The organism is Streptomyces sp. SAS_281 (genome assembly GCF_052542855.1).
This window is the reverse complement of sequence record NZ_JBMNDO010000035.1, coordinates 1-57,671: the sequence shown is the minus strand read 5'-3', so window position 1 is coordinate 57,671 and position 57,671 is coordinate 1. Positions and strand designations below refer to the sequence as shown.

Genomic DNA, 57,671 nt, shown 5'->3' with positions numbered 1-57,671 from the left:
CGGATGCGGGCGGGCCGGGCGGCCGTCACTTCGGCCGTGGTGCCCGCGGTCACGATCCGGCCGCGGTGCATGATCGCCAGCCGGTCCGCGAGGGCTTCGGCCTCCTCCAGGTAGTGCGTGGTGAGCAGCACGGTGGTGCCGTCCTCCTGGAGCCGGCGCACCAGCGCCCAGGTGTCACGGCGGCCCTCCGCGTCGAGACCGGTGGTCGGCTCGTCGAGGAAGAGCACCTCGGGCCGGCCGAGCAGGGCCAGCGCCAGATCGAGCCGGCGTCGCTCACCGCCCGAGAGCTGCTTGACCCGGACGCGGGCGCGGTGGCCGAGCCCGACCAGCTCCAGGGCCTCACCGGTGGGCCGGGCACCGCTGGTGCAGCCCGCCCACATCCGTACCGTCTCGGTCACGGACAACTCGGACGGGAAGCCGCCCTCCTGGAGCATCACGCCTATGCGTGGGCGGACCTGCGAGCGCTCGCCGTAGGGGTCGTGGCCCAGCACGCGGACCGTGCCGCCGTCGGGCCGGGCCAGGCCCTCCAGGAGCTCGACGGTGGAGGTCTTGCCGGCGCCGTTCGTGCCGAGGAGGGCGAAGAGCTCGCCGCGGGCCACGGAGAAGGAGACGCCGGACACGGCCTCGAAGCCGCCTGCGTAGCTGCGCCGGACGTCTTCCGCCTGGATCACGGACTCACGGGACTTGTCTTCGCTGGTCATGTCCTCAGGTTTCCGTCCGCGGCGGGCGGAGGGCAGTGCGGACTGTCACCACCACTCATGACAAACGTCATGGGTGGTGGTGCACGGGCCGGGAAGACACAGGGAGGCCGCCGGAGGGCCCGGAACATGCCGAAGGCCCCGGTCGTAATTGACCGGGGCCTTCGTATTCTGAGCGGACGACCAGGTTCGAACTGGCGACCTCAACCTTGGCAAGGTTGCGCTCTACCAACTGAGCTACGTCCGCATTGCAGCCACTCGGCTTTCACCGGTGGAGCGAGCACTACTCTACCTGATCCACCGGAGTGGTCCTGCAAGTCGTGCAGAGCGGGTGACAGGAATTGCACACTGCGCCTTCCCCCTGGAAGGGGGATGTTCTGCTACTGAACTACACCCGCACGCTGCGTGGGGTTCGGCCTTTTCGGCCTCGCCCCTCGGCGTGCTCCAGACTCTAGCCGACCTGCGGGGGTGTCGCGCAAGTCGGCTCCCCCGCAGATCCTCCACCGGCGCGCCGCCGGACCTTTCGCGGCGTCAACTCGCTTCCTGGAACGCCTCGTACACGCTCTTCGGGATGCGGCCGCGGGCGGGCACGTCCATCCGGTGCGAGCGCGCCCAGGCGCGCACCGCCGCGGGGTCGGGTGCCAGTGAGGTGTGCCGGTACGGAACGGGAGCCTTGCCGTGCTTGCCGGCATTTGTCTGCTTGCGACCGGCCGCCACGTACGGGGCCAGGGCGTTCCGCAGTTTCTTTGCGTTGGACGGATTGAGGTCGATCTCGTACGACTTCCCGTCCAGGGCGAAGGTGACCGTTTCCGCCGCTGTTCCCCCGTCGATGTCGTCGGAGAGTGTGACCACTACGCGCTGCGCCACGGATATCGGTCCTTTCCTACGGCGTCGGCGCGTCTGACATGCGCCGATGCCGGCCTTCCGGCTGTGAGCGCGGATGCGGGCCGACTGGTGTCGGTGCTCCGGGGCAATGCTGCATTCCCCGGTAATCATTTGTACAGCGAGTGGTGCCGCATTGTGAAGCCCGTCCAATTACTTCCGCGTGTCCGCCCGCTATGTGTGCCGCTCGTGGGCATTTGTTTCGCGGCTTTTCCGCCGTCCGGTGATCGGCCGATATCTGGACGTGATCTATCCCGATTGATATCTACCCGCGTAGAATTTCCGGCCAGGTAGGCTGAGTGGACCCGCGGGGGTCCGGGGTACCCCCTCCGGAGAAACAGCCGCACCACACCACCACACCGGGAGTGCCAGTGGCACGCGTCGTAGTCGACGTCATGCTCAAGCCCGAGATCCTCGACCCGCAGGGACAGGCGGTGCAGCGCGCACTGCCCCGTCTCGGCTTCGAGGGAATCGCGGACGTACGTCAGGGAAAGCGTTTCGAGCTGCAGGTCGAGGGACCGGTCGATGACGCCGCCCTCGCCCGTATTCACGAGATGGCGGAGACGTTCCTCGCCAACACCGTGATCGAGGACTTCACCGTGAAGGTGGAGAACGCCGAGGAGCCGAAGTGACTGCTCGTATCGGAGTCGTCACCTTTCCGGGCACGCTCGATGACCAGGACGCCCTGCGGGCCGTTCGCGTCGCGGGCGCCGAACCCGTATCGCTGTGGCACCGCGACAAGGACGTGCACCAGGTCGACGCGGTGATCCTGGCGGGCGGTTTCTCGTACGGCGACTATCTGCGCGCCGGAGCCATCTCCCGGTTCTCGCCGGTCATGGAGACGGTGATCGAGCAGGCGAAGGCGGGCATGCCGGTCCTCGGCATCTGCAACGGCTTCCAGATCCTGACCGAGGCGCACCTGCTGCCCGGCGCGATGCTGCGCAACAACCACCTGCACTTCATCTGCCGCGACCAGACCCTGCGGGTCGAGAACGCGGAGACCGCCTGGACCTCGGACTACTCCGAGGGCCAGGAGATCTCCGTACCCCTCAAGAACATGGACGGCCGCTACACCGCCGACGAGCACACGCTCGACGCGCTGGAGGCCGAGGGCCGCGTCGCCTTCCGGTACGTGGGCCACAATCCGAACGGGTCGCTGCGCGACATCGCCGGCATCACCAACGCCGCGGGCAACGTCGTCGGACTGATGCCGCACCCGGAGCACGCCGTGGAGCCGCTGATCGGCACCGGTCGCACCGACGGTCTCGGTTTCTTCACCTCGATCATCAAGAAGCTGGTCAACGCATGAGCCTGGACACGGTCAAGCACGCGGCCGAAACCCCGGACACCGCGCAGCCCTGGAAGGAACTCGGCCTCAAGGAGGACGAGTACGCCCGCATTCGCGAGATCCTGGGCCGCCGTCCCACCGGCGCCGAGCTCGCCATGTACTCCGTGATGTGGTCCGAGCACTGCTCGTACAAGAGCAGCAAGGTCCACCTCAAGCAGTTCGGCGAGAAGGTCCCCGCCAACGACGCCATGCTCGTCGGCATCGGTGAGAACGCCGGTGTGGTCGACGTCGGGCAGGGGTACGCGGTCACCTTCAAGGTCGAGTCGCACAACCACCCCTCGTACATCGAGCCCTACCAGGGCGCGGCGACCGGCGTCGGCGGCATCGTCCGCGACATCCTCGCCATGGGTGCCCGCCCGGTCGCCGTCGTGGACCCGCTGCGCTTCGGTGCGGCCGACCACCCGGACACCAAGCGGGTCCTGCCGGGTGTGGTCGCGGGTATCGGCGGGTACGGCAACTGCCTCGGTCTGCCGAACATCGGCGGCGAGGTCGTTTTCGACGCCTGCTATCAGGGAAACCCGCTCGTCAACGCCGGCTGCATCGGCGTGATGAAGCACGAGGACATCCACCTCGCGCAGGCTTCCGGCCCCGGCAACAAGGTCATCCTGTACGGCGCCCGTACCGGCGGTGACGGCATCGGCGGCGTGTCCGTGCTCGCCTCGGAGACCTTCGAGTCGACCGGCCCGGCCAAGCGCCCGGCCGTCCAGGTCGGCGACCCGTTCCAGGAGAAGCTCCTCATCGAGTGCACCCTGGAGATCTTCAAGGAGAAGCTCGTCGCGGGCATCCAGGACCTCGGCGGTGCCGGGCTCTCCTGCGCCACGTCCGAGCTGGCCTCCGCCGGCTCCGGCGGCATGCGCGTCGAGCTGGACACCGTGCCGCTGCGCGACTCCTCCCTCTCGCCCGAGGAAATCCTCATGAGCGAGTCGCAGGAGCGCATGTGCGCCATCGTCGAGCCGCAGCACGTCGACCGCTTCCTGGAGATCTGCGAGAAGTGGGACGTCATCGCCACCGTCATCGGTGAGGTGACCGAGGGCTCGCAGCTGGAGATCTTCTGGCACGGCGAGCAGATCGTGGACGTGCCGCCGCGGTCCGTCGCCCACGAGGGCCCGACGTACCACCGCCCGTTCGCGCGCCCGTCCTGGCAGGACGCGCTCCAGGCCGACGACGCCGGCAAGCTGGCCCGCCCGGCGGACGGCGCGGAGCTGCGCGAGCAGGTCCTCAAGCTGGTCGCCTCGCCGAACCAGGCGTCGAAGTCCTGGATCACGGACCAGTACGACCGGTTCGTGCAGGGCAACACCGTGCTCGCGATGCCCGAGGACGCCGGCATGGTCCGCATCGACGAGGAGTCCAACCTCGGCGTGGCCATGGCGACCGACGGCAACGGCCGGTACGCGAAGCTCGACCCGTACACCGGTGCGCAGCTCGCGCTGGCGGAGTCGTACCGGAACGTCGCCGCGACCGGTGCCAAGCCGCTCGCGATCTCGGACTGCCTGAACTTCGGTTCGCCCGAGGACCCGGACGTCATGTGGCAGTTCGCCGAGGCCACCCGCGGTCTCGCGGACGGCTGCCTGGAGCTGGGCACCCCGGTCACCGGCGGCAACGTCTCGCTGTACAACCAGACCGGTGAGACGGCGATCCACCCGACGCCGGTCGTGGCCGTGCTCGGTGTGATCGACGACGTCACGCGGCGTACGCCGGTCGCCTTCGGGGAAGAGGGCCAGCTCCTCTACCTCCTGGGTGACACGCGCGAGGAGTTCGGCGGCTCGGCCTGGTCCGAGGTCGTCCACAACCACCTCGGCGGCATGCCGCCCAAGGTGGACCTGGGCCGCGAGAAGCTGCTCGCCGAGATCCTGATCTCGGCCTCCCGCGACGGCATGATCGACGCGGCGCACGACCTGTCGGACGGCGGTCTGATCCAGGCGGTCACCGAGTCCTGCCTGCGCGGCGGCAAGGGTGCCCGGCTGGTCGTGCCGGACGGCCTCGACGCCTTCACGCTGCTGTTCTCCGAGTCCGCGGGCCGCGCGGTCGTCTCGGTGCCGCGCAGCGAGGAGCTGCGGTTCAACGACATGTGCGGGGCGCGCGGTCTGCCCGTGACCCGCATCGGTGTCGTGGACGGTGACGAGATCGCGGTCCAGGGCGAGTTCAGCATCCCGCTGAGCGAGCTGCGCACGGCGCACGAGGAGACGATCCCGGCGCTGCTCGCGTAGTTCCCGGGCGGCACACGCCGAAACCCCCGACCGGTTCCGCCCGGTCGGGGGTTTTCGCGTGGTGCGCAAGGGAAGCGCGGGGCTCGGCCCTTGCCCGTACGGGGAAGGGTCAGGCGCCAGTACGGGTGCCGGGCAGCCGGGTCGCCAGGATCAGGGCAAGGACCATCGCGCCGGTGGCGCAGGCGAAGACCACGTTGGTCGAGGAGACGAAGGCGTCCAGGGCCCGCTGGTGGGCAGTGCCGGTGAGCCGGCCGATGTCACTGGTCGTTCCACCGGGGCCCTCGGCGGCGTAGACCCTGCTGAGCACGGCTCCGAAGAGGGAGGCCCCCAGGGCGGTGCCGAGGGTCTGGAAGAAGCGGACACCGGTGGTGGCGACGCCCAGCTGGGCCGGCGGGGCGGTGTCCTGGACGAGCTGGATCAACTGACCGATGAGCTGGCCGAAGCCGATGCCCATGAGCAGCAGTGCGCCGCGCACGGTCCACAGGCCGGTGCCCGTGTCGAGCGTGGTCAGCAGGGCGAGGGCGGCCGAGGCGAAGACCGTGCCGCTGACGACGAAGGTCTTCTGCGACCAGCCCGCCGAGACCAGGCGCCCCGAGACGAGCCCGACGACGGTCATGCCGATCGCCATCGGGACCAGGAAGAGGCCGGCCGAGGTCGCGGCGACCCCGCGGACCACCTGGAGGTAGATCATCACGTAGACGATCGACCCCATCATCGCAACGCCCACGAGCCCCTGGACCGCGAAGCCGTACCGCATGGTCCGCAGGCGGAAGAGCGAGAGCGGAAGGATCGGTTCGGCGGCCGTGGCCTGGCGCCACAGGAACAGGCCGAGCGCGACGGCGGCGGCGGCGACGAGGCCGACGACGACCGGCGAGGTCCACGCGTAGTCCTCGCCGCCCCACTCGGTGACCAGGAGCAGCGCGGTGGAGAAGGCGGCGGCGAGACCGGCTCCGAGGAAGTCGATGCGGTGGCGCGTCGTGCGGACGGGGAGCTTCACCACGACGACCGCGGCGACCAGGACGGCGATGCCGACGGGCAGGTTGACGTAGAAGACCCAGCGCCAGCCCGCGTGGTCGGCCAGGGCGCCGCCCAGCCAGGGGCCGAGTGCCATGCCCGCACCGGCGATGATTCCGCCGATGCTGCCCTTCTTGTCGCCGCCCTTGGCCTTGGCGCCCTCGCCTTCCTTGGGGCCGTCGCCTTCCTTGGGGCCGGCCGCGCCGAGCTGGTGCAGGACGACCATGGTGACGCTCATCAACCCGCCGCCGCCGACGCCCTGGAAGGCGCGCGCGGCGATCAGCTCGCCCATGGACTGGGCCATTCCGCACAGTGCGGATCCGGCGAGGAAGGTGGCGAGGGCCCCGATGAAGACCTTCTTCGAGCCCAGGGAGTCGCAGAGCTTGCCGTACAGGGGCAGCGCGGCGGTCGCGGCGAGCTGGTAGGCGGCGATCAGCCATGGGATCCGGTCGACGCCGTGGACGGGGTCCAGGTCGCGGACGATCGGGACGGTTGCCGAGGACACGATGTTCGAGTCCAGCACCGCCAGCAGGATCGTGACGATGCAGAGCGCCACGGCGATCGTGGTGCTCCGGCCGCCGGCCGCCTGTCCGGCCGAGGTCGTCCGCTGGGGCGCGGGCGCGGTGACTGTTCCGGGCATGGCTGGGGTCCCCCCTCCTGAGCGGCGCTGACGCGCACCGCTGTGGTGGTCCCACTGTTCACGGAATATGTATACCGAGTCAAGTTTTCGTCCGGGATTAATTTTCATCCTGGTACAGTGAGGCCATGACCGAGGGGATGGGCTTGCGCGAGCGCAAGAAGAGGGAAACCCGGCGGCGGCTGTTGGAAACGGCCACCGAGCTCTTCTCCGAGCGCGGGTTCGATCAGGTGTCCGTCGCGGAGATCGCCGACGCGGCCGATGTCTCGAAGATGACCGTCTTCAACTACTTCGACAGCAAGGAAGACCTGGTCTTCGCGCCGCTGGAGGAGCACGTGGGCGACGCCGCCCGCATCGTGCGGGAGCGCGCGCCCGGTGAATCGGCGGTCGCGGCGTTGCGCCGGCAGTTCGTGGAGGCCATCGAGCGCCACGACCCGTCGGTGGGGATGGGTGACCACCCGCTGGCACTCCGCATCGTGCGGCTCATCCTGGAGACGCCCGCCCTGCTCACCCGCGCCCACTCCTTCTTCGTGCGCACGCAGGACCAGCTCACGGAGGCTCTGATCGAGGAGGGGGAGGAGCCGGTCATCGCGCGCATCGTCGCGTCCCAACTGCTCGGTACGCGAAACGCCCTGCTCACCGAGAACCGCAGGCGCCTGCTGGCCGGCGAACCGGCCGCCGCGGTCGCCCCCGACGCCGTCGCCCTGGCCCACCGGGGCTTCGACCTGCTGGAGAAGGGCCTCGGCGACTACGCGACGCGTATCTGACACAGGGCTGCGCCTGCCCGGGGAGGACGCCCTGTCGGTGGCGCGTCGTAGGCTCCCCGACATGCCGCCCTCGCAGAAGCGCCCCCGCCGTTACGACCCGGCCAGGACCCGCACCGCGGTCCTCGCCCAGTTCGCCCACGTCCGGAACGCCGTGCGCACGCTGACCCCGCAGCAGCTCGCCGCACCGAGCGGACTCGGCGACTGGACGGTGCGCGAGCTCGCCGCGCACATCACCATGGCCCTCTCGCACGTCAGCCGGACGCTGGAGCTTCCCGCACCGGCCCTCGCCAAACCCGAGGTGTCCCTCCTGGAGTGGCCGTTCACCACAGCGGCCCGCGCCCCCGGGATCGCGGACGACACCGCCGAGCGGGCAGCGGCCGCCCCCGACCTGGACGCGCTCTACGCGGAGGTCGCCGCCCGCTTCGAGGCCCTGGTGCCCAGCGCCTCCGAGGACCGTCTGCTGGCCACCCGGGTCGGGGCGATGCGCCTCGGAGACTTCCTGGTCACCCGCACCGTGGAGCTGGTCGTTCACACCTGGGACCTCAACGAGGCGACCGGGCTCTCCGTCCCGTACGACCGGCAGGCGCTCGCCGCGTGCAGCCGGCTCCTCGCCGACGCGCTGGCCGAGCGGGCGCCCGGTGGTTCCGTCGAGGTCCGGGTGCCGCCGTTCGCGGTGGTCCAGTGCGTCCAGGGGCCGCGTCACACCCGGGGCACCCCGCCCAACGTCGTGGAGACCGACGCGCTCACCTGGATACGGCTCGCGACCGGGCGTACGGAGTGGGCGCGTGAGGTCGAAGCGGCGAAGGTCGCCGCGAGCGGCGAGCGCGCGGATCTCTCCGAGCTGCTGCCGTTGATGGGCTGAACCCGCTCCGGACGCCGGGCGGGCGGCCCGAGATACCGCATACCGGGCGCCCGCGGTGTGAGGCTCACCACGAAACGACCGGTCGGGCTGCTCCTCCCCGGCCCCGGGGGACCGGCACACGCAGTGCCACCACGGGCCCGATCAGGCGCTCCGCGGGGTGGCCGGAACCCGTCGGTGAACGGCCCGTGATCCGGGCGTCGCCTGCCCTCCGGCGGTTGCCGCGCGTAGATCGGGAAAGGGCTGCGATGACTGTGCGTGACTGTTACGAGGGGTTCGGCAGCCTGCTCCACAGGTGCTTCTCCGGGGGTGGGACGAGGAATCCCCAATTCGGACCAGTGGTCGATCTCCCCTACACTCGATGGCGTGCCTCGTGGTGATGGACGACTCAACCACGACCTGCTCCCCGGAGAGAAAGGCCCCCAGGACGCTTGCGGCGTCTTCGGTGTCTGGGCTCCGGGCGAAGAGGTCGCCAAGCTCACCTATTTCGGACTGTATGCCCTGCAGCACCGTGGACAGGAGTCCGCGGGCATCGCAGTGAGCAACGGGTCCCAGATCCTGGTCTTCAAGGACATGGGACTGGTCTCGCAGGTCTTCGACGAAACCTCCCTGGGATCGCTCCAGGGCCATATCGCGGTCGGTCATGCCCGCTACTCCACCACCGGTGCCTCGGTGTGGGAGAACGCGCAGCCGACGTTCCGTGCCACCGCGCACGGCTCGATCGCCCTCGGTCACAACGGGAACCTGGTCAACACGGCCCAGCTCGCGGAGATGGTCGCCGACCTCCCGCGCAAGGACGGCCGCGCCACCCAGGTCGCCGCGACCAACGACACCGACCTGGTGACCGCGCTGCTCGCCGGCCAGACCGACGACGACGGCAAGCCGCTGACCATCGAGGAGGCCGCCGCCAAGGTGCTTCCCGAGGTGCGGGGCGCCTTCTCCCTGGTCTTCATGGACGAACACACGCTCTACGCGGCCCGGGACCCGCAGGGCATCCGCCCGCTGGTCCTCGGCCGCCTGGAGCGTGGCTGGGTCGTCGCGTCGGAGTCCGCAGCCCTCGACATCTGCGGCGCCAGCTTCGTCCGCGAGATCGAGCCGGGCGAGATGGTCGCCATCGACGAGAACGGTCTGCGCACCTCGCGATTCGCGGAAGCGAAGCCCAAGGGCTGTGTCTTCGAGTACGTCTACCTGGCGCGCCCCGACACCGACATCGCGGGCCGCAACGTCTACCTCTCCCGTGTGGAGATGGGCCGAAGGCTGGCCGCCGAGGCGCCCGTCGACGCGGATCTGGTCATAGCGACGCCGGAGTCCGGCACCCCGGCCGCCATCGGTTACGCGGAGGCCAGCGGAATCCCGTTCGGGAACGGCCTCGTGAAGAACGCCTACGTCGGCCGGACCTTCATCCAGCCCTCCCAGACGATTCGCCAGCTGGGCATCCGCCTCAAGCTGAACCCGCTCAAGGAAGTCATCAAGGGCAAGCGCCTGGTGGTCGTGGACGACTCGATCGTCCGCGGCAACACCCAGCGCGCGCTGGTCCGGATGCTCCGCGAGGCCGGCGCCGCCGAGATCCACATCCGGATCTCGTCCCCGCCGGTGAAGTGGCCCTGCTTCTTCGGCATCGACTTCGCGACCCGCGCCGAGCTGATCGCCAACGGCATGTCCGTCGAGGAGATCGGCACCTCGATGGGCGCCGACTCGCTCGCGTACATCTCGCTCGACTCGATGATCGAGGCGACGACGATCGACAAGCCGAACCTGTGCCGCGCCTGCTTCGACGGCGAGTACCCGATGGAGCTCCCGGACCCGGAGCTGCTCGGCAAGCAGCTGCTGGAGACCGAGCTGGCTGCGGGCCCCGCGGCGACCGCGGCGTCCGACGCGCTGCGGCGTCCGTGACCCGGACCGTCCGGCGGCCCTTCCCCCAGCCCCGTATCTCCACACGAAAGATCCCAGGCAATGTCTGAGACAACAGGTGCTTCCTACGCGGCAGCGGGCGTCGACATCGAGGCCGGCGACCGCGCCGTCGAGCTGATGAAGGAGTGGGTGAAGAAGACGCAGCGCCCCGAGGTCGCGGGTCTCGGCGGCCTCGGCGGTTTCGCCGGCCTCTTCGACGCCTCGGCGCTCAAGCGCTACGAGCGTCCGCTCCTGGCCTCCGCCACGGACGGCGTCGGCACCAAGGTCGACCTCGCCCGCCAGATGGGTGTGTACGACACGATCGGTCACGACCTCGTCGGCATGGTCGTGGACGACCTCGTCGTCTGTGGCGCCGAGCCGCTGTTCATGACCGACTACATCTGCGTCGGCAAGGTGCACCCCGAGCGTGTCGCGGCCATCGTGAAGGGCATCGCCGAGGGCTGTGTGCTGGCCGGCTGCGCGCTGGTCGGCGGCGAGACCGCCGAGCACCCCGGTCTGCTGGGCGCGGACGATTTCGACGTGGCCGGAGCGGGGACGGGCGTGGTCGAGGCCGACCGCCTGCTGGGCCCCGACCGCATCCGCGAGGGTGACGCCGTGATCGCCATGGCGTCCTCCGGGCTTCACTCGAACGGGTACTCGCTCGTCCGCCACGTGGTGTTCGACCGGGCCGGCTGGACGCTGGACCGCCGGATCGAGGAGTTCGGCCGGACCCTGGGCGAGGAGCTCCTGGAGCCGACCCGGATCTACTCGCTGGACTGCCTGGCCCTCACCCGTACGACCGAGGTGCACGGCTTCAGCCACGTCACCGGCGGCGGCCTGGCCAACAACCTGGCCCGGGTCATCCCGGACGACCTGCACGCGACGGTGGACCGCTCCACGTGGACGCCGGGCGCGGTGTTCGACCTCGTCGGCAAGGCCGGCCAGGTCGAGCAGCTGGAGCTGGAGAAGACGCTCAACATGGGCGTCGGCATGATCGCGGTCGTCCCCGCCGAGTCCGTGGACGCGGCCCTGACGACGCTGGCCGACCGGGGCGTCGACTCCTGGGTCGCCGGGGAGATCACCGCCCGTGGCGACCACGCGACCGGCGCCGAGCTGGTGGGTTCGTACGCACGCTGAGCGGGAACACCGGTCGGGCCGACGGGCCCGGCCGGTCACCGGCAGCCTCGCCCTTCCCGCAGGCGGGCAGCACACCTCTCGGTCCGCACGCAGGCAGCACAAAACCCGGTCCGGAGAAGCTCCGGACCGGGGTGATGTGTCAGCGCGAGGTCAAGCGCCGCGGCGCTTGGACGAAGGACCGGACTGGTCGTTCTCGTCCTCGTCCTCGTCGTTGTTGTACAGATCCGCGTACTGTGCGTACGGGTCATCTTCCTCGTCGTCATCCTCGAACGGCTCCGCGTTCGGTGGCTGACTCGAAGTCGATGCGCCCAGCTCACTGGCCAGACGCGACAGGTCCGTCCCGCCGGTGCTGTATTTCAGCTGGCGGGCGACCTTGGTCTGCTTGGCCTTTGCCCGGCCGCGCCCCATGGCTCGACCCCCTCGGTGACGGGGCTCGACGGCCCCAGAGTCTTGACACGCGTTCATGTTTCAGGACGGACTCTCGGCAGAGAGACCGTGCCTGTAGAGCTTTAACGGTACCTGCTTCCGCGGCCATACGGTACGCCGCCCGCATCACGCGCCCCGGAAGAGGACCCTCGAGACGCCCTGTCCTCGCTGGTCAACTGCGATTTTAACCTCTTATCGGCAGGCGACCCGCCGACCGGCGTGAGTCTTGTCTCGCCGGTCGGCGGGTCGCCCGGCCGCACGGAGGGGTGCGGCTCAGCGGCGGCGGGCCTCCGCCATCCGCTGTTCGGCGATCCGGTCGGCCGCGGCGGCCGGCGGAATGCCGTCTTCCTTCGCACGTGCGAATATGGCCAGCGTGGTGTCGAAGATCTTCGTGGCCTTCGCCTTGCACCGGTCGAAGTCGAAGCCGTGCAGCTCGTCGGCGACCTGGATGACTCCGCCCGCGTTCACCACGTAGTCGGGCGCGTACAGGATGGCGCGGTCGGCCAGGTCCTTCTCGACGCCCGGGTGTGCGAGCTGGTTGTTGGCCGCGCCGCACACCACCTTCGCGGTGAGCACCGGCACGGTGTGGTCGTCGAGAGCGCCGCCCAGCGCGCACGGGGCGTAGATGTCCAGGCCCTCGGTACGGATCAGCGTGGCGGTGTCGGCCGCGACGGCGACCTCGGGGTGCTTGTCGGTGATCCGGCGCACCGATTCCTCGCGCACATCGGTGATCACGACCTCGGCACCGTCCGCGAGCAGGTGCTCGACCAGGTAGTGACCGACCTTGCCGACGCCGGCGACCCCCACTTTTCGGCCACGCAGCGTCGGGTCGCCCCACAGGTGCTGGGCCGAGGCCCGCATGCCCTGGAAGACGCCGAACGCGGTCAGCACCGACGAGTCGCCGGCGCCGCCGTTCTCGGGGGAGCGGCCGGTGGTCCAGCGGCACTCGCGGGCCACGACGTCCATGTCGGCGACGTAGGTGCCGACGTCGCAGGCCGTCACGTACCGGCCGCCGAGCGAGGCGACGAACCGGCCGTAGGCCAGCAGCAGTTCCTCGCTCTTGATCTGCTCGGGGTCACCGATGATGACGGCCTTGCCGCCGCCGTGGTCGAGCCCGGCCAGGGCGTTCTTGTACGACATGCCGCGCGCGAGGTTCAGCGCGTCGGCGACGGCCTCGGCCTCGGAGGCGTACGGGTAGAAGCGGGTGCCGCCGAGGGCGGGGCCCAGGGCGGTGGAGTGGAGGGCGATGACGGCCTTGAGGCCGCTGGCCCGGTCCTGGCAGAGGACGACTTGTTCGTGTCCGCCCTGGTCCGAGTGGAACAGGGTGTGCAGGACATCGACAGGCGCGCCGGTCACATCGGTCACTGTGGTGACTCCCAAGTACGAAGCGGCGGACAGACCCTCCTGAAGGTGGGGAGGGCCCGCCGGGCCGGCCGTACGGCCGGCCCGGCTGGGCAAGAGCGTAAGTCCTACCCCCACGTAGATCTGTTCCAGTGCCAAGGATCACCCCCTACCGGGGGACAGGCGTGACACGATCACCGCATGTCGGTGGTGTCTTCGGTGCTGGTTCCCTACGCGTCCTACCTCCGGGTGTACGAGCCACTGGCGGCCTTCCCGGAGGGCGAGCGCGCCCACTGGGCCCGCTATGCGGCCCGCGACCGGGTGCCCACGGCACAGGACGAACTCAGGCGCTCGCTGGCCGACTTGGCGGCGACCCCGCCCGCCGGTGTGCCGGCGCACGAGAGCGCCGACGCGTTCGTGGCCGAGGTGGACGGCGTGGTGTGCGTGTGCCCGTGGCGGACCCGGCTGCGCGGCTGGCTGGCGCTGGACGGGCTGGCGGAGCTGTTCCCCGGCCCGGTGCTCGACGCGGTGCTGCCGCCGGTGGTGCGCGGCCAGGCGCTGGCCGACCACGAGCGGTGGGCGGAGCGCAATCCGGACGCCCGGCCGTGGATCAGGACGGCGGTGTGGCAGGTTCCGGTGCGCTGGTTCGTGCTGTTCGCGGACGAGGAGCGGGAGCACGTGGTCGCCGGGCCGGACGGGGAGCCGCCGGTGTTCCGATACCGGACGCCGATGGTCGAGGCGCGGCGCCGGCTGGCCCGGTCGCTGCGGACGTTGCGGGAGACGATGGACGAGGGGCCGCTGACCACGGGGCTGGTGGACGTCGGGCGGTGGCTGGAGGAGTTCCACCCGCGCTCGCTCGTGGAGCTGGACTACGGCGGGCTCGTGCACGCGCTGCCGGAGCGGGAGCTCAGCGTCGACCGGAGCGCCGCCGACGTGGCGGAGGGGATCGCCGCGCTGCGGGCGGGCGACGCGGAGAGGGCGGCCGAGGCGTACGCGCGTCTCGCGGAGCGCTGGCGGGCCGTAAGGGACCGTCAGTTCGCCAACTGACCACCGAGGCACCCTGCACGGACGGCTCGTGAACCGGTGTCGGATGTGACACGTGTGGGTGAAGGGGCGGATGGTTCACAAGGGGTGGCGGGACCTACGTCCCGAACCGGGCCTTTGCCTCAACCGTGATGGATAGCACTTACGGGGCCCTTGCGTCCTTCCCTACCCCTCGTGCCAAAATAGGACAAGGAGTCCGGTGAGGACTCCATCCGTCCATGTATGGGTGGATCGCTCGGCATTGCACGCTATGGGGGGTCTGACGGCTCCTGATCGCTCTGTGACTGATCGTCACGGTGGTGTGACTGTCCGCTATGGCATGGTCCATCGGCTTTCCGTCGCTGATGAACACCTGGGAGGGCAATTCCATCGGTTTGGCCGACGTGGCTGGACGGATGGTGTAGTTGTAGTGCCGAGGACAAGCCGTTCGTCCTATAACCGACTCGGCCCGCGTCCGCCATTTCGGGCAACGTGGGTCAAGGTGCAGAATTTAGAGGAAAGAACCGAGATGGTTCGGTTCTCCCGAGGAGGCCGCTCATGACCGCTCGCACCCCTGATGCCGAGCCGCTGCTGACCCCGGCTGAGGTCGCCACGATGTTCCGCGTGGACCCGAAGACGGTTACCCGTTGGGCGAAGGCAGGCAAGCTCACGTCCATCCGCACGCTCGGTGGGCATCGCCGGTACCGCGAGGCAGAGGTCCGCGCACTGCTTGCGGGTATTCCGCAGCAGCGCAGCGAGGCCTGACAAAACCCCTGTCACCCCGTCACACCTGGGCTTCTGGGTCCCCCAACCCACTTGCTCACCCATAGCTCCATATGACGGGCGCCCGCCCCAACGGGCGCCATACCTGTGCCATACAGGTCATGTCATCCGATCGCGCTGGACTCCGCCGGGTCCAGCGCGATTTTTTTGCGCCCGCACCGGTTCCGCCCGGCAACCGCTCCCTGCCGGCCCTACGGCGCCGTCCGCGCGGCCGGCCCGGCGGCCGAGGGGTCTCGTCGGGGGTGTCGGCGGGCGGTGCGGGGGTATCCGGAAGACATCCTTCCGTGAGGTGCAATTGCACATATTAAATTCGCTAGTTGTAGGAAGGGTGTAAAGACCCCCCTTCTCAAAACTGATTCAGTGACACCCGTCACACCGCACGAGTGTTGCCAACTACGAGCCTGCCACTGTGAGGAAGTCGCTGGCCGCGCCGAAGGTCATCTCGTGGCAGGACTTACGTCCCCGCTTCGCGAAGGCCGTACGGAGGCCCGTCGGCGCCTCCTGGGCGGCTCGGGCGGCCCGGTGGCGCCGATCGGGCGCCCGGGCGGCCTGCGGGGCCGTCACGGGCCTCAGGGCGAGCCGCGGCAGGCTGGGTGGCCCGTTCGCGGTGACTCGCGCCCGTGGCTGCCCCATCGCGCCACCTCCTGGTGCATGTGCGCCGCCCGCTCCGGGATTCCGGGGCGGCACCAGGTTTCTGAGTACTCGTCGGTGGACACCGCGGTCAAGACGCGCGAAAGCCCGGATCGATGAGATCCGGGCTTTCGTTCTGCGGTCCTGACGGGATTTGAACCCGCGGCCTCCACCTTGACAGGGTGGCGAGCACTCCTAACTGCTCCACAGGACCAGGTTTCGCTGCCTTCCTCGCGTCCGGCTGCGAAAACAGACTGTACAGGAGTTCAGCGGGTGCGGTCGAACTCACTGCGGGTGGCGGTGCCGTTACGGAGATCCCCTACGGGGCCGCGGCGTCGATCGCCTTCACGATCCGCTTGTCCGAGACGGGGAACGCGGTGCCCAGGGCGTGCGCGAAGTAGCTCACGCGCAGCTCCTCGATCATCCACCGGATGTCCAGCACCTCCTGCGGGACGGGCCGGCTCCTGGGCAACTGCTCCAGCAGCCAGGCGTACTCGTCCTGCATCTCGTGGACCTTCTCCATGCGTGTGGTGTCCCGCTGGACGTTGGTCGGCATCTGCTGGAGCCTGCGGTCCTCGGCCACCAGGTACCGCATCAGGTCGGGCAGCCGGCGCAGGCCGGTCGCGGTGACGAAGCCGGGCGGCATCAGACGCGCCAGGTGATCCCGTACGTCCGTGACGTTGTTGATCAGCACCAGGCTGTTGGTGGCCTTCAGCCGGCGCTCGCACGCCTGCCAGGCCGCCAGGATCTGCTGCACCTGGCCGATCGTGCGCACGGTCAGGTCCACCAGGTCCGCGCGCACCTTGTCGTACAGCGTCCGGAACGACGCCTCGTCCCAGGCGGGGCCGCCGTGAGCCGCGATCAGCCGGTCGGCGGCCGCCGTCGCGCAGTCGTCGAAGAGGGCCTGGATCGAGCCGTGCGGATTGCGGGACAGGGCCAGCTTCTGCTGGTTCGTCAGCTTGTCCGACGCGAACTTCGCCGGGTTGACCGGGATGTTCAGCAGGATCAGCTTCCGGGTGCCCCGCCACATCGCCTGCGCCTGCTCGGCCTCCGTGTCGAAGAGGCGTACCGCCACGGTCTCGCCCTGGTCGACCAGCGCCGGGTACGCCTTGACCGGCTGACCGGCCCTCCGCGTCTCGAAGACCTTGTTCAGCGTGCCGATCGTCCAGTCCTTCAGACCCGAACGTTCGATGGATTCGCCGGAGGGCCCCGCGGTGGCCGCCGCGGCCTTGGAGAGGGCCTGACGGGCCTTCGGGCGCAGCTGGAGCTTCAGCGCCTCCAGGTCCTTGTCCTCGGCGACCCTGCGGCGCCGCTCGTCCACGATCCGGAAGGTGATCTTGAGGTGGTCCGGCACCCGGCTCAGGTCGAAGTCGTCCGCGGTGACAGGGACCCCGACCATCCGCTGGAGCTCGCGGGCGAGCGTCGCCGGCAGCGGCTCCTGGAGGGGCACGGCCCGGTCCAGGAACTTGTCGGCGTAGTTCGGGGCGGGCACGTAGTGCCGGCGGATCGGCTTGGGCAGCGAACGGATCAGTTCGGTGACGACCTCCTCGCGCAGGCCCGGGATCTGCCAGTCGAAGCCCTCGGCCGTTACCTGGTTGAGCACCTGAAGCGGAATGTGGACGGTCACACCGTCGGCGTCCGCGCCCGGCTCGAACTGGTAGGTCACCCGGAACTTCAGCTTCCCCTGCCGCCAGGAGTCCGGGTAGTCGTCCTTGGTGACGGCCCCGGCCTTCTCGTTGATGAGCATCGAGCGCTCGAAGTCGAGCGCGTCCGGCTCGTCGCGTCGCTTGTGCTTCCACCAGGAGTCGAAGTGGGCGCCGGAGACGATGTGTTCGGGGATGCGCTGGTCGTAGAAGTCGAACAGCGTCTCGTCGTCCACGAGGATGTCGCGGCGCCGGGCGCGGTGCTCCAGCTCCTCGACCTCGCCGAGCAGTTTGCGGTTGTCGTGGAAGAACTGGTGGTGCGTGCGCCAGTCGCCCTCGACCAGGGCGTTGCGGATGAAGAGGTCCCGCGAGGTCTCCTGGTCGATCCGGCCGAAATTGATCTTGCGCTGGGCGACGATCGGCACGCCGTACAGCGTGACCCGCTCGTACGCCATCACCGCGGCCTGGTCCTTCTCCCAGTGCGGCTCGCTGTAGGTGCGCTTCAGCAGATGCTGGGCCAGCGGCTCGATCCACTCCGGCTCGACCTTGGCGTTGACCCGCGCCCAGAGCCGGGACGTCTCCACCAGCTCCGCCGACATCACGAACCGCGGCTGCTTCTTGAACAGCGCGGACCCGGGGAAGATCGCGAACTTGGCGCTGCGGGCGCCCAGGTACTCGTTCTTCTCGGTGTCCTTCAGCCCGATGTGCGACAGCAGTCCGGCCAGCAGAGAGGTGTGCACCGACTGCTCGGGCGCGTCCTCCTCATTGAGCTCGATGCCCATCTGCTTGGCGACCGTGCGCAGCTGGGCGTAGATGTCCTGCCACTCACGAATGCGGAGGAAGTTCAGATACTCCTGCTTGCACATCCGGCGGAAGCTGGAGGAACCGCGCTCCTTCTGCTGCTCCCGGATGTAACGCCACAGGTTCAGGAACGCCAGGAAGTCGGACGTCTCGTCCTTGAACCTGGCGTGCTGCTGGTCGGCCTGCGTCTGCTTGTCGGAGGGCCGCTCGCGCGGGTCCTGGATGGAGAGCGCGGCGGCGATGACCATGACCTCGCGGACGCAGCCGTTGCGGTCGGCCTCGACGACCATACGGGCGAGGCGCGGGTCGACCGGCAGCTGCGAGAGCTTGCGGCCGAGCGGCGTGAGGCGCTTCTTCGCGTCCTTTTCTGCAGGGTCGAGCGCGCCGAGCTCCTGGAGCAGCTGCACGCCGTCGCGGATGTTGCGGTGGTCCGGCGGGTCGATGAAGGGGAACTTCTCGATGTCGCCGAGGCCGGCGGCGGTCATCTGGAGGATGACGGACGCCAGGTTCGTCCGCAGGATCTCCGCGTCGGTGAACTCCGGGCGGGTCAGGAAGTCGTCCTCGGAGTACAGCCTGATGCAGATGCCGTCCGAGGTACGGCCGCAGCGGCCCTTGCGCTGGTTGGCGCTGGCCTGCGAGATCCGCTCGATCGGCAGCCGCTGCACCTTGGTGCGGTGGCTGTAGCGGGAGATGCGGGCGGTGCCCGGGTCGATCACGTACTTGATGCCGGGGACGGTCAGCGAGGTCTCGGCGACGTTGGTGGCCAGCACGATCCTGCGCCCCGTGTGGCGCTGGAACACCCGGTGCTGCTCGGCGTGCGACAGGCGCGCGTAGAGGGGGAGCACCTCGGTGTTGCGCAGGTTGCGTTTGCCGAGCGCGTCGGCGGTGTCGCGGATCTCGCGCTCGCCGGAGAGGAAGGCCAGGACGTCTCCGGGTCCCTCGCCCTGGAGTTCGTCCACGGCCTCGCAGATCGCGGTGATCTGGTCGCGGTCGGCGTCGTCGGCGTCCTCCTCCAGGAGCGGCCGATAACGGACCTCCACCGGGTACGTACGCCCGCTGACCTCGATGATCGGGGCGTCACCGAAGTGGCGCGAGAAGCGTTCCGGGTCGATGGTCGCGGAGGTGACGACGACCTTCAGGTCGGGCCGCCTGGGCAGCAGCCGGGCCAGGTAGCCGAGGAGGAAGTCGATGTTCAGCGACCGCTCGTGGGCCTCGTCGATGATGATCGTGTCGTACGCGAGCAGCTCGCGGTCCGTCTGGATCTCGGCGAGCAGGATGCCGTCCGTCATCAGCTTGACGAAGGTCGCGTCCGGGTTCACCTGGTCGGTGAAGCGGACCTTCCAGCCGACGGTCTCGCCGAGCGGTGTCTTCAGCTCGTCGGCGATGCGCTCGGCCACCGTGCGCGCGGCGATCCGACGTGGCTGGGTGTGCCCGATCATGCCCCGGAGGCCCCGGCCCAGCTCCATGCAGATCTTGGGGATCTGGGTGGTCTTGCCGGAGCCGGTCTCACCCGCGACGATCACGACCTGGTGGTCGCGTATCGCCTCCAGGATCTCGTTCTTCTTCTGGCTGACCGGAAGCTGTTCGGGGTACGTGACGGCGGGCATCCGGCCCGCCCGCTGCTCGAGCCGCCCGGCTGCCTTGTCCGCCTGGGTGGCGATCTCGTCCAGCACGGCCTGCTGGGCCTCGGGCTTGCGGATACGGCGGGCGCCTTCGAGGCGGCGGCCGAGCCGGTTCGCGTCGCGGAGCGAGAGCTGCGCGAGCCGGGACTGGAGATCGGCGAAGGAAGTAGACATACGGATCCCAGGATCTCACCCGGGCCGGAGGAAGGGCGAACCCATTTCGGGCGGCGGTTCCTCCGGGGAGGACGGCGGCGGTCCGGCACGACAAAGGCCCCGTCCAGCGGACGGGGCCTTCGGGTGGTGGCTGGGGCCGGGATCGAACCGGCGACCTATCGCTTTTCAGGCGATCGCTCGTACCAACTGAGCTACCCAGCCACAAGGTTTCACGTGAAACCTCAGCGGTCCTGACGGGATTTGAACCCGCGGCCTCCACCTTGACAGGGTGGCGAGCACTCCTAACTGCTCCACAGGACCAAGCTATGTGCGAGACAAGTCTCGCACACGTTCAAGCGTGCCCCCAACGGGATTCGAACCCGTGCTACCGCCTTGAAAGGGCGGCGTCCTGGGCCACTAGACGATGAGGGCTAAGGGCCCACCTGCGCGCCTTGCAGCGCGTCGGGGACGTGAGAAGCATATGGGATGCCGGCGGCGTTCGCCAAAACGGTTTACGGGGACGGGGTCGGACCGGTCGGAGACGGGCTCGTGAGGGACGGCTTCTGCGCCGGAAGATGGCGGCTGACCTCGGCCGTCGTCAGTCCGAGGCCGCCCAGGGTGATCTCGTCCCAGGCTTGCAGGCGACGGGTGGAGCGGTCCAGATAGAGCACCGACGCGAGCACCTGTTCCGGCTTCTTGTTCTGGACGGCCCGCAGCCCGCCGCCGCCCGTGGAGCCCTCGACCATCAGCCGGGTGCCGCCCTTCAGGACCTCGTTCTGCCGGTGGTGCACATGGCCGGCCAGCGCCAGCGGCACCTCGCCGTCCGTCTCCTTCGCCGCCTCCGGCTCATGGGCGACGGCGATGTCGACGGGGGTCCCGGACCGCTGCTGCTCGCGCAGGGCGGCGGCGAGCGTGCGGCCGGCCACCCCCTCGACGTCCTCGGCCTGCTCGGGGCCCGTCCGGTCCGGGGTGAACTGCGGGTCTCCTACCCCGGCGACCCGCAGCCCGCCGACGGTCACGGCCCGGCCCTGGTCCAGGACGTGCACGTTCGGGAAGCGCTTCTTGTCGGACAGGTACTTCTGTGTCACCGCCGAGTCGTGGTTCCCTCGCACCCAGATGTAGGGGGCGCCGAGGTCGGCGATGGGGTCCAGGAAGCTGTTCTCGACGGCTGTGCCGTGGTCCATCGTGTCGCCGGAGTCGATGATCACGTCGATGTCGTACTGCTCCACGAGTGAGCCGATGATGTGCCATGCGGCCGGGTTGAGGTGGACGTCCGAGACGTGCAGGACGCGCAGCGTCGCCGGGTCCGGGCTGTAGACGGGGAGCGTCGAGGTGGCGTCGTACAGCTTGGTGACGTTGGTGACCAGGCGGGCCAGCTCCTGCTGGTAGACGTCGAAGTCGCTGACGATCGAGCGGGCGTCGCCGACGACCGAAGGGGCACTGGAGAGCAGCCCGGAGAACTTGGGCTCCAGGACCGACTTCGGGTTCCAGGTGGCGTACGCGCCGACGCCGGACGCGGCGAGCAGCGCGAGGGCCAGCCCCCCGGCCGCCAGGGCCCGGCGCGGCCGGCGGTAGACCGCGAGGCCCAGCGCCGTCGCCCCGGTCACCACCGCCACGCAGGAGCGCAGGGCCAGCTCGCGGGTGCCCGCCGCGACGTCCGACGTGACCTCGTCCTCCAGCCCGGCCAGCCGTTCGGGGTGCTGGACCAGGGCCTGCGAGCGGACCGGGTCGAGCCGGTCCACGTCCACGTCGAGGCGGACCGGGGCGTGGTGCGAATCAAGCTCCAGGGCGCCGAGCGGGGAGACGTTGATCTTGGTGCCGCCGCTGAGCGAGGGCCGCAGGGTCATCGTCGTGTCCATCGGCCCCACGGTCGTCCGGACGCTGCCCACCGCGAGCAGCCCGAGCCAGGCGCCGAACAGCACCACGACGACCAGTCCGAGGGCCCGGACGAACGGCCGGGGCGCGGCGAGGAGCCCGTGGGCGGCGCGGCGGGGTATCGGGCGGCGGAGGGGGAGTCGGGCGCGGGCCATTGGGTGCCCCTGCCCCAGTCGTGGCGCGGGTATGCCCGGGCGCCGGGACGGGCGAACGGACGGGCGAACGGACGGGCGCGGGGCCTGGGCGGGCCGGGTGGCCGTACGGGACAATGGCCGGGTGCTGGAGATGACGCGGGAAGCGTTCGAGGAACTGGTCGCCGAGGCACTGGACCGGATCCCGCCGGAGCTGACCCGGCTGATGGACAACGTCGCGGTCTTCGTCGAGGACGAGCCGGAGTCCGACGACCCGGAACTGCTCGGGCTGTACGAGGGCACGCCGCTGACCGAGCGCGGTGAGTGGTACGCGGGCGTGCTGCCGGACCGCATCACGATCTACCGGGGGCCGACGCTGCGGATGTGCGGGACGCGCGAGGACGTGGTGGCCGAGACGGAGATCACCGTCGTCCACGAGATCGCCCATCACTTCGGCATCGATGACGAGAGGCTGCACGCGCTCGGTTACGGGTGAGCCGGGTGCGGGGCGCGCGTCGGGAAGGAGCCGGCCCGCCGGGCGTGTCCCGGGCGGGGTCGCGGGAGTTGGGCACAGCGCACCCGGCTCGTTCATGTCAGGCCCCGTCCTTCCTCGTGTTCCCGGAGGTGCCCTCGTGCGCCAGTTCTCCGTCCCTGTCCGCTGGGCAGCGGTCACCGCTGTCACGCTCGCCACGTCCACCGGCTGTATGAGCGTCGGCTCCGACGGGGCGGAACCGGTGCCCTCGCGGTCCGCCGAGCCGAAGGACGCCGCCGTCGAGCCGAACGGCTCCACGGTGACGGGGACCGGCCGCTCCCGGTTCGGGGGCGCCGGTGCGCAGTCGGAGCGCCGGGTCGCCGGGCCGAGCGCTTCCGCGTCGCCCTCCGCGAGCGGCCCGGCCGCCGACGGGCCCGGGGGCGGACCGGATGAGGGCGGGGACCGGGCCGCCCGTCCCTCCGTACCGGCGGGGCCGGCCGCGTCCGCGCCGCCGGAGCCCTCGGCGCCGGCCGACCCCGGCCCCGTACCCGGTCCGGAGGATCCGGCGGACACGCCCGCGCCGCCGGAGCCGGAGCCCGAGCCGGAGCCCTCGGAGCCCGCGCCGCCGGCGCCCTCGGCGTCTCCGGCCGCTCAGTTCCGTACGGATGCCATGGGGTGGCGGGACGGGGTGGCGGCGTTGCGGACGCCGGAGGCATCACCGCAGGTGGGGCCGGTCTGAGGGGGCGGGTGAAGGGAGGGGGTTTGCGCAATGTGGGTGAGAGTGCGTATGGTGGTAGATCGCTTGATCCTATTGCCCGGCGCCGACACAGAAGAGCGCCGTGTGGCGCGTACTCTCCCTTGCCGTGGCTGGACCGCATTGAGGCGGTCGACATTGCGAAATCACGGAGTTATGGGCGCGTGCCGAGACTCCGGAAGGTTTCGCATTTCGCATGTCAATTTCCAGTTCTGACCGCACCGTCATGCCCGAGAACGTCGAGAACGACGAGCTCACCGCTGTTGCCGAGGCCGTCGTCGCAGAGACCGCCGAGTCCTCCGAGACCGCCGAGGCCGCTGAGCCGACCGTCACCTTCGCCGACCTGGGCCTGCCCGAGGGCATCGTCCGCAAGCTCGCGCAGAACGGTGTGACCACGCCCTTCCCGATCCAGGCGGCGACCATCCCGGACGCCCTGGCCGGCAAGGACATCCTCGGCCGCGGCCGTACCGGCTCCGGCAAGACCCTCTCCTTCGGCCTGCCGACCCTGTCGGCGCTGGCGGACGGGCACACCGAGAAGAAGAAGCCCCGCGCGATCATCCTCACCCCGACCCGTGAGCTCGCGATGCAGGTCGCGGACGCGCTCCAGCCGTACGGCGACGTGCTCGGCCTGAAGATGAAGGTCGTCTGCGGCGGTACGTCGATGGGCAACCAGATCTACGCCCTGGAGCGCGGCGTCGACATCCTCGTCGCCACCCCGGGCCGACTGCGCGACATCATCAACCGCGGCGCGTGCTCGCTGGAGAACGTCCAGGTCGCCGTCCTCGACGAGGCCGACCAGATGTCCGACCTGGGCTTCCTGCCCGAGGTCACCGAGCTGCTGGACCAGATCCCCGGGGGCGGCCAGCGCATGCTCTTCTCCGCCACCATGGAGAACGAGATCGGCACGCTGGTCAAGCGCTACCTGAGCAACCCGGTCACCCACGAGGTCGACTCCGCCCAGGGCAACGTCTCGACCATGTCGCACCACGTCCTCGTCGTGAAGCCGAAGGACAAGGCGCCGGTCACCTCCGCCATCGCCGCCCGCAAGGGCCGCACGATCATCTTCGTCCGCACCCAGCTGGGCGCCGACCGCATCGCCGAGCAGCTCGTCGACGCGGGCGTCAAGGCGGACGCGCTGCACGGCGGCATGACGCAGGGCGCGCGCACCCGGGTCCTGGAGGACTTCAAGAAGGGTTACGTCAACGCGCTCGTCGCGACCGACGTCGCCGCGCGCGGTATCCACGTCGACGGCATCGACCTGGTCCTGAACGTGGACCCGGCCGGTGACCACAAGGACTACCTGCACCGCTCGGGCCGTACCGCCCGGGCCGGCAAGTCCGGTGTCGTCGTCTCGCTGGCCCTGCCGCACCAGCGCCGCCAGATCTTCCGCCTGATGGAGGACGCGGGCGTCGACGCCTCGCGCCACATCGTGCAGGGCGCGGGCGTCTTCGAGCCGGAGGTCGCCGAGATCACCGGCGCCCGTTCGCTCACCGAGGTCCAGGCCGACTCCGCGAACAACGCCGCGAAGCAGGCCGAGCGTGAGGCCGCCGAGCTGACCAAGCAGCTGGAGCGTGCCCAGCGCCGCGCCGTCGAGCTCCGCGAGGAGGCCGACCGCCTGGTGGCGCGGGCCGCCCGTGAGCGCGGCGACGACCCCGAGGCCGCCGTGGCCGAGGTCACCGCCGAGGCCGAGGCCGCCCTCGCGGCTGCCGCCGCCTCCGTGCCGGAGCAGCCGGCCGTGCGCGAGGACCGCCGCGACGACCGGGGCAACTACGAGCGCCGCGACAACCGCGGTGGCTACCGGGGCAACGACCGCCGCGACGACCGGGGCGACCGTCCGTTCCGCCGCGACGACCGGGGCGACCGTCCGTCGGGTGGCTACCGGGGCAACGACCGCCGGGACGAGCGCCCGTCGTTCAACCGCGACCGTCGTGACGACCGTCCCTCGGGCGGCTTCCGCTCCGGCGGCGGCGACCGTCCGTTCAACCGCGACCGTCGTGACGACCGCCCGTCGGGCGGCTTCCGCTCCGGCGGAGACCGCCGCGACGACCGGGGCGACCGTCCGTCGGGTGGCTACCGGGGCAACGACCGCCGGGACGAGCGCCCGTCGTTCAACCGCGACCGTCGTGACGACCGTCCCTCGGGCGGCTTCCGCTCCGGCGGCGGCGACCGTCCGTTCAACCGCGACCGTCGTGACGACCGCCCGTCGGGCGGCTTCCGCTCCGGCGGCGGCGACCGGCCGAACGGCCGCCGCGACGACCACCGTTCGACCGGCACCAGCACCGGCTCCTTCGGCCGCCGCGACGACAAGCCGCGCTGGAAGCGCAACGGCTGATCGTCCGTAGGTCTCCGACCTGATCAAGCGGGCCCGTCCTTCGTGGACGGGCCCGCTTTCGTTTACGGCCCCGTTCCCTGAACGGGTTCGAATCTGCCTATCGGTGCATGTGCGGCTGCTGTTAATGTCGCCTGACTCGCATGGGGGGTTGGGGCCGGGGGGCTTTCAATTCGCACAGACCGCGGCACATGCTGCCGCGTCCTCCCCATGCCTTTACGAGGGTGTCCGGGAGGGACTCAGTTTGAGACGTCACGTGGGTGTGCGCAGTTCGGTCGCCGTTGTCGCGGCCCTTGTCATCGGCGCGGGCTTCGTACCACTGGACGCGGCACCCGCGCGTGCGGCGACCGGTGACGAGGTGGTCTTTCCCGCGGACGTCGCCGCACAGCCGAGGACGGTCATTCCGCTTTCGGCCGGGCCGACGGGATACCTCCGGTACGAGGAGGGGCGCGGTCAGTTCTGGAGTTCGTACAGCGGTGAGAACCACATCATCTACAACGACCTCGAGGGGCCCGATGCCGATGGCACCTACGGGGCCGGGGCCGACGTCGTGGCCGCGTACCAGAGCTGGGGGATGGCTGGACCAGGCCGGATCCGGTTGTACGACGCGGCCGCGGGGACCAACTCCTACCTGGAGTTGCCCGTGGGGCACGAGTACGTGGGGACCTACGGCACGACGGTCGTGACGTACAGCCGCACGAGCCCCACGGCCGCGCCGTCGTGGCATCTGCTGCGGCTCGTGAACCGTGCCGTCCAGGACACCGAGGTCGTCGGGTGGCCCGACGGCGCCGAGCGTCCTCTCAAGGCGGTCACCGGCGGGGCCGATGGCGTTCTCGTGCGGTACGGCCAGGGGGCCCGGCTCCGGCCGTTGTGGATCTCGCTGACGACCGGTGAGGCCCGCCCGGTGGGTCCCGACGTCTCCGCCGCTACGGCGTCCACGGTGGTGTCCCGCGACCACGTGGTGGAGTGGACCAAGGACGGCAAGGTGACGTTCTACGCGAAGGACGCGTCGCAGTCCGGGCCTCTGCTCGTGAGCCAGGTGAAGGACCTTCCCTACGCGGAGGGCGACAGGCTGCTCGGCGTGACCGGGCAGCGACTGGTGGTCGCACGCGCCTCCGGGCAGGGAGGATCGACTCCGTACCGGCTCGTGACCGTTCCCCTGGACGGCGGTCCCGAGGAGGCGCTCTTCGCCTACGGGCGGGCCGACGCCATGCCCACTCCGGACGGCGGGCTGCTCGTGGTGGCCGGTTCCCGTCCTGACGGGCTGGGGGTGCAGCTGATCCGCCCCGGTGACGGCGGACCGGCCACGGACAAGCTGGTCGACATCACACCGGCGACGTCGCGACCGCAGGAGATGAGCTTCAGTCAGGGGAGGCTCGAATCGCTGGAACTCCTGCCCGACCAGAGCAAGGGCTTCCGTTCGCGGACGGTATCCGTGTCGGGTCCCCTTGCCGTCGGTGGCACGGGGCCGGCCGGTGACCGTGGCTTCGATCTGGCGGACTGCGGGGACAGCGACGGGTGCCCGACCCTGTACGCCACAGGCGACGGGCGAACCGTGATCATGCCGGCGCCCGGCGGCGATCGCCCCCAGATGCCGTCGCTCGTGGGGCCGGGAGGGACCGAGGCCGTTCCGTTGTCGGTCCCCGGTCTCGCCCGGTTCCAGGTCAGGGACGTGTCGGGCCGCTACGCACTGGGCGGCGGCGGCAGCACCGACGGCGATGACACCGGCCTCGTCACCGTCGATCTGGACACGGGGACGCTGTTGGCGAACATGACGTTCGGCGGTGAGGACGCAGATCTGTACGGAGACCAGGTGTGGGGCGCGGGCACCGTGGCGGGCACGGTGGTCGGTCGCGACGCGCGGACCGGGGCAGTGCGGCAGACGGTGGATCTCGGCACGGGGTGCAGGGCCGAGTCCATCAAGGTGACTTCGCACTGGCTCAGTTGGGACTGCGCCGGAAGCCCCGCCAGGGGCGGCGTGTTCGATCTCGAGAAGAAGACCAACCTGACTCATCTCGACCCGGTGTCCGTGCTCGGCGACGGTTACGTCGGGTGGCGCAACGGAGACGACGTGAAGATCACCGATGTGCGGGGGAGCACCCCCGTACCGGTGCACACGTACACGATGGCCGGCGACGGTGAGCGGGAACAGAAGTACGCCATCGACACCGGCACCGGACGCATCGCGTATCAGCGGCAGGCCGACGGGGACATCACGGTCGCCGATCTGGGGGTCCCCGCCTCGCCGCTGACGCGGATCGACTCCGATGTACCGGCATCGGCGTCGCTGCGGGGCGGGATTCCGTCCTGGACGGCGCGCTGGTGGTTGTCGAAGCCGGCCGCCTCCTGGCAGCTGACGTTGAAGAACCGGACCACGGGTGCCACCGTCCGGACTCTGACGGGCGGAGAGGCGCGCGGCCTGATCACGGCCGCCTGGGACGCGAAGACCGCCTCCGGCGCGTACGCCCCCAACGGCTCCTACACCTGGACCCTCACCGCCGCCCCCGCCGACGGCCAGGGCGCGGCCCTCACCACGTCCGGCACCCTCGAGCTGACCGGCGGGGCCGCCGTGGCGCGGGACTTCGTCAAGGCGGACGGCTTCGGGGACCTGCTCGCGTTCACCTCGGCCGGCCAGGCCGACTGGCGGGCCGGGACCGGGACCGGGACCGGGCGGGTCGAGGACAAGGTGTCGGCCACCGGCTGGACGGACGAGAACACCGTGACCGCCGCCGTGCCGTTCGAGGACATCAGCGGCGACCGGTGCAACGACGTGCTGGTCCGTACGAAGGCGGGCGAGCTGCGCGCCTACACGCCCGCCTGCGGGGCCGCGCTCAAGCCCAGCACGCCGTACAAGAAGATCGGCACCGGCTGGAACATGTTCGACGCCCTGACCTCGCCCGGTGACATGTCGGGCGACGGGCGGGCCGACCTGCTCGGCCGGACGCCCACGGGCGACCTGTACTTCTACAAGGGCAAGGGCAACGGCCTGTTCGAGCCCCGCGTGAAGATCGGTTACGGCTGGCAGGGGTACCTCCTGGCCGGCACGGGCGACATGAACGGTGACGGCAAGGGCGACCTGGTGGCCCGCGACCGCTCGGGCAACGTGTGGCGCTACCCGGCCACCGGCGAGGGCACACTCGGCACCCGTACGAAGATCGGTTACGGCTGGACCATGTACGACACGATGGTCGGCTCCGGAGACCTGAACGGTGACGGCATCGCGGACCTGCTGGCCCGCGACACGTCCGGGGTGCTGTGGAGCTACCGCGGCGACGGCAAGGGCGCGCTGGCGGCGCGTACCAAGGTCGGCGGCAGCTGGCAGATGTACACCCGCCTCTACTGATGACTCACTCGACATCCGGGCTTCCCGGGAGGAACCTCTCTTGACCAAGTTCATACGCGGCCGCGCGGCCCTCGTCGGTGCCGTGGCCGGAGCGACCGTGCTCGCCACGGCCGCCGTACCGGCGAGCGCCGCCGGCCCCGCCCCGGCCACCGTGGCGACGACCGGGGTGTACGGCCTCGACTTCGCGGGCGGACGGCTGGTGACGGCGGAGCGGAGCCCTTCCGGCGACCGCATGGTGTACGACCGCCGGGTGTCCGCCGACGCCCTGACCGTGGGGGCGCGCGAGAGCCGTGTCTTTGCCGGGACGTACGCCAACGGCGCGCACCTCGGCACGGTGCCCTGTGACAACGGCGACTGCGTCGAGCTGGTCGCTTCGGGCCACGGTGACGTCGGCACGGTGTTCGTCGACGGCGACGGCGCCGGCACCGAGTCGGTGCAGTTCTGGGCTCCCGGAAACGCGTACCACGGGGGTGACACCAAGTACCCCGTGGGCACGGCCGAGGTCGTGGACCTGACCGGGCGGGCCTACGTCGTCAACGGTGGTTCTCCCGCCAAGCAGCGGGCGGGGATGTACCCGGGCTACACCTCGACGGCCTCCCCCATCGTCCGCACCGCGGGCGCGGCTTCCGTCTGGGGCACCTCGCTGTGGGCGGCGACCACCGCCACCGGGGCGCTCACCGCGACCGACCTGGAGACGAAGAAGGTCGTGCAGACGGCGGCCACCGGCGCTCCCTGCGTGCTCAAGGAGGTGCGCGCGGTCGGCCGCTGGGTCTACTGGAACTGCGGGACGACCGGTGCGGCCGGCGTGTACGACCGTACGGCGAAGAAGTCGTTCACCGTGCCGTCCGGCCCCTCCCTGGTCGGTGACGGCTACCTCGTCCGGCACGACCGGACGGCGGGCAAGCTGCTGCTCACCGACTTCCACACCGGCAAGGCGGCCGCTCCGCGCGCGATTGCGGACCTCCCCGCCGGGAAGGCCGCCGATCAGCGACGGCTGACCTGGGCGGTGGACAAGTTCGGCGGCGACATCGCCTACCTCGACGCCGCGCAGACGCTCCACATCGTGCCCAGCGGGGTGCCCGCGCAGCCCCTCGCGAAGATCGCGTCCGATGTGGGCGGGGACTACATGGACATCAAGGGCGTCGACGGGCTGGAGAGCTGGAACAGCACCTGGCAGTTCAACAAGCCCGCCACCTGGACGTACACCGTCAAGGACTGGACGGGCCGTACGGTACGCACCCTCACGGGTGATTCCGGCACCGAGGCCGACGTGGCCTGGGACGGCCGGACGGCCGCGGGCGGGTACACGGGCAACGGCAAGCACACCTGGACGCTGAAGGCGACGGCCGAGGACGGCTCGGGGACGTACTCCACCAGCGGGAGCCTGTCCGTGGCCGGCGGCGAGCCGGGCCTCCACGACCAGGGCGCCTACAGCATCGGCGACCTCGTCACGCTCAACTCCTCCGGGGACCTGACCATCCAGTTCGGGCAGGCTTCGGGCGTCTTCAGCGGCAAGAAGTCCGGGACCGGCTGGCCGGCCGGCACCGTCGCCGTGCCCTTCGCGGACACCAGCGGCGACCGCTGCTCCGAGCTGCTGGTGCGGATGCCCGGCGGGGAACTGCGCCGGTACGACGGCAGCTGCGGCGCGTCCGGCTACAAGCCGGCCGGCAAGCACACCGTGATCGGCGGCGGCTGGCAGCAGTACGACGTGCTGACGTCGCCCGGCGACCTCAACGGCGACGGGCGGGCCGACCTCGTGGCCCGTCAGAAGTCCACCGGTGACATCTACTTCTACGCGGGCACGGCGGCCGGGAAGTTCCTCCCGAAGACCCGGATCAACACCGACTGGCGGACGTACGCCCAGATCACCGGTGCCGGCGACCTCACCGGCGACGGCATCCCCGACCTGCTCGGCCACGACCGCAACGGCGGCCTCTGGCGCTACAGCGGTCTGGGCAACGGCCGCTTCGCCGCGCGCGTGAAGGTGTTCACCGACTGGGGCCGCTCGTACAACACCATGGTCGGTGTCGGCGATCTGAACGGCGACGGCCGGAACGACATCGTCGTCCGCGACTCGGCGGGCAAGCTGTTCCGGAACAACGGCAACGGCAAGGGCTCGTTCGGAGCCCGTACGCAGATCGCCACCGGCTGGCAGACGTACAAGGGCATCTTCTGAGGCTCTGAGCCCGCCCCGGTCCCGGTGACGGGGCCGCGCGGCCGATACCCGATCGGCTGCGCGGCCGGGGCGGGCTATGCTCGGGGGTGATCTGCCGAGGGCCGTTAGCTCAATTGGTCAGAGCAGCGGACTTTTAATCCGTTGGTTGTGGGTTCGAGTCCCACACGGCCTACCTCGTTGCCCCGGGTCCGCGCGTGCGCGGCCCCGGGGCACTGTCATGTCCGGGGGCGGGCGGTGCTGCGGGCCGTCGTCCGGGCCGGAGCCGGCCGGCACCGAGGGTGTGTCAGACCAGGAGCTTCGACTTCGCCCGCTGGTACTCCTCCTCGGTAATGGCGCCCTTGTCCTTGAGGTCGGCGAGCTTCGACAGGTCCTCGACGTGGCCGCCCTGGTGGCTGCCGCCCTCCGTACCCGCCGCGTCTCTGATGTACGCCTTGAAGGCGGCGTCACGCTCCTTCGCCTCCTGGACGTCGCGCTTGCCCATGGACTTGCCGCGGGCGATCACGTAGATCAGCACGCCCACGTAGGGCAGCACCAGCGCCAGGATCAGCCAGCCGGCCTTGCCCCAGCCGCTCAGGTCGTGGCTGCGGAAGATGTCCATGATGACCCGGAAGAGCAGGAAGAGCCACATGATCCAGAGGAAGAACCAGAGCATCGTCCAGAACAGGTTGAGCAGGGGATAGTCGTCCATCGTCCACTCCCGGGTCCGCGTCGGACTGGCTGAATCTGAAAACAGTCATATCACCACATTCACCCCATTGCTCATTGGTGCGGGCCGAGAGGAGGGGCGGTGAGAGGGCCGGGGGCGCGTGCGGTGGTCATGAGAGCCCCGGACATGACGTAGAGTTGGGTTTACCGACGCGGGGTGGAGCAGCTCGGTAGCTCGCTGGGCTCATAACCCAGAGGTCGCAGGTTCAAATCCTGTCCCCGCTACTGAAGGATCAGGCCCGGCACGCAAGCAGCGTGCCGGGCCTGATGCGTTTCGATGGGACTCCCTGCCGGCGCGTCCGCTTCGCCCCATCGGCGGCCGAGGATTCGCCCGGTGGCCGCGCGGGCGCGAGGCTGGGAAAGGTGCGCGGTACCGTCCGCGGCCGTGGCTGCACCGGGCAGGAGACCGCAGGTGGGGAAGTGGGAACGACGGTGGCGCGGGCCTGACGGCACGGTGGGCCGCCGGTTCGTCCGGGTGCTGCCGGTGGCGATGATCGTCATCGGGCTGGTGTTCGACCTCTTCACGCCGCCCTCCTACACGGCCGTCCCGATGTTCGCGGCCGCCCCGCTGATCGCCGCGCCCTTCTTCGGTATGGGCACCACGATCCGGATCGGGATCGCCTCGGTGCTCGCCCTCGCCGGAATCCGGCTCTACACCGGCGACCTGGTCCAGGTGGTCTCGTTCATCGAGATGGTCACCGTGCTCACGGTCGCCGTGCAGGCGTGCGTGATCAACCGGGTCGTGCGGCGCGGCAGCGACCAGTTGGCGTCCGCCCGGATCATCGCCGAGACGGCCATGCGGGCCGTGCTGCCCGCGCCGCCCGAGCGGATCGGCGGACTCCAGGTGGCCGCGCGGTACGAGGCGGCGCAGGCGGACGAGTTCGTCGGGGGTGACCTCTTCGCGGCCGCTGACACTCCGTACGGCGTACGGCTGGTGCTGGGGGACGTGCGCGGGAAGGGGCTGGAGGCGGTCGGCGCGGTGGCGGTGGTGATCGGGGCGTTCCGGGAGGCGGCGGAGCAGGAGAAGTCGCTGGAGGGCGTGGCGCAGCGGTTGGAGCGTGCGCTGGCGCGTGAGTCGGTGCGGCGGAGCAATCTGGACGCGTTCGAGGGGTTCGTGACCGCGGTGCTCGCGGAGATCCCGCCGGGTGCGCAGGTCGTGCGGATGGTGAACCGCGGCCATCCGGACCCGCTGCTGCTGCACGGGGACGGGGCGGTGGAGTCGCTGACGCCCTCGGAGCCCGCGCTTCCGTTGGGCATGGACCTGGGGGTGAGGCCGGACCGCTCGGACGACTGGGAGCTGCCGGCCGGCGGGACGCTGCTGTTCTACACGGACGGTCTGTCGGAGGCGCGGGACGCCGGCGGTGTCTTCTACGACCCTGCGGAGCGGCTGCGCGGGCGCCTCTTCCCCGGCCCTGAGGAGCTGTTGTCCGCGCTGACCGACGACGTACGCCTGCATACGGGGGGCGAGTCGACCGACGACATGGCGCTGCTCGCGGTGGCCCGGCCGGCGAAGGGGCAGCCGGACCGGCGCAGGACGGTGAAGATCGTCAAGCGGGGTGCCACGCTGGGTGACTGAGGGGCGCCGCTCCGCATAACAGTTGACGCAACGTCAGAAAACGCGTAGTGGTTGGACGCCGATCAACTCGCCCGGTTCCACCCGGTTGTGTCCCGTAAAGTCCAGGCCGTGCGCGTGAACGATCAGTGGGAACAGCTTGGAATCGGACCCGTCTGTCTATTAACGTTCGATAACGCAGCGCGGTTGTCCCAGCCGTCGTCAGGGGCGGCGCCGCGCGCGTGCGCCGAATTCCGCAAGGGAACCGGGGAACCACCTACATGGGGTGAATCGGGCATCTTCGTCTTCACAAGAGGCGGAGGGGTCCGTAGGAGACCTTCCTGCTCCGAACCCGTCAGCTAACCCGGTAGGCGAGAAGGAAGGAAAGGAGTGCGCCCGCGTGGCGTCCAACAAGCCTGCCCCCGAATCACCTTCCCGGTTCGTGCCCGAATACGGTGCCGACTCCGTGTCCGTTCCCGGCGCCGCGTACATGCCGGAACAGGGAAGCGACTACGTGACCGATCGGGGCAACGGCTTCGGCACCGGTGCCGTTTTCGGCAGCGGTTTCCGCGCCGACGACGCCGACTCCGAGCGGGCCTGGGAGGAATGGAACCCCACCGAGGAGTCCGTCCGTCCCGTTCGTGGCAAGCACCGTGTCGCCAAGCAGCGCAATGGTCTGGCCCGTAGCTCCACCGTCCTCGGCGTCGGTGTCATCGCGGCCGTCGGCGCGGGCGGCATGGCCACCGCGCAGAGCAAACCGCCGGTCTCCATCTCTCTTCCCGATTCCATCGCGGACAATCTCCCCGACGCCAAGTCCCTTCCCGGCGTAGGTGCGTTGTTCTCCGGCGAGAGCGAGGCCGAAACCCCCGCGACCGCCACCGCCGCCGCACCGCTGACCACCGCCGGCATCACCACCGCCGAGGCCGAGCAGGGCACCACGGACGCCGGCGAGGCGCTGCGCGCCCGCATCCTCCAGCAGGCCGAACAGCAGCAGGGCGCCGCCGACGCCGAGGCGAAGGCGGCCGAGGAGAAGGCGGCTGCCGAGAAGGCCGCCGCCGAGGCGAAGAAGCAGCAGGACGAGGCCGAGGCCAAGGCCGCCGCCGAGAAGAAGAAGGCGGAGGAGGCCGCGAAGAAGAAGGCCGAGGCCCTGCGCCTGGCCAAGCTCGCCGCCAGCTACGCCATCCCCACCTCCTCGTACACGATCACCTCGACGTTCGGCGAGGCCGGATCGATGTGGTCCTCGGGCTACCACACGGGCCTCGACTTCGCGGCTCCGACCGGTACCCCGATCAAGGCCATCCACACCGGCACCATCAAGTCGGCCGGCTGGTCCGGCGCCTACGGATACCGCACGGTGCTGGAGCTGGAGGACGGTACCGAGCTGTGGTTCTGCCACCAGTCCTCGATCGGCGTCACGGTCGGCCAGAAGGTCACCACCGGTGACACCATCGGCCGCGTCGGCGCGACCGGAAACGTGACCGGCCCGCACCTCCACCTGGAGGTCCACACCCCGGACGGCACCGGTATCGACCCGATGGCCTGGCTGCGCGCCCGCGGTCTGACCGTCTGAGGTCCGTTTCCCCCGAAGGACCCGGCCCTTTCCCGTACGCGGCCGTCCGAACCCCGGCAGCCCTGACGCACACCCCCCGACGTCAGGGCCGCCGGTCCGCGTGGGCGCAGCCTGCTGGATGTACGGGGCACGGAATAGCGGAGCGGGTGGAAACCGTTGTTCCCCCTATGACTTCACTGCGTAATCTCGGCCCGTCCGGCCTCCAGGTCTTCCCGCTCTGCCTCGGTGGAAACGTCTTCGGCTGGACCGCGGACGAGGAGCGGTCCTTCGCCGTCCTCGACGCGTACGCGGCGGCCGGCGGCAACTTCGTGGACACCGCCGACGCCTACTCGCACTGGGTTCCCGGCAACGAGGGCGGCGAGTCGGAGACCGTCATCGGCAAGTGGCTCGCGTCGCGCGGCAACCGGTCCGACGTCGTGGTGGCCACCAAGGTCGGCGCCCTCCCCGGCTACAAGGGCCTCTCGGCGCCGACGATCAAGTCGGCCGCCGAGGAGTCGCTGCGCCGGCTCGGCACGGACCACATCGATCTGTACTACACACACTTCGATGACGAGACCGTCCCGGTCGAGGAGATCATCACCGCCCTCGACGAGCTGGTGAAGGAGGGCAAGGTCCGCGAGATCGCCGCCTCCAACATCAGCCCCGCCCGGCTGCGCGCCTCGCTCGCGTTCTCCGAACGCGAGGGCCTGGCCCGCTACGTGGCGCTCCAGCCGCACTACAACCTCGTCTCGCGGGACACCTACGAGGGTGAGCTCCAGGACACCGCCGCCGACGCGGGGCTCGCGGCCGTCCCGTACTTCGCGCTGGCCGCCGGCTTCCTCACCGGCAAGTACCGCCCGGGGACGACCGTGGACAGCGCCCGGGCCGGGAGCGCGGCCGGCCATCTGGAGTCGGAGCGCGGCCGGCGGGTGCTCGCCGCCCTCGACACGGTGGCGCGGGACCGGGACGCCGAGATCGCCACGGTCGCCCTGGCCTGGCTCGCCTCCCGCCCGACGGTCGCCGCGCCGATCGCCTCCGCCCGCACGGTCGACCAGTTGCCCGCCCTGCTGGCGGTCGCCGGTCTCCAGCTGACGGACGAGGAGCTGTCGACGCTGACGGCGGCCTCGGCCTAGCCCGCGTTCCGCCCGTGCGGAGGCCGCCGGCCCGTACACGGGTCAGGCCGGTGGCCCGCCGGTGTAGGGCGGTGAGGTGTAGGGCGGTTGGCGGTAGGGCTGTTGGCCGTACGGCTGCGCCGGGTACGGGGACGGACTGTTGTACGGGTTCGGGTTGCCGTTGTACGGGGGCGGGCCGCCGTACGCGTACGGCGTGGGGGTGCCCGCGTACGGCCGGCCAGGCGGCCAGGCGGCCGTGTAGCCGGGCGGCCGACGGTGGGTGGCCCGGGCCGCGTAGGCGAGGGCCGGCCCCGCGATCTCGCGGCGCTGCCACAGGTGGTGCAGCAGCTCCAGCTCGCGCGCGGCGAAGTCCGGGTCCGCCCTGCCCCGTCCGGCCTGCCGGCGCAGGGAGGCGAGGGACGTCGCGAACGCCTCGTACTCGGCGACCGCACGCGCCGCCGCCCTGCCGCGCTCCTTCGCCTCCTTGGCGCCGGCCTTCGCGTGCGCCGGGTGGTGCTGATGGCTGGAGACGCTCGCCGCGTACCGTCGGCGCGCCGCGTTCCTGGCGAGGGCGCGGGCCCGCATGGAGGCGAGGGCGCGGGGCTCGTCGGGGGTGAGCCAGCCGGCTTCGGCGTACGCGGGGAGCTCGACGGCCAGGGAGCGCAGCTCCCTGCGGCGGGCCCGGACCACCTGCCAGGTCACCAGGGCGAAGACCGGGACCATGAACGCCCCGTACACGATGTAGAAGCCGTACCGGCCGAAGGTCGCCGAGCCGTTCCACAGGGCGTGCATGCCCATCGCGAGGACCAGGCCGAGCACCGGGACCGCGATGCGCCGCGTCCGCCTGCCGGGTGCGCTGCTCGCGGCGATCCCGAGACCGATGCCGGTCAGCACGGTGAAGAGCGGGTGGGCGAACGGGGTCATCACGGCCCGGACCAGGAAGGTCACCACGGTCACCGCCGCGAAGCCGGAATCCGTCTGCTGGTCCTCACCGAAGGCGTTGCCCAGGTAGAGGATGTTCTCGGTGAAGGCGAACCCCGTCGCCGTGAAGCCGGCGGCGACGACGCCGTCCACGATCCCGGTGAACTCCCGCCTGCGGAAGAGGAGGAGCAGCAGGACGGCCGCCGCCTTGGCGCTCTCCTCGACCACCGGCGCGATGACCGTGGCGCCGAGGGTGTCCGCGTTCCCCGGATCGCTGTCGGCTATCCACCTGGTCGCGAACGAGTTGGCGAGGATGGCGACCAGGGCCGCCGCGCACGCGCCCCACGCGAAGGCGAACAGCAGATTCCGCCACGGGGTCGGCTCGACCCGGTCCAGCCAGCGGAAGGCGGTCATCAGCACCGGGACCGGCAGGACGGCCAGGCCCAGGCCGACGAGGAACCCGTCGGTGCCGGTCTGGTCGCGGACCAGAGCGAGGATCACCACCCCGCAGAGCGCGAGCAGCGTGAAGACGGCGACCACTCGGCACGTCCGGTTCCGCCAGAGCAGGCCGACGCGGCGCGGACGGTAGCGCCACTGGCCACGCGCCGGCACGGCGGCCAGGATCTCGCCGACCCGCTGCTCCTGGAGCACCGGGACGGCCGGCTGATCCCGCCGTTGTCGCTGAACTGACCCGTCGGACACCCCTCGACCCTAACGAGCGGGTCCGACAACGGCCATGGTCTCCGTCCGGCTCAGACGCGCGCGAAGAGCAGGTCGTGCACCACGTGGCCCTTCCCCAGACCCTGGCCCTCGAACCGGGTCCGCGGGCGGAAGGCGGGGCGCGGGGCGTAGCCGCCGTCGGCCACCGTGTTCTCGAAGCGGGGATGCGCGGTCAGCACGTCGAGCATCTGCTCGGCGTACGGCTCCCAGTCGGTCGCGCAGTGCACGATCGCGCCGGGCTTCAGCGGGCCCGCCACCAGGTCCAGGAACTCCGGCTGGATCAGCCGCCGCTTGTGGTGGCGGGACTTGGGCCACGGGTCGGGGAAGTAGACTCGCAGCCCGTCCAGCGACTCCGGCTCCAGCATCTCGCGCAGCAGGATGATCGCGTCTCCGTTGGCGACCCGGACGTTGGTCGAGCCGTTCCGGTCGGCGAGACCGAGCAGGTTGCCCTGGCCGGGCGTGTGCACGTCGACGGCGAGGATGCCGGTGCCCGGGTCGTCGGCCGCCATCTGCGCGGTGGCCTCACCCATGCCGAAGCCGATCTCCAGCACCACCGGGAGCCCGTCGAACATGGCGGGCAGGTCGAGGACGCTCAACCCGTCGATGTCCAGGCCCCACTTGGGCCAGAGCCGTTCCAGGGCGTTCTGCTGGCCGGGCGTGACCCGGCTGCGGCGCGGCTGGAAGCTGCGGATGCGGCGCTCGTGGTGCGAGCCGGCCGGGTCGGCCGCGGGGCCGCCGGGGAAGCGGGGCTGCTGACGCATCCGGCGCGCGCGCTCCAGGGACGCGGCCCGCACGTCGTCCGGGATTCCGGCGGTGGTGGGCGCGGTGGCGTCGGGTGCGTCGGACGTGGTGCCGTCCGCCTCGGCGGGGTCGCCGGGCGTCGGGCCGGAGGGGTTCATGGGCTCAGACACAATGCCCTGATTCTACGGGGCCGGGCGTCCGGGGGCGTCCGGTGCCGACGGGCCCGGGATCACCCCGCCGCCGCGCGCTCCGGCGGCTTCCAGCCGGCTGCCCGGGCACGGAGCAGGGCGCGCCGGGCCACCTCGCGGCCGATGGGCAGCGAGGCGGTGGCGGCGGGCGAGGGGGCGTTCAGCACGTGCACCGTGTGCGGGGCCTCGCGGATCAGGAAGTCGTCCACCAGCGTGCCGTCCCGGAGCACGGCCTGGGCGCGGACCCCGGCCGGCGAGGGGCGCAGGTCGTCCTCCGTGACCTCGGGCAGGAGGCGGCGGACCGCCTCCGTGAACGCGCGCTTCGAGAGTGAGCGGTGCACCTCGCCGGCCCCGTACCGCCAGTGTCTGCGGGCGATGCGCCACGAGCCCGGCCAGCTGAGCGTGTCCATCAGCTCGCGGGGCCGGACGACGGGCCAGCCGTAGCCCTCGCGGGCGGCGGCGGGCACCGCGTTGGGACCGACGTGGACGGAGCCGTCGAAGCCCCGGGTCAGGTGGACGCCGAGGAACGGGAACGCCGGGTCGGGCACCGGATAGACGAGCCCGCGCACCAGCTCGGGCCGCGCCAGCTCGAAGTACTCGCCCCGGAACGGCACGATCCGCATCCCCGGGTCGTCGCCGGCCAGCCTGGCGATCCGGTCGCAGTGCAGTCCCGCGCAGTTGACCAGCACCCTGGCCCGGACCACGAGTCCGTCGGCCGTGCGCACCCCCACGCCCCAGGGGCGGCGGTCGATCGCCGTGACCTCGGCGCCGAAGCGGATCACGCCGCCCGCTCCGCGCACCTCGTCGGCGAGGCGCCCGGCGACCGCCCGGAAGTCGCACACGCCCGTCGTGCCGACCCGGATCGCGGCGAGGCCCCGCACCTTCGGCTCGTACTCGGCGATCTGCGCGGGCCCCAGCTCGCGCACCGGCAGTCCGTGCGCGCGGCCGCGCTGCACCAGGGCGTGCAGCCGGGGCAGCTCGGCGCGGTCCGTGGCGACGATCAGCTTGCCGGTCACCGCGTGGGCGATGGAGTGCTCCCGGCAGAAGTCGGTCATCTCGGCGCTGCCGCGCAGTGCGTACCGCGCCTTGAGCGAGCCCGGCGGGTAGTAGATCCCGCTGTGGATCACCCCGCTGTTGCGCCCCGTCTGGTGGCGCGCCGGGCCCCTCTCCTTCTCCAGCACGGTCACACGGGTGCCCGGCGCGGTGCGCGTGAGCGCGTACGCGGCCGACAGGCCGACGATCCCGCCGCCGATCACCAGCACATCGCAGTCGTACGCCGCGTGCGTCATCATCACGCCACCTCCCACCCCGATAGTGCACTGACCCACTGACAACGCAATCGAACCCGTGTGGCCAGCGTGGCGCTTCCCGGGAATCGGGACCGCTATGCCGGGGCGACCAGAAGAGGGCGGGCGCGTTCGCGCAGCTCCACGACGCGCGGCTCGTCCCCGTACGGTTCCAGGCGGTGCAGCAGGTCGCGTACGTACTCCGTGGTCCGCGCCGACGAGATGCGGCCCGCCACCTCCACGGCCCGGGTGCCCGCCGCGCAGGCCGCGTCCAGATTCCCCGACTCCAGCTCGGCGACGGCCGACACGACGAGCCGCAGCCCGTGCGAGCGGACGAACTCCTCGGTGGGCCGGGACAGCGCCTGCTCCGTGAAGCGCCGGACCTGGCGGGGCGCCTTCAGGTCGAGGTGGCACTCGGCGGCGTCGGCCGCGAATCTGTCGTACGAGTAGAAGCCCAGCCACGCGGGGTCGGCGTCGCCCTCCCGGGAGCGTTCGAGCCAGCTCTCGGACGCCTTGAGCGCGGCCCCCGCGGCCGGCGCGTCGTTCGCCTTCGCGTGCGCACGGGCCTCGACCAGGCGGAAGAAGCTCATCGTGCGGGCGGTCGCGAGGCCCCGGTTGCGCTCGACGGCGGCCTGCGCGAGGTCGACGCCCTCGTCGGCGAAGCCGCGGTAGGTCGCCTGAAGCGACATCGATGCCAGGACATAGCCGCCGAGCGGCACGTCGGCCGCCGCCCGCGCGAGGCGCAGCGCCTGGATGTAATACCGCTGGGCCGCCTCCTGCTGGCCGGTGTCGAAGGCCATCCAGCCGGCGAGCCTGGTCAGCTCGGCCGCCGCGCCGAACAGCGCACGGCCGACCTCGTCGCTGTACGAGCCGAGCAGGAGCGGGGCCGCGTCCACGCGTAAGCACTCCGGGACCATCGAGGAGCGCCAGTCGCCGCCGCCGTACTTGGAGTCCCAGCGGCGGGCGTCCTGGGCGGCCTCGCGGAGTTTGGAGACGTCGCTGTGACCGACGCGCAGCGAGGAGGCGTCGGCTCCGGATTCGGGGCCGGGCTGCGCCGGGATCAGCAGGCTGTGGCCGGTGGCCGTGCCGGTCGCCTGGGCGGGTGATGCGGGGGTGCCCGGCTGGGTGGGTGCCCCGGTGGGGCCGTGCGCCCCCGGTGCGCCGTGTGCGCCGGGCGGCTGCCCCCCGGCGGTGGCCGGTGCCCGCGCGACCGACGGGTCGGCGGGGGATATCAGCCAGCGGGACGCGGGTGTGGCGTACGCGCTCACGGAGAACGAGCCCGCGAGCGACTGCCATATCCCGCCGCTGCCCGCGCGTCGCCCGGCCAGATCCAGCCGGTACAGATCCGTCGCCGACCGGACGGCCGCGTCCACGTCGCGCGGGAACGCCAGGCCGACCTCCGGCGCCGGATCGGCGTCGGCGAGACCGATCTCGTGCAGCGGAACGGGCCGGCCCAGCTTGGCGCCGATCGCCGCGGCGATGAGATGGGGCGCGGCACCCTGGGGCACCATGCCCTTGGAGACCCACCGGGCGACGGACGTCTTGTCGTAGCGGAGGGTCAGTCCGCGCTGCGCCCCGAGGTCGTTGACCCGCCGCGCGAGCCCGGCGTTACTGATTCCCGCGAGGGCGAGAACGGTGCCGAGCTTCTCGTTCGGTCCTCGTTGCTCCCTGGACATGGCCACCCCTCGACACACAGACGGCAGCCGCGTCACCGTCTCGGCGCGCGGCATTCGTACCGTGTTCTCCCCAAGGACGAACCCTGTCACTCCGCCCGCACACGCATGTGGCCGTGCCCCGGGGAATATGCCGCCCTGCAGAGAACATCAGTGCACCCAGCGTAGTTCGTCGCATCCCTACCGTTAAGGGCCGGACGTCCGTATGGCGGGATTGTTGTCCGTCCCGGCCACTCGCGGAGTGCCGTGGGGCGGGAAGTGGCGTGAGGGGCGGATGAGGCGGTGGAGGCGAACGCGCGGCGGAGGAAGAGAAAAGGAAGAGCGGGGAAAAGACGGGGGTGCGGGGGAGGAGGAGTGGAGATCGCCGGGGCGGGGTGCGGGCCGGCCGGTGGAGGTGTGCGATTCCGCTTCGCCGCAGCGGTGCACGGGCCGCGTCCCGTCGCTCCCGCCGCCCGCCGACCAGCGCGGACCGGCGCGCGGGGCGTACGCGTCAGCTGCCGTTCCGCTCGCCCCCGGCCGGGTCGGTCGGGGTCCGCCGAGGGCTCGGTGCGTGCACCCCGGTGTGTGGCCGTGCGCCCGCACGTGCGCTCTGGCCCGGTCCCGGAGGCGGCGCTTGCATGGGTGCTGCGTGGATCGGCCCGCTGCGCTCGAAGCAGGGGGCTGGGGGATATCGCCGCCTCGTTCCCCGCAGGCGGTGGACCGGTCCGGGGGGCGAGGCCCGCCTCCCGGACCGTGTGTTCCGGAGGGGTGGGCCGGCGGCGCGGCAGGGGCGTGGCCCCGCGGGTGCGCTGACAGGGGTGGCACCGATGAAATGCGGTTAAACGCATATGAATCGGTCAACGCATCATGAGATCAACGGTTCCCCTCGGTGCCGAGATTGGCCGGATGTCGACGGTCGGGCGAGGTCGGGCCGGAGGGGGTGCCGACCGTTCCGCCGCCGCGCGACCCGGGTTCGGGGCCTGGCTGGAAGGGGGCCGTTCACGCGGGACCGTGCAGGGGAAAGCAACGCCCGGAATCCGTCATTCCGTTGCCCTCCCGGGCGACGCGCGCGGGCCTTGCGCGGCATGCGCGTCCCGGCATCCGCCTCGCGGCCTTTGCCAGGGGCGCATGCGCTCACGACGTGCGCCGTCCGTAGCCACTCCTGCACGCCGTTGTCGTGGCAGCATGTCCGCAACGGCGCCGATCGTCACCGGAGTTCTCCGGGTGCTTGCCTGTCGCGCCGTCTTTTGTCCACAGCCTGTGGAGGCGGCGATGCGTTGGTTGGTGGGTTGGAGCAGTATCGCCGCGAGCTTCGGCACGGCCGGGGCGGTCGGTGGCGGCGACGACGGGCGCACGATGCACCCCGTGGGCTCCCAACTCCTGTGGGGTGACCCCGATCCGCTCTGGGCGGTCGGCGACTGGCGGCCCGACGAGATCCGTACCGTCCGGGTGGACACCGCCGAGGGCGCCCCCATGGTCCGGCTCGCCGTTCTCGGCTGCTGCGGGGCCACCGACGAACAGCTGCGCGTCGGCCTGCTCGCCGCCCGGGGCGGAGCCCTGCGCCACCTGACCGCGTGGACCGGGAGCTATACGGTCGTCGTCCAGATCGGCCGCCGGATCACCGTCGTCGGCGACCTCGCCGGAGCCCGCCCGGTCTTCTACACGCCCTGGGCCGGCGGCACGGCGTACGCCACCGCCGCGCTGCCGCTCGCCGACCTCATCGAGGCCCAGCTCGACATCGGCCACCTGGCCGCCCTGCTGGCCTGCCCCGAGACCCCGGAGGCGCTGCGGGACGGCACCCCCTACGCGGGCGTGAAGCGCATCCCGCCCGGACACGCCCTGATCCTCCGCGAGGGCTCGCGGGAGATCACCGGATACGAGGCGGTGGCCTCCCTCGCCGTGGCCGCGCCCGAGCTCGACCCGGTGAGCGCCGTCGACGGGGTGCGCGACGCCCTGGTCGAAGCGGTACGCGCCCGGCTCCTGGCCCCGCGCCACGCGCCGGAGACCCTGCCGCCCGACCCCGGCCCGGTCCCCGGCATGGGCCCGGCCGAACGCCGCGCCGCCCGGGGCGCCCCCGTGCCGGGCATCGGCGCCGACCTCTCCGGGGGCAGCGCGTCGGCGACCCTCGCCCTGCTCGCCGCCGGTCTCCCCGGGCTGCCCGGCACGATCCTGGGCCACGGCACCGGGGCGGGGGAGCGGCTGCTCGCCGTCACCTTCAACGACCTGACGACCCGCGCCCACGAACCCGAACTCGAACGAGCCCGTGCCATCGCGGCCAACCCCCGGCTCCACCACGTCGTCGTCGCGGCGGGCGAAGAGGCCCTGCCCTACGCCGAGCTGGGCGCCGGCCCGCTCACCGACGAGCCGGCCCCTTCCCTCGTCCTCGCCGAACGCCACCGGCGCCGGCTCTCGGCGGGCAGCGCCGACCACTTCGTGGGCGCAGGTGCCCGGCAGGTGCTCGACGCCCACCCGGCGCGCCTCGCCGACCTGCTGATGGACCGGCGCCGCCGCCACCTGCTGCGCCCGGTCGCCGCCCTCGCCAAGGCCGAAGGCCCCTCCGCGCACTCGCTGTTCGTACCGCTGACCGTGTACCGGGCGGCCCGCAAGCTGGCCCGTACGTCCTACCGCACCGGCCTCGAAACGGCCGCCGGCCGGCTGCCCGACGCCAACCGCCTCGCGCCCGGGCTCGACACCCCGGCCGACGCCTCGCTCGCCGCACTCGCCTGGTCGAGACCAGGGCCTGCCGCCCGGTGGCTGACCGGAGAGGCACTGGCAGAAGTATCGGTTCGCCTTCAGGAGGCGGCGATCCGCCCCTCCTCGGTCCAGCGCCCCGGAGAGGCCCGGGCGAGGGCCGCCCTCGCCCGCAGCGCCGCCGACCACCGCATCCTGGAGCAGGCCGCCGAGATCCGCAGCCAGCGGTTGCACGCCCCCTTCCTGGACAACCAGGTCGTACGCGCGGCCCGCGCGCTGCCCGAGTCGCTGCGGGTCCAGCCGGGCGCCCGCGCGGCGATCCTGCGCCGCGTGCTGGCGGGCGCGGGCATCCACGAGCTGCCTCCCGGCTGGGGCACCCCCTCGCAGCACACCTCGACGGCGGTGACCCGGACCGGGCTGCGCGCCGCCCTGCCCGAGCTGATCGCGCTCTTCGACGCCCCGCTGCTCGCCGACGCCGGACTGGTGGAGGCCCGCGTCGTACGCAAGGCCCTGCGCGCGGCCTCCGAGGGGGAGCCGCTGCCCCTGGACGGCCTCGCCGAGCTCGCCTCCACGGAACTGTGGCTGCGCCGCCTCGTCTCCCGGCGCGGCACCTGCTGGACCGGCACGGCGGCCCCCCGCCAGCGCGCGGTGGCGGGGGGTGTGGTCCCGGCCCGGCGCTCGCTTCAGGGGTGAGAGGGGCGGGCCGGGGCGGGTTCGTTCTCGGGCGTCCCCGGGGGTGGGGTCTCGCCGGGGTGGGCTCGTCCTCCGGCGTCCCGGGAGCGGGGCCGCTGCCGGGGCCGGTTCGTCCTCAGACGTCCCGGTTCGTCCGACCGCTGCTCACCGGGGGTTCCGCCGGGACACAATGGTGACGTGCGGTATCTGATCCTGGGCGCCACCGAGGCGCGAGACGAGAACGGCGGCGCGCTGCCCCTCGGCGGCAGCAGGCTGCGTGCCCTTCTCGCCGCCCTCGCTCTGCGGCCGGGCCGCCCCGTGCCCGTGGCCGACCTCGTGGACGACGTCTGGGCGGACGATCCCCCCGCCGACGCGCCCGCCGCGCTCCAGGCCCTCGTCGGGCGGCTTCGCAGGGTGCTGGGCCGGGAGGCACTGGCCAGTACGCCGGGCGGTTACCGCCTTACGGCCGGCCCGGACGACGTCGACCTCTACGTATTCGAGCGGCTGGCCCGGCGGGGCGGGGCCGAACTGGAGGCGGGCGCGCCGGACGAGGCCGCCCGGACTCTGCGGAGCGCCCTCGCCCTCTGGCGCGGCCCGGCCCTGGCCGATCTGCCCGGCGGGGACCAGGGTCATGCGCTCCGCCCCGAGGCCCACCGTCTCGCCGCCCTGGAACGCCGCATCGAGGCGGACCTGCGCCGCGCGACGGGCGGCGTCGGGGGTACGGGCTTCGGCGCCGTGCCCACGGCTCCGCGTGCGGGGCGCGCCGCGGTCACCGCTGCGGCGGCCGGGGGTGTGGGGGACGCAGCCGCCGAGGTCTCCGGCTTCGCCCGGGCTACGGAGGCCGGGGACGCCACGGAGCCGGCTTCCGGGATGGCCGCCCTTGCCGAGCCCTTCGCCGCCGAGCCCGGCGAGACCCTCGCCCCGTCCGCCGCCGCCCTGGTCGCCGAGTTGACCGAGCTGACCGCCGCCCACCCGTACGACGAACGCTTTCGGGCCCAGCTGATACGGGCGCTGCGCGCCGACGGCCGGCAGGCCGATGCGCTCGCCGCGTACGAGGATGCGCGCCGGGCCCTCGCCGACGGGCTCGGCACCGATCCCGGCCCCGAACTGGTCGCCCTGCATCGCGAACTCCTCGCCCCGGCACCCGCGCCCGCCGAAAGCGGGTTGTTTCACGTGAAACCCGGTCGGAGCAATCTGCGTCCCCGGCTGACCTCCTTCGTGGGGCGGGAGCCCGAACTGCGCGCCATCCGCGACGACCTGACCCGGTCGAGGCTGGTCACCCTCACGGGTCCCGGCGGCTCCGGGAAGACCCGTCTCGCCGAGGAGTCGGCCGCACACCTGGCGTCCATCTCCGACTCCGCTCCTCCGGACATCTGGATCGCCGAACTCGCACCCGTCGAGGACCCCGAGGCCGTCGCCGGCGCCGTGCTCTCCGCGCTCGGGCTGCGCGAGACCGCCCTGCTGCGGGACACCGCCCTCGATGGCGCGCCCCCGCGAGCGGACCCGGTCGACCTTCTTGTCGACCGCCTTGGCCACGGCGCCCGCCCCGCGCCCGTTCTCCTCGTCCTCGACAACTGCGAGCACGTCATCGGCGCCGCCGCCGCCCTGGCCGAGGCCTTGCTGACCCGCTGCCCGAATCTGCGCATCCTCGCCACCAGCCGGGAACCGCTCGGGGTCCCCGGCGAGTCCGTACGACCGGTCGGCCCCCTCCCCGCCGACCCCGCGCACCGCCTCTTCACGGAGCGCGCCAGGGCGGTGCGCCCCGGCTTCGACCCCGGCCAGGGGCCCGCGCACGACGCGGACGCCGTCGCGGAGATCTGCCGTCGGCTGGATGGGCTGCCGCTCGCGATCGAACTGGCCGCCGCCCGGCTCCGTCTGCTCGGACCGCGTCAGATCGCGGACCGGCTCGACGACAGGTTCCGTCTGCTGACGGGCGGCAGCCGGACCGTACTGCCTCGCCAGCAGACGCTGCGTGCGGTTGTCGACTGGTCCTGGGACCTTCTGGACGAGGACGAGCGCACGGCCCTGCGGCAGGTCTCGGTCTTCGCGGGCGGCTGGGATTTGGCCGCCGCCGAAGCGGTCATCAGGACACCGGCCGTCCCCGGCGGGCCCACCGCCGACACCGCCGACCTGCTCGGGGCGCTGGTCGACAAGTCCCTGGTGGTCGCCGCCCCGGGCGCGGACGGCGCGATGCGCTACCGCCTGCTGGAGACCATCCACGAGTACGCCACCGAGCGGTGCGCCGAGGACCCGGAGGTGCGCGCGGCCGCCGAGCGCGCGCACACCGCGTACTTCCTCGCTCTGGTCGAGGAGGCCGAGCCGCTCCTGCGCTCCGGCGACCAGCTGCCCTGGATCCAGCGTCTGGAGACCGACCTCGACAACATCCGGGCCGCCCTCCAGCGCACCACCTCGCCCGCCGCCTCCGCCGAAGGGGAGGCGGCCCGTCTGGTGCTGGGCATGGGCTGGTTCTGGTGGCTGCGCAACTACCGTTCCGAGGGCCTGTCCTGGACCCGGAAGGCCCGAGCTATCGGGCCCGAGCCCACCGACGAGTCGGACCCCCGGTACTGGCCCCGGATGAACCTGCACATGCTGTGGTTCTTCTTCGCGGCGGAGAGCGGGCAGTCCGCGATGGCGCACGACGACACCGCGCTCCACGCGCTGGTGGCCCGGGTGGCCGACGCGTTCGCCACCTCACTCACCCACAGCGTCCGGTTCCCGGGACTGCTCTGGCCGATGACCGCGTATCTCACCGGTACGTCGGAGGACGCCAGGCAGAAGATCGACGCGGCGGTCGACAACGCCCGCGCGCACGGGGGCCCGTGGGAGTACGGCGTCATCCTGATGTTCCGCGCGCACATGGTGGTCGACATGCCGGGCGGCATGCCCGGGATCGACGATGATCTGGACGAGCTGCGCACCCTGAGCCGCCGCGTCGGCGACCGCTGGATGCGCGCCCAGGTGGCGAGCGCGGCGGCCGAGGCGGGCATGATGCGCGGGCGCTATGCCGAGGCGCGCACCGCGTACGAGGAGGCGCTGCTGCTCGCCCGCGAGGTCGGCGCCCATGCCGAGGCCCCGTTCCTCCTGGCCCGGCTCGCCGAACTCTCTTACCGCACCGGCGACCTGGCGGACGCCCACCAGCGACTGGACAGTTCGGAGGCCGAGGCCGAACGCCACCAGGCCCACGACGCCACCGCGTACGTCCACTATCTGCGTGCCACGATGGCGTTCTACCGGGGCGACATCGCGGACGCCCGGCGGTTGCTCACGGTCGCCCTGAACGAGGCCGGGCGCGGCGGCCCGCCGTCGCACTTCACCGTGGCGATGGCCGGCCTGTCGGCCCGCATCGCGGTGTACGAGCCGGGGCCCGGCGGCGGCCTCGTCGCCGGGGCGCGCGCGCTGACCGCATCCCTCGTCGCGGCCAAGGAGGCCCGGTGCGCCGAGATCGTCACGGGGCATCTGGCGGACGGCGCGGTGTCGGTCCTGGCGAGGCTCGGTCATCACGCGGTGGCCGTCCGGGTGTCCGCCGCCGCTGTCGACTGGCGGCGGGCGTCGAGCCCTCGGACCGAGGGGGAGCAGGCCGAAACCGATGCGGCAGAGCGCCTGTGCCGCGAGGCGCTGGGCTCCGCGCGTTGCGAGGAGGAGCGCGCAGCGGGCCACGGGCTGTCCTTGGACGACGTCATCGCGCTGCTGCAGGAGATTGTCGCGGACCTGCCGTGACAGGCGCGGTCCGGCCGCGCCGAGGGCGGAAGCGGGGCCCCGCGGTCGTCAGCGGCAGCTGATGCGTGACTCGGCCCAGTCCGCAAGGGCGACCCCGCCGAACGGCCGCTCCGGCTCGACCACCAGGCGAATCCGTTGCTGGCCCGCCACATCCACTCCGACCGGCACGGCCGGGTTGTCGCCCCGCACCACGGGGGACTGCCACAGCCGTCTCCCGTCCCCGCCGAACACCGAGAACCGCACCGCGCCGAGACCCCGGGTGAGGTCGTCCACCCCGGCCATGGCCTCGTACCGGGCGCACTGGCGGTTCAGCTGGATGACCACCGAGGAACGGTTGTTGACGGTCACCCCGTGCGCGTACCGCGTGCCGCCGACGAACATGCCGGAGCGCTGCCAGACCCAGCCGCTCTCCCCGAGGACCACCTCGGGTGCGGTGTGGTCGCCCAGGAGCGTGTAGCCCAGCTCGCTGACCTGGTAGACGTCCGGCGCCGGCGCGGGAGGCGGCGGAGTCCGGGTGGGCGGTGGAGTGGAAGGCTTCGGCGGCGGAGTGGGCGTCGGTGTCGGTGTGGGAGTCAGCCGGGGAGTCGGCGTCGGCGTCGGTTCCGGCGTGGGCGTGGGCGTCGGCTTCGGCGGTGGGGGGACCGGCGGCGCGGGCCTCGGGGGCGTCGGCTCCGGCGGGGCCGGCTTCGGGGGCGTGGGCGAGGGCACGGCGGGAGCCACGGCCGGGGGCTTGGGGACCGGCTTCGCCTCGGGCCGGGGGCTGTCGTCGCCCACCAGGGCCCAGACGAGGCCGGCCGCCGCCGCGACGGCCACCGCTGCGGCGATGCCGGCCTTGGCCGGTGCGCCGAGCCCTTCGGAGGCCGCCGCACCACCCGCCGTACCCGTGGCCGAGCCCCCTCCGGTCGCCGCCGCGGCGGCACTCGCCCCGGCGGCGCCGACCGCGCCCCCCGCCACGATCCCGGCGGCCTTGAGGACGTACCCGGCGGCGAACCAGCCGATGACCGCGACCGGGAGCAGCGCGGGGATACCGGCGTTGACCTGGGCCAGCTCGCCCGCCGCCACCCGGCACTTCGCGCACTCGTCCAGATGCCCCCGCAGCCCGCGCTCCGCCCGCATCCGTAGCCCGCCCCGGGCATAGGCGCCGAGCCGGTCGGCGTACCGCGCGCAGTCGCCGCCGGAGGTGAGCGCCTGGCTCACATGGGCTTGCAGATACGCCTGCTTGAGCCCTTCACGTGCCCGGCTGGCCAGCACCGATGTGGCGTTGGCGGTCAGCCCGAACAGGGGCGCGACGTCGCTGGGCGACTCCTCCTCGACGGTGGTGTGCCACAGGACCGCCTGCCAGCGCTCCGGGAGGCTGCGGAACGCCTGCATCGCCATCGACTGCTCGGCCTCGTGCATCGCGAGCACGTCCGCGCCGAGGTCGAGGGTGTCGTCGTCGGACACCTCCGAGGACCGGGCGGCCTGCGCGGCGAACGCGGCGAAGTCGTCCACCAGTTGCTCGCGCTTCGCGGTCTTCGTCCAGGCGGCGGCGACATGCCGGACCGCCGTCATCAGATAGGCGCGCACCGCCTCCTGGGGCCCCTTGCCGCCCCGTACCGCCTGCAGGGTCCGGGCGAAGACCTCGGCGGTCAGGTCGTCGGCGGTGTGCGCGTCCCGGCAGCAGGTGCGGGCGTAGCGGCGGACGGCCTGGGAGTGGCGCCGGAACAACTCGGCGTAGGCGAGGTCGTCGCCCTCCCGCATGCGCTGGATCAACTGCGCGTCCGAAGGCCCCGCCGCCCCGTCCGCCCTGCCTGAGCCCCGGCCCGCTCGCTGCTTCGGCACGGCGGGGACGGTCTCGGCGGAGCCCGCGCCGGGGCTCCCGGAGGCTCGTGCCGCATCGTCGTCCTCGACCGGTGCGGTCGGCCAGGGGCCGGGCAGGACCGTTCCGCCGGGGTCGTCCGCGTCCGTGTCGACGTCCTGGTGGCGGGGGACGGCCTGGCTCGGTACCTGGTGCCCGGGCGAACCGGCCGGCTCCGTACCGCCGTCGGCGGTGGACACACCGTCGTACGACTCTTCCCTCTGCCCGTCACCGCTCATCGCGGACGCCCCCGTATGCGCCATCGGACCCGAATACCGGGCCAGCGTGCCACAGAGCGCCGACGCGCCGGGCCCTCGGCCTCACCAACCACTCATCCGGGGCGTCCTCCCCGAATGTGAGCACTAGTGGGCACTCATTCGGGGAAGGTGTCAGGGGTTGGGCCGACGTACCGGTGGGCGAGAGGCAGGGCATCGCGGCCCGCCCCGCGCCCGGCACCCGTCACTCGGGCCGTGAGCGCAGTCCCTCCAACAGGATGTCCAGCAGCCGGGTGGAGGCCGCCGCCTGCTGGGCCGCGTCCGGCAGCGCGGGGGCAGCCGTCGCGATGACCAGCAGGACGTCGGAGACCGTCACATCGTGGCGCAGCTCGCCCGAGGTCCGTGCCCGGTCGACCAGCCTTCCCACGACCTCCAGCAGCTCGGCCGCACCGACGCCCAGGTCCTCGCCGCCGGTCCCCGACCCGGGCCGCTGCCGGGACACCGCCCGGGTCGCGGCCGTGCCCGTCTCCTGCCGCTGCTGGGGCACCCGGGGCTCGTCCCCCGCGGTCTCGCCGGCCTCCCCGACCGCGGTCGGGTCCTCGGCCTCGACACCGACCCGCAGTATCTGCGGGGGCAGGAGGCGCCCCGCCCCCGAGGCCACGGAGGTCCGCAGGAAGCGCGAGAGCGCCGACCACGGCTCGTCCTCCTGCCCGAGCGCGGAACGCGCCTGGTCGGTCAGCCGGGAGGTCTCCTCCTCGGCTATCCGGCGCACCAGCACGTCCTTGCTGGGGAAGCGGCGGTAGACCGTGCCGACGCCGACCCTGGCCCGGCGGGCCACGTCCTCCATCGGAGCCCCGTACCCCAGCTCCCCGAACACCTCGCGCGCAGCGCGCAGCACGTGCTCGAGGTTGCGCTGCGCGTCCACCCGCAGTGGCGCCGATCGGGCGTGCGCCGACGCGCCACCGGGCTGGGGGCCGAGTCCGTTGCCCAGCCCGTTCACCGCCGCCGGAGGAGCGGCCGTCGCGGTGCCGCCCGTTCCGTTGAGCGTGCCAACTGCCCCGATGCGCCCGTTTTCTTCAGGCGTGACAGCAGTAGCCGGCCAATGCGTTTCCTGAATGTCCATAACTGTTCCCCCGGTTATGACGTCTCCCCCCGGAGACTCCCGCCGTGTCCGTCGCGGGGGGACCGATCTGCACCGTCCGACACCCCGACGACATACGAACATAGTTGAGCGAGGGTCAATTCAGAAGAGGGCAGTTCCGCCCGGAGCGCCCCCCGATCGGCGCAAGGACCGGTTGGTCACCACTTGATCCCCGTCCCGGCCCCGTACCGCGATGCCTGACCTGCGAAGCTTGCTTACCAGCGGGCCGTCCGGCACCAATGGCCCGTCCACGACCTCCGGTCACACAATTTGCCGGGGCTGTGGACAAACTCCGGTGCACGTTGCGTCATGGGGTGGTGATGGCTTCAGCTTCCGGGGGCACACCCCCCGGCCCCCCGTCGGGTGCGCGCATCCTTGTGGTCGGCGGGGGCTACGTCGGGATGTACACAGCGCTGCGTCTCCAGCGGAAGCTGAAGCAGAGACTGAGAAGCGGCGAGGCCGAGATCGTGGTGGTCGCGCCCGAGCCCTATATGACGTACCAGCCGTTCCTCCCCGAGGCCGCCGCCGGCTCCATCTCACCGCGCCACGTCGTCGTACCGCTGCGCCGCGTCCTGCCGCACTGCACCATCGTCATCGGCGAGGCCCGGGCCATCGACCACGCCAAGCGCACCGCCACGGTCACCACTCTCGCCAGCGGCGAGGACGGCACCGGCGCCCTGGAGATCGAGTACGACGAGCTCGTCCTCGCCCCCGGGTCCGTCTCGCGCACGCTCCCCGTCCCCGGCCTCGCCGACCACGGTGTGGGTTTCAAGACGATCGAGGAGGCCATCGGGCTGCGCAACCACGTCATCGAACAGATGGACATCGCGTCCGCCACGCGCGACCCCGCCCTCCGTGACGCCGCCCTGACCTTCGTCTTCGTCGGCGGCGGCTACGCGGGCGTGGAAGCGCTCGCGGAGCTGGAGGACATGGCCCGCTACACCTCGCGGTACTACCACAACATCAAGGCCGAGGACCTGAAGTGGATCCTCGTGGAGGCCACCGGCCGCATCCTGCCCGAGGTCGGCGAATCCCTCGGCCGGTACGCCGTACGGGAACTGCGGGGACGCAACATCGACGTACGCCTCGACACCCGGCTGGACTCCTGCGAGGACCGCGTCGCCGTCCTCAGCGACGGCTCCCGCTTCCCCACCCGCACCCTCGTGTGGACGGCCGGCGTCAAACCGGCCCCGCTCCTCGCCGCCACCGGCCTCCCCCTGGACGAACGCGGCAGGCTCGTCTGCACCGCGAAGCTGACCGTCGAGGGCACCGAGCATGCCTGGTCGGCGGGAGACGCCGCCGCCGTACCCGACCTCACCGCCGTCGAAACCGGCCGTACGACCGCCCCCAACGCCCAGCACGCCGTCCGCCAGGCGAAGGTCCTCGCGGACAACGTCGCCGCCGCGCTCGAAGGGGGGCCGCTGACCGACTACCGGCACAGCTACGCGGGCTCGGTCGCCTCGCTCGGACTCCACAAGGGCGTCGCACACATCTACGGGCGACGGCTGAAGGGCTATCCGGCCTGGCTGATACACCGCATGTATCACCTGAGCCGGGTCCCGACCTTCAACCGGAAGGCACGCGTCCTGGCCGAGTGGACGCTCGCGGGCCTCTTCAAACGCGAGATCGTCTCCCTGGGCTCCCTGGAACATCCCCGGGCCGAGTTCGAACTCGCCGCCGGACGCCGGCCGCGGCCCGACGGGGACGACTGTCAGTAGGGTCCGACACACTGGACGTGTGACCATGGGTGGGCCCACATCTGCACAGAGTGACCCGGCCGGCAGCAACCGACAGTGACCAGCGAAGACCGCCCCAGGGGCGACGAACGCGCCCGACGCCCTGGCAGAGGAAGCACCCGCCCGAGCGGACCAGACCGACACACGAGGCCAGAAATTCCGTGAACTTCACGCGTTGGAGCGCCCGCCTCCCCGGTACGCAGCGTCGCGCCGCCCGGGAGGACCACAGCTCCGTACCGGCGGCCCGCGCCGAGTACGCCCGGGCCGAACCGGGCGCCGCCCCGCCGCAGGGCGGGCCCGTCGGCGTCCCCCTGCCCTCGGCGCCCGATCTGGAGGACCTCTCCGCACGCGACATCCTGGGCCGGCTGCCCGCCCTCGTCGCCCTGGTGCACGGCACCGGCCACCACGTCGCCTACGTCAACGACGCCTACACCGCCGCCTTCGGCCCCCGCCCCTGCGGCGCCCCGGCCGCCGAGGTCATGCCCGAACTGACCGAGATCGGCCTGCTCCCCCTCATGGACCAGGTCCTGCGCAGCGGCACCCCGCGCACGGTCAAGTCCCGCAAGGCCGCCGACGGCCGTTCGTACACCGTGACCTGCACGCCCGTGCGCCCCGACAAGGAGAAGGGCCGCGAGGGCGGAGTCCTCGTCTACGCGGCCGATGTCACCGACCACGCCGAGGCCGCCGAGCGGCTGCGCGCCAGCGAGGGCCGGCACCGGGAGACCGCCGTCACGCTCCAGCGCTCCCTGCTCCCGCAGGAGCTCGAACAGCCGGACGACCTGCGGATCGCCGCCACCTACCAGCCGGGCGGCACGGACGCCGCGGTCGGCGGCGACTGGTACGACGTCATCACCCTGGGCGCGGGTCGCACCGCACTGGTCATCGGGGACGTGATGGGGCGCGGGGTGCGCGCCGCCGCCGTCATGGGGCAGCTCCGCACCGCCGTACGGGCCTATGCCCGGCTGGACCTTCCGCCGCACGAGGTCCTTCAGCTGCTCGACGGGCTCGCCGCCGAGATCGACGCCAGCCAGATCGCCACCTGCGCCTATGCCGTGCACGATCCCAACGAGGGGTTGCTCGTCTACTCCTCCGCGGGCCACCTGCCGATCCTGGTGCGCGAGGAGGACGGCACCGTCCGCCGGGCGGAGGACCCGATCGGCCCGCCGCTCGGCACCGGCGGCTGGATCCACACGTCGGGCACGATCCCGCTGCCGCCAGGTTCCACCGCCGTCCTCTACACGGACGGGCTGGTCGAGCGCCGCAGCGAGGACATCGACGAGGGCGTGGGCGCGCTGGAGCGGGCGCTGTCCGGAGCGACGGGCGCGCCGCAGGTCGTCTGCGACCGGCTGATCCGCTCCCTCAACGTGACCGCCGAGCACGACGACGACGTGGCGGTCCTGGTGGTGCAGCATCCGGCGCGCACGGGCGCCGCCGCCGAGCTGTTCCACAACGCCTCGCTCGATCTGCTCGGCGGCATCGAGGCGGCTCCCCGCGCCCGTGCCTTCGCCACGGGCGTGCTCGCCTCATGGCGATTCCCGGTGGAGCTGTGCGATCTCGGGGTCCTCGCCGCCGGGGAGCTGGTCGCCAACTCCCTCCAGCACGGCACGCCGCCGATGCGCCTCGGCCTGCGCCGCACGGACCGCCGGCTGATCATCGAGGTGACCGACGGCGACGACCACCTGCCGCGCCGCCGCCGCGCCGAACCGGCGGACGAGGCGGGCCGGGGCATCTCGATCGTGGCCTCGATCGCCACGTCGTGGGGGAGCCGCCGCACGCCGGGCGGCGGCAAGGCGGTGTGGTGCGAGTTCGTTCTGCCGCAGTAGCGTCCGCGCTCAGCGAGCGGTGGCCACGGGTGCCGGCGCGCTCTCCGGCACGGAGACGGCCACCACCCGCGACGGCGCATGGGCGAGCGACGGCTGGTCCTGTACGGGGGTGAGCCGTCGACCGAGGCGCAGCGCGAGCGCGGTGATGCCCAGCGAGAACACGACGAACGTCGCGATGTACGGGCCGTGCAGCGAGGCACCCATAGGACCGCCCACGGCAGGGCCGACGGCCAGCGCGAGCTGCTTGCAGAGCGCGAACGCCGAGTTGTACTGGCCCACCATCGACTCCGGCGCCAGGTCCGCGACCAGCGGTGCGACGGTCGGCGACAGCATGGACTCGCCGAGGCCGAACAGTGCGTACGTGGAGATCATCGCGGCCGTCGCCATGGTCTGGCTGCCGTGCCCCAGGCCCGCGTAACCGGCCACGATCCAGGCGAAGGCCCAGATCAGGCCGACAGCCGCGATGACACGGGTGCGCCGACGGCGCTCCACGAGACGCAGCACCACGAACTGGGCGACGACGATCACGGCGGTGTTGGCGGCCAGCGCCACGCCGAGCGTGGCGGGGTCGATCCCGGCGGCCTCGGTGCCGTACGCCGCGAGCCCGGACTCGAACTGTCCGTAGCAGGCGAAGAACAGCACGAAGCCCAGGACACACAGCTGCACCATCGCGCGGTGCGAGAGCAGCGCACGCAGCCCGCCGCGGGCCGCCGGCGCCCCGGCCACCGTCGCCGGCGCGCTCACGGGCGCGTTCGGCATCCGCACGGTTGCCGCGATGACGCCGAGCACCAGGAACATCACCGCTTCGATCAGGAACAGCAGCGTGAACGACGCCGGGCTGCTCGTGTCGACGATCTGCCCGCCGACCAGGCCGCCGATACCCAGGCCCAGGTTCTGCAGGAAGAACTGCATGGCGAAGGCGCGCGTGCGGGTGGCGGCGCCGGTGCACCGGACGAGCATGGTGGCGAGCGCGGGCTGCATGACGGCGGTACCCGCGCCGAGCACGGCCGCTGCCAGGACGGCGGTGGTCACCTGCGAGGACACGCCGAGCGCGAGGGCGCCCAGGGAGGCGACACCGGAGGCGGCGATGAGCACGGGCAGTGGTCCGCGACGGTCGATCGCCCGGCCGGTGAACGGTAGGACGGCGAGGGCCGCCATGGCGAAGACAGCCAGCACGATCCCCGCCGTACCGGCGCCCAGATCCCGTACCTGCGCCACATAGACGTACAGGTACGGAACGGTGAACCCGAGCCCGAACGCGCTCAGCGCGCTCCCCAGCTGGATCCGCCGCAGTGCTGCGCCCATTTCCCTGGTCACACTCACCTACCTCAAGCTCTCGAAACTCTGAGCCGTCCAGATCGAACGACTCGAACCCGAAGACTTTATCACTAAAGTTAGATGGTGAACACTACGAACCGAAGGACTTCGACGGCTATGGGTGGCATGCCATACTGCGCGCCATGTCCGACACCACCGAGCCCGGACTCGATGAGCCGAGCCTCGACGAGCAGATCGCCGCCTACCAGCGCGAGTACCGCGACCTGGACCCCCAGGTCGAACAGGTCGTCTCCGCGCTCGGCCGGCTGAACCGCCGGATGAACGTCGCGTACGGGAGACAGCTCGCCGCGCTCGGCATCAGCAACGCGGAGTGGGAGGTTCTGAAGACCCTTGTCCTGGGAGGGGAGCCCTACCGCCTCGGCCCCGGTGAGCTCGCCAAGCGGCTCGGGCTCACCCCGGCCGCGATGACGCACCGGATCGACCGCATGGCCGGCGAGGGGCTGGTGACCCGCGACCGCGACGAGAACAACCGCGTCCGGGTCATCGTGGAGCTGACGGACGAAGGGCGTACGAAGTGGCTGGAGGCGATGCGGATGGCCACGGACTTCGAGGCGGACCTGCTCCAGGACCTCGACGGCGAGGAGCGCGGGGTGCTCGGCGCGATGCTGACCCGCCTGCTGCGGAGGGTGGAGCACGCCCAGCCGGACGCCGGCGGCAGGCTCACGGACCTGGACTGAGTGCCCCTCCAGGCCAGGCAGGGAGAGGGTTGACACACCCCTTGGCGATCCGTAAGGTTCTTCGGGTTGCCGCGGAGCCTGAACGGTTCTGCGGTGATCGATCCTGCCGCAGACGCGGCACACCAAACTCAGCACGATCTCCCGTTCGGGAAATTTTCGGCATGCCGAAATTCATTTCGAAGGCCCGATTATGAGCCGCCGGGAAAATCCGCTAGAGTTTTGGACGTCGGAAGGGCCCAACAGCCCGGAAGACAAGCCCCGCTGACTGGGAATCAGGCCCGAAAGGATCTGATAGAGTCGGACTCGCCGGAAAGGGAAACGCGAAAGCGAAGAACTGGAAAGCGAAAACTGCTTGACCCGCTTCGACCGGGAATCGGACACGAAAGAGTCTGATAGAGTCGGAAACGCAAGACCGAAGGGAAGCGCCCGGAGGAAAGCCCGCGAGGGTGAGTACAAA

General features: G+C 71.7%; 37 protein-coding genes, 8 tRNA genes and 1 riboswitch (1 of these 46 running past the window's edge). Of the genes, 24 read left to right on the top strand and 21 right to left on the bottom strand.

All coding sequences use genetic code 11. The features are described 5' to 3' along the window. The 4 genes from ACN6LM_RS16050 to ACN6LM_RS16035 all read right to left on the bottom strand — a co-directional run. Positions 1-701 carry the 5' portion of an ABC transporter ATP-binding protein gene (locus ACN6LM_RS16050; protein WP_445066029.1) on the bottom strand. 244 nt of this gene lie to the left of the window's left edge, so the window shows 701 of its 945 coding nt (coding positions 1-701); the start codon lies at positions 699-701; the stop codon falls past the left edge of the window. A 171-nt stretch (positions 702-872) separates the two neighbouring features. Beyond that, positions 873-945 (bottom strand) — tRNA-Gly (locus ACN6LM_RS16045). A 79-nt stretch (positions 946-1,024) separates the two neighbouring features. Then, positions 1,025-1,096, bottom strand: a tRNA-Gly gene (locus ACN6LM_RS16040). Between the two features lie 133 nt (positions 1,097-1,229). After that, positions 1,230-1,565 (bottom strand): histone-like nucleoid-structuring protein Lsr2, encoded by a 336-nt coding sequence (locus ACN6LM_RS16035; protein ID WP_445066028.1) that lies wholly within the window; start codon positions 1,563-1,565, stop codon positions 1,230-1,232. A 386-nt stretch (positions 1,566-1,951) separates the two neighbouring features. Here ACN6LM_RS16035 and purS point away from each other — a divergent pair, with 386 nt between their 5' ends. From purS to purL, 3 genes are read left to right on the top strand one after another with little or no spacing between them, the layout of a single operon-like run. After that, positions 1,952-2,212, top strand: a complete 261-nt coding sequence (gene purS / locus ACN6LM_RS16030; protein WP_361028127.1) for a phosphoribosylformylglycinamidine synthase subunit PurS — start codon at positions 1,952-1,954, stop codon at positions 2,210-2,212. Continuing rightward, positions 2,209-2,889 (top strand): phosphoribosylformylglycinamidine synthase subunit PurQ, encoded by a 681-nt coding sequence (gene purQ, locus ACN6LM_RS16025; protein ID WP_445066027.1) that lies wholly within the window; start codon positions 2,209-2,211, stop codon positions 2,887-2,889. The genes purS and purQ overlap by 4 nt, the downstream gene beginning before the upstream one ends. Then, positions 2,886-5,135 carry a phosphoribosylformylglycinamidine synthase subunit PurL gene (gene purL, locus ACN6LM_RS16020; RefSeq protein ID WP_445066026.1) on the top strand — a complete coding sequence of 750 codons (2,250 nt, stop codon included), beginning with the start codon at positions 2,886-2,888 and terminating at the stop codon, positions 5,133-5,135. Before purQ ends, purL begins: the two co-directional genes overlap by 4 nt. Positions 5,136-5,244: 109 nt before the next feature. Here the strand turns inward: purL and ACN6LM_RS16015 are convergent, their stop codons facing one another. After that, on the bottom strand, positions 5,245-6,789 hold the full coding sequence (locus ACN6LM_RS16015; protein WP_445066025.1) for an MFS transporter: 1,545 nt from the start codon (positions 6,787-6,789) through the stop codon (positions 5,245-5,247). A 125-nt stretch (positions 6,790-6,914) separates the two neighbouring features. Here ACN6LM_RS16015 and ACN6LM_RS16010 point away from each other — a divergent pair, with 125 nt between their 5' ends. The 4 genes from ACN6LM_RS16010 to purM all read left to right on the top strand — a co-directional run bounded on the left by ACN6LM_RS16010 (position 6,915) and on the right by purM (position 11,439). Further along, entirely contained in the window at positions 6,915-7,553 is a 639-nt protein-coding gene (locus ACN6LM_RS16010; protein ID WP_445066024.1) for a TetR/AcrR family transcriptional regulator, read from the top strand. Between the two features lie 61 nt (positions 7,554-7,614). Continuing rightward, a complete protein-coding gene (locus tag ACN6LM_RS16005; protein WP_445066023.1) occupies positions 7,615-8,415 on the top strand; it encodes a sterol carrier family protein in 801 nt (266 codons plus the stop codon). A gap of 363 nt (positions 8,416-8,778) precedes the next feature. Continuing rightward, positions 8,779-10,305, top strand: coding sequence for an amidophosphoribosyltransferase (gene purF / locus ACN6LM_RS16000; RefSeq protein WP_445066022.1), 1,527 nt, complete (start codon positions 8,779-8,781; stop codon positions 10,303-10,305). Positions 10,306-10,365: 60 nt separating this feature from the next. Next, complete coding sequence (gene purM, locus ACN6LM_RS15995) at positions 10,366-11,439, top strand: phosphoribosylformylglycinamidine cyclo-ligase (protein WP_445066021.1); 1,074 nt, start codon at positions 10,366-10,368, stop codon at positions 11,437-11,439. A 150-nt stretch (positions 11,440-11,589) separates the two neighbouring features. Here the strand turns inward: purM and ACN6LM_RS15990 are convergent, their stop codons facing one another. Both ACN6LM_RS15990 and ACN6LM_RS15985 read right to left on the bottom strand, forming a co-directional pair. Then, the gene (locus ACN6LM_RS15990; protein WP_073966783.1) at positions 11,590-11,847 is read right to left on the bottom strand and encodes a DUF3073 domain-containing protein; all 258 of its coding nucleotides are present in this window, start codon (positions 11,845-11,847) and stop codon (positions 11,590-11,592) included. Between the two features lie 291 nt (positions 11,848-12,138). Next, entirely contained in the window at positions 12,139-13,230 is a 1,092-nt protein-coding gene (locus ACN6LM_RS15985) for a Leu/Phe/Val dehydrogenase (protein WP_445066020.1), read from the bottom strand. A 177-nt stretch (positions 13,231-13,407) separates the two neighbouring features. Here ACN6LM_RS15985 and ACN6LM_RS15980 point away from each other — a divergent pair, with 177 nt between their 5' ends. Then, a complete protein-coding gene (locus ACN6LM_RS15980) occupies positions 13,408-14,253 on the top strand; it encodes a hypothetical protein (RefSeq protein ID WP_445066019.1) in 846 nt (281 codons plus the stop codon). 534 nt (positions 14,254-14,787) lie between these two features. Continuing rightward, positions 14,788-14,994 (top strand): developmental transcriptional regulator BldC, encoded by a 207-nt coding sequence (gene bldC / locus ACN6LM_RS15975; RefSeq protein WP_003949541.1) that lies wholly within the window; start codon positions 14,788-14,790, stop codon positions 14,992-14,994. A 787-nt stretch (positions 14,995-15,781) separates the two neighbouring features. On the opposite strand, the gene ACN6LM_RS15970 is transcribed toward bldC, so the two are convergent. The 6 genes from ACN6LM_RS15970 to ACN6LM_RS15945 all read right to left on the bottom strand — a co-directional run bounded on the left by ACN6LM_RS15970 (position 15,782) and on the right by ACN6LM_RS15945 (position 21,891). After that, positions 15,782-15,856 (bottom strand) — tRNA-Asp (locus ACN6LM_RS15970). A 105-nt stretch (positions 15,857-15,961) separates the two neighbouring features. Continuing rightward, complete coding sequence (gene hrpA, locus ACN6LM_RS15965) at positions 15,962-19,882, bottom strand: ATP-dependent RNA helicase HrpA (RefSeq protein WP_445066018.1); 3,921 nt, start codon at positions 19,880-19,882, stop codon at positions 15,962-15,964. A gap of 124 nt (positions 19,883-20,006) precedes the next feature. Beyond that, positions 20,007-20,083, bottom strand: a tRNA-Phe gene (locus ACN6LM_RS15960). A gap of 24 nt (positions 20,084-20,107) precedes the next feature. Beyond that, a tRNA-Asp gene (locus ACN6LM_RS15955) sits at positions 20,108-20,182 on the bottom strand. Between the two features lie 38 nt (positions 20,183-20,220). Further along, positions 20,221-20,293 (bottom strand) — tRNA-Glu (locus tag ACN6LM_RS15950). Positions 20,294-20,373: 80 nt separating this feature from the next. Continuing rightward, on the bottom strand, positions 20,374-21,891 hold the full coding sequence (locus ACN6LM_RS15945) for a metallophosphoesterase family protein (protein ID WP_445066017.1): 1,518 nt from the start codon (positions 21,889-21,891) through the stop codon (positions 20,374-20,376). Between the two features lie 121 nt (positions 21,892-22,012). Between ACN6LM_RS15945 and ACN6LM_RS15940 the strand changes: the two genes are divergently transcribed. From ACN6LM_RS15940 to ACN6LM_RS15915, 6 genes are all read left to right on the top strand, one after another. Then, a complete protein-coding gene (locus ACN6LM_RS15940) occupies positions 22,013-22,363 on the top strand; it encodes a metallopeptidase family protein (RefSeq protein ID WP_343242212.1) in 351 nt (116 codons plus the stop codon). A gap of 136 nt (positions 22,364-22,499) precedes the next feature. After that, entirely contained in the window at positions 22,500-23,078 is a 579-nt protein-coding gene (locus tag ACN6LM_RS15935) for a hypothetical protein (RefSeq protein WP_445066016.1), read from the top strand. Positions 23,079-23,319: 241 nt separating this feature from the next. After that, on the top strand, positions 23,320-25,425 hold the full coding sequence (locus ACN6LM_RS15930; RefSeq protein WP_445066015.1) for a DEAD/DEAH box helicase: 2,106 nt from the start codon (positions 23,320-23,322) through the stop codon (positions 25,423-25,425). Positions 25,426-25,666: 241 nt separating this feature from the next. Then, positions 25,667-28,765 (top strand): FG-GAP-like repeat-containing protein, encoded by a 3,099-nt coding sequence (locus ACN6LM_RS15925; protein WP_445066014.1) that lies wholly within the window; start codon positions 25,667-25,669, stop codon positions 28,763-28,765. A gap of 40 nt (positions 28,766-28,805) precedes the next feature. Then, positions 28,806-30,941, top strand: a complete 2,136-nt coding sequence (locus ACN6LM_RS15920; RefSeq protein WP_445066013.1) for an FG-GAP repeat domain-containing protein — start codon at positions 28,806-28,808, stop codon at positions 30,939-30,941. Between the two features lie 98 nt (positions 30,942-31,039). Further along, positions 31,040-31,113, top strand: a tRNA-Lys gene (locus ACN6LM_RS15915). A gap of 111 nt (positions 31,114-31,224) precedes the next feature. Here ACN6LM_RS15915 and ACN6LM_RS15910 read toward each other — a convergent pair. Continuing rightward, positions 31,225-31,629 (bottom strand): SHOCT domain-containing protein, encoded by a 405-nt coding sequence (locus tag ACN6LM_RS15910; RefSeq protein WP_445066012.1) that lies wholly within the window; start codon positions 31,627-31,629, stop codon positions 31,225-31,227. Positions 31,630-31,797: 168 nt separating this feature from the next. Here ACN6LM_RS15910 and ACN6LM_RS15905 point away from each other — a divergent pair. The 4 genes from ACN6LM_RS15905 (at position 31,798) to ACN6LM_RS15890 (ending at position 35,880) form a co-directional block, all read left to right on the top strand. Then, positions 31,798-31,871: transfer RNA gene (locus tag ACN6LM_RS15905), tRNA-Met, on the top strand. Between the two features lie 187 nt (positions 31,872-32,058). Beyond that, the gene (locus ACN6LM_RS15900; protein WP_445066011.1) at positions 32,059-33,222 is read left to right on the top strand and encodes a PP2C family protein-serine/threonine phosphatase; all 1,164 of its coding nucleotides are present in this window, start codon (positions 32,059-32,061) and stop codon (positions 33,220-33,222) included. A gap of 211 nt (positions 33,223-33,433) precedes the next feature. Next, positions 33,434-33,587: riboswitch (cyclic di-AMP (ydaO/yuaA leader) on the top strand. Positions 33,588-33,598: 11 nt separating this feature from the next. Continuing rightward, the gene (locus tag ACN6LM_RS15895) at positions 33,599-34,768 is read left to right on the top strand and encodes a M23 family metallopeptidase (RefSeq protein ID WP_445066010.1); all 1,170 of its coding nucleotides are present in this window, start codon (positions 33,599-33,601) and stop codon (positions 34,766-34,768) included. A 167-nt stretch (positions 34,769-34,935) separates the two neighbouring features. Then, complete coding sequence (locus ACN6LM_RS15890) at positions 34,936-35,880, top strand: aldo/keto reductase (protein ID WP_445066009.1); 945 nt, start codon at positions 34,936-34,938, stop codon at positions 35,878-35,880. Between the two features lie 42 nt (positions 35,881-35,922). Here the strand turns inward: ACN6LM_RS15890 and ACN6LM_RS15885 are convergent, their stop codons facing one another. From ACN6LM_RS15885 to ACN6LM_RS15870, 4 genes are all read right to left on the bottom strand, one after another. After that, positions 35,923-37,482 carry a PrsW family glutamic-type intramembrane protease gene (locus ACN6LM_RS15885; RefSeq protein WP_445066008.1) on the bottom strand — a complete coding sequence of 520 codons (1,560 nt, stop codon included), beginning with the start codon at positions 37,480-37,482 and terminating at the stop codon, positions 35,923-35,925. 50 nt (positions 37,483-37,532) lie between these two features. Further along, on the bottom strand, positions 37,533-38,399 hold the full coding sequence (gene trmB / locus ACN6LM_RS15880) for a tRNA (guanosine(46)-N7)-methyltransferase TrmB (protein WP_445066040.1): 867 nt from the start codon (positions 38,397-38,399) through the stop codon (positions 37,533-37,535). Positions 38,400-38,470: 71 nt separating this feature from the next. Then, positions 38,471-39,721 carry an L-2-hydroxyglutarate oxidase gene (gene lhgO / locus ACN6LM_RS15875; RefSeq protein ID WP_445066007.1) on the bottom strand — a complete coding sequence of 417 codons (1,251 nt, stop codon included), beginning with the start codon at positions 39,719-39,721 and terminating at the stop codon, positions 38,471-38,473. Positions 39,722-39,813: 92 nt separating this feature from the next. After that, the gene (locus ACN6LM_RS15870) at positions 39,814-41,391 is read right to left on the bottom strand and encodes a sporulation protein (protein WP_445066006.1); all 1,578 of its coding nucleotides are present in this window, start codon (positions 41,389-41,391) and stop codon (positions 39,814-39,816) included. Between the two features lie 1,248 nt (positions 41,392-42,639). On the opposite strand from ACN6LM_RS15870, the gene ACN6LM_RS15865 reads away from it, so the two are divergent. Further along, positions 42,640-44,751 (top strand): asparagine synthase-related protein, encoded by a 2,112-nt coding sequence (locus ACN6LM_RS15865; protein ID WP_445066005.1) that lies wholly within the window; start codon positions 42,640-42,642, stop codon positions 44,749-44,751. Between the two features lie 177 nt (positions 44,752-44,928). Beyond that, positions 44,929-48,447 (top strand): AfsR/SARP family transcriptional regulator, encoded by a 3,519-nt coding sequence (locus tag ACN6LM_RS15860; protein ID WP_445066004.1) that lies wholly within the window; start codon positions 44,929-44,931, stop codon positions 48,445-48,447. Between the two features lie 48 nt (positions 48,448-48,495). On the opposite strand, the gene ACN6LM_RS15855 is transcribed toward ACN6LM_RS15860, so the two are convergent. Together ACN6LM_RS15855 and ACN6LM_RS15850 are read right to left on the bottom strand one after the other, a co-directional pair. Continuing rightward, positions 48,496-50,523 carry a sigma-70 family RNA polymerase sigma factor gene (locus ACN6LM_RS15855; protein ID WP_445066039.1) on the bottom strand — a complete coding sequence of 676 codons (2,028 nt, stop codon included), beginning with the start codon at positions 50,521-50,523 and terminating at the stop codon, positions 48,496-48,498. Between the two features lie 220 nt (positions 50,524-50,743). Then, positions 50,744-51,622 carry a TetR/AcrR family transcriptional regulator gene (locus ACN6LM_RS15850; protein ID WP_445066003.1) on the bottom strand — a complete coding sequence of 293 codons (879 nt, stop codon included), beginning with the start codon at positions 51,620-51,622 and terminating at the stop codon, positions 50,744-50,746. A gap of 419 nt (positions 51,623-52,041) precedes the next feature. On the opposite strand from ACN6LM_RS15850, the gene ACN6LM_RS15845 reads away from it, so the two are divergent. Together ACN6LM_RS15845 and ACN6LM_RS15840 are read left to right on the top strand one after the other, a co-directional pair. Next, on the top strand, positions 52,042-53,358 hold the full coding sequence (locus ACN6LM_RS15845) for an NAD(P)/FAD-dependent oxidoreductase (protein ID WP_445066002.1): 1,317 nt from the start codon (positions 52,042-52,044) through the stop codon (positions 53,356-53,358). A 179-nt stretch (positions 53,359-53,537) separates the two neighbouring features. Continuing rightward, the gene (locus ACN6LM_RS15840; RefSeq protein WP_445066001.1) at positions 53,538-55,199 is read left to right on the top strand and encodes an ATP-binding SpoIIE family protein phosphatase; all 1,662 of its coding nucleotides are present in this window, start codon (positions 53,538-53,540) and stop codon (positions 55,197-55,199) included. A 9-nt stretch (positions 55,200-55,208) separates the two neighbouring features. Here the strand turns inward: ACN6LM_RS15840 and ACN6LM_RS15835 are convergent, their stop codons facing one another. Continuing rightward, positions 55,209-56,504, bottom strand: a complete 1,296-nt coding sequence (locus ACN6LM_RS15835; RefSeq protein WP_445066038.1) for an MFS transporter — start codon at positions 56,502-56,504, stop codon at positions 55,209-55,211. Between the two features lie 155 nt (positions 56,505-56,659). On the opposite strand from ACN6LM_RS15835, the gene ACN6LM_RS15830 reads away from it, so the two are divergent. Further along, positions 56,660-57,214, top strand: coding sequence for a MarR family winged helix-turn-helix transcriptional regulator (locus ACN6LM_RS15830; protein WP_018101704.1), 555 nt, complete (start codon positions 56,660-56,662; stop codon positions 57,212-57,214). The last annotated feature ends 457 nt before the right edge of the window (positions 57,215-57,671 follow it).

Coding starts and splice junctions, on each gene's coding strand:
- ACN6LM_RS15910 (WP_445066012.1), bottom strand. CDS start 31,629: ATGGACGACTATCCCCTGCTCAACCTGTTCTGGACGATGCTCTGGTTC.
- purL (WP_445066026.1), top strand. CDS start 2,886: ATGAGCCTGGACACGGTCAAGCACGCGGCCGAAACCCCGGACACCGCG.
- ACN6LM_RS15870 (WP_445066006.1), bottom strand. CDS start 41,391: ATGTCCAGGGAGCAACGAGGACCGAACGAGAAGCTCGGCACCGTTCTC.
- ACN6LM_RS15865 (WP_445066005.1), top strand. CDS start 42,640: ATGCGTTGGTTGGTGGGTTGGAGCAGTATCGCCGCGAGCTTCGGCACG.
- ACN6LM_RS16005 (WP_445066023.1), top strand. CDS start 7,615: ATGCCGCCCTCGCAGAAGCGCCCCCGCCGTTACGACCCGGCCAGGACC.
- ACN6LM_RS16010 (WP_445066024.1), top strand. CDS start 6,915: ATGACCGAGGGGATGGGCTTGCGCGAGCGCAAGAAGAGGGAAACCCGG.
- ACN6LM_RS15990 (WP_073966783.1), bottom strand. CDS start 11,847: ATGGGGCGCGGCCGGGCAAAGGCCAAGCAGACCAAGGTCGCCCGCCAG.
- ACN6LM_RS15890 (WP_445066009.1), top strand. CDS start 34,936: ATGACTTCACTGCGTAATCTCGGCCCGTCCGGCCTCCAGGTCTTCCCG.
- hrpA (WP_445066018.1), bottom strand. CDS start 19,882: ATGTCTACTTCCTTCGCCGATCTCCAGTCCCGGCTCGCGCAGCTCTCG.
- ACN6LM_RS15945 (WP_445066017.1), bottom strand. CDS start 21,891: ATGGCCCGCGCCCGACTCCCCCTCCGCCGCCCGATACCCCGCCGCGCC.
- ACN6LM_RS15930 (WP_445066015.1), top strand. CDS start 23,320: ATGCCCGAGAACGTCGAGAACGACGAGCTCACCGCTGTTGCCGAGGCC.
- trmB (WP_445066040.1), bottom strand. CDS start 38,399: ATGAACCCCTCCGGCCCGACGCCCGGCGACCCCGCCGAGGCGGACGGC.
- purM (WP_445066021.1), top strand. CDS start 10,366: ATGTCTGAGACAACAGGTGCTTCCTACGCGGCAGCGGGCGTCGACATC.
- bldC (WP_003949541.1), top strand. CDS start 14,788: ATGACCGCTCGCACCCCTGATGCCGAGCCGCTGCTGACCCCGGCTGAG.
- lhgO (WP_445066007.1), bottom strand. CDS start 39,721: ATGATGACGCACGCGGCGTACGACTGCGATGTGCTGGTGATCGGCGGC.
- ACN6LM_RS16015 (WP_445066025.1), bottom strand. CDS start 6,789: ATGCCCGGAACAGTCACCGCGCCCGCGCCCCAGCGGACGACCTCGGCC.
- ACN6LM_RS15850 (WP_445066003.1), bottom strand. CDS start 51,622: ATGGACATTCAGGAAACGCATTGGCCGGCTACTGCTGTCACGCCTGAA.
- ACN6LM_RS15845 (WP_445066002.1), top strand. CDS start 52,042: ATGTACACAGCGCTGCGTCTCCAGCGGAAGCTGAAGCAGAGACTGAGA.
- ACN6LM_RS15830 (WP_018101704.1), top strand. CDS start 56,660: ATGTCCGACACCACCGAGCCCGGACTCGATGAGCCGAGCCTCGACGAG.
- ACN6LM_RS15980 (WP_445066019.1), top strand. CDS start 13,408: ATGTCGGTGGTGTCTTCGGTGCTGGTTCCCTACGCGTCCTACCTCCGG.
- ACN6LM_RS15835 (WP_445066038.1), bottom strand. CDS start 56,504: ATGGGCGCAGCACTGCGGCGGATCCAGCTGGGGAGCGCGCTGAGCGCG.
- ACN6LM_RS15855 (WP_445066039.1), bottom strand. CDS start 50,523: ATGAGCGGTGACGGGCAGAGGGAAGAGTCGTACGACGGTGTGTCCACC.